The following is a 42299-nucleotide window of genomic DNA, read 5'->3' on the forward strand; positions in this document are numbered from 1 at the left end:
GGGTGCCGATGTCTTATAATTGCGGAAGCGGTCGATGTCGTTGCGCAGGAACTGATGGCGAAACGGATAGTATTTCTTGTAGGCGGGCAGGTCGGGATAGCTTTCGGGTGAAAGCGAGGGCTTCCATGTGAGCGTATCGAGCCGCGAGGCGAGCGACCTTGAGAAGTTGCGTGCCTGCATGGGTTGCGGCACATCTTTATAATAGGCGGTTGTGGCCCATCGGCCGGTCACGTCGTTAATCCAGAATGCACTGTTGCCTGCATGTCCGGCAAGTATTATCGATTGGGAAGGGGAGGGGGCTACCGAATATACATTGCCTATGCCTCCACCGTCGATGCGAACTTCATCGGAGAGGGTGCTTACTCTTATTGATTTCGGTGAGTAGGTTTCGTCGGTGTAGTTTCCTATCTGCGAGGGGTCGAGTACAATGGGGTACTGTCGGCGCATCTCGGCATCGTAGACAAATGCCGCCGGGATGCCGTTGACCGAAGGTGACGCTCCGCTGTAGATCATGGCTGTGGCGGCTGTGGCATCGAGCGCTGTTCCGTAGTTTACGTTGTCGAGCATTACGCCGTCACGCATCAGCAGCTTGAATCCGTTTTCGCCGAAATAGCCTTTGAGCAGGTCGAGATAGTCCTCACGCAGCCCGTCGATGACTATGCCCACGACCAGTTTGGGACGGGGTGACGGAGCCTGTGCCGCAACGGACAGGGTGACCATTGAGGCTATGAGAGCCGTGACTAATCGCACGGTTATGCGGGGGTCTTTCTTTCGACGCATGTGATATAAATGTATCGTACCGATAGCATGGCATCGCTTATCAACAGCGGGATGAATGCGCTGTTGCCGGACTGTCCGGTGAACGGCCACGTTACTGATAACAAAAATAATGCTGCAAAGTTAATTATTTCATACCATTTTAACAACCCGGCGCACTTTTTTGTGTAGATAAAGAGCGGAACAATCAGGCAGAAGGGATTGAGCCAAACTATGAGCCAGTTGGGTGAAGTGGCTTCGTGTGATGACACAAACACAAGGAACGTGATGACGCATCCCGCTATTCCGAAGAGGGTGAAAAGGATTGAGTCGAACCAGCGCGTCACTCTCCGGAGAATGCAGTCGTGTATCGTCACTATTGCCGTTGCGGCGAGCAGGCATAGGGCGACAAACATGGGGGTGGAGTGCCAAGGCGATGGCGGCAGAGGACCTCCCGACGGCTCACCCTCCCACAAGGTTTCGGTGGAGTTGACAAGAGGCACCTGATTGCCTGTCGAATCGCGAAGAGTAGCGGTCGACATGAGCGCGAGGAGCATCTCGGGTGCGAATGACTTTTCGCGTGTCGACAGCTTGTAGTCGATGCCGCTGCCGAGCGCCAGGTCTATGCCGAATTGATACCACGGATAGTTGGCGTGATATTGTCGCATGGCGTTTCTGAAAGTCCAGTCGGCAGTGTGGTCGGGCGCGGTAAACGAGAGGGTGTCACCTATCGCGGCCTCAAGCATTGCGAGTGGCCTTGTTGCACAGTTGTCCTTTACGTAGTTGTAACGGTAGGTGCGGTTTTCGGGCTGCAGGTTTTCGCTCAGCAGCTCGGAAAGCCTGTGGGCCTGGGGTTGGGTCAGGTCGAGGTGCTGTTCGACTACACGCCGTCCGTGACGCATGTAGTCGGCCATGAAGTATTCAAAGGGATAGGCCGCCACCATGTAGTCGGTTTCGCCTTTTACAAAACGGTATATGAAGTTGGGCGAGTCGAAGTCGAATATTCCGTAATTTACGGCGAGGTCGTTGTCGCCACGCTTTATGCGCAATGCGGTGTGACCTTCAAGCTCGTAGACCTGATTGCCGGGGAGGCAGGTTATCAGGCTCACACTGATCGAGTCGTCGGGCAACACCTCGTTACGGGCCTGTAGGTCGCCGAAGGTTGCTGCAGTAAGCAGCATTGCCGCAATGGCGGCCGATACTTTATTTATTATTCTCATTTCTGATTATTCTCACTCCGTAGATTTGTCCCACCTGCTTGCCTTTATGGGCTTGGAACTTCACGCGCACTTCGTTCTTTCCGTTCAGCATCGAGGCCGGTATTGCATAGTCGACAGTCTTGAACTGTGTCGTGCGCCAGCGGTGGGTGTTGTCGGCACTTGCCATCAGCTCGTCGTCGATAAGAATGTCAAATTCCGATGTGCGCCATTCGTCCTGACCCCAGAATGTGAGCCTCAGTGTAAGATCGGTTTCGCCGTTGGTCTTCATGAGGTAGCTGAAGTGGTGTCCGTTGCGTGCGTCACGATAGAACACACCTTCGGTTGAGCCTTTTTCGGAACGGCTTGTTTCCATTCGGTGGTCGGTTTCGGGCTGTTGCTCTCCGGGCATCACTTTGTCGATTGTGCGCGCCTCGAGTGCGTGACGCTCGGCCTCCTCGTCGGCGAGCTTTTGCAGATATTCGCGATGTCCTTTTTCGCTAAGTGCGAGCCAGTACATCATGTAACGCGAGTCGTGTATCTCGAAGAAGGGTTGCAATTCGCCGTCGATGGGGTTCTCCATGCGGGTTGTGAGAGTGAAGTGCAGCGGCTTTCCTTCTACGGGACGGAGGTCGCGGGTGATGTCGTTGATTTCCTTAGGCAGGAGGATGGGAGCCTTGTCGAGCGGAAGGCGTTCGCCGCCGGCATATTGTCCGAAGCGGCTGTCGTCGGCTATCAGCGATTGAAGGTCTTCAGTGCCGGTCTTCATGCCGAGCAGAATAGGCCCGTAGGTCAAGGCTACGTATTGCGGAACATTAGGCATTGGCTTAACTGCGGCGTGCATGGGCATGCTGATTTCAAGTCGGTCGCCCTTTTCCCATTTGCGCTTGATGCACACAAATCCGTTTTCTTCATATTGGTCGGCGTTGAATCCCACGCCTTTAACCTTGAAGTCGTCGCACCATGAGGGTTTGCGTATCTTGAGCGTGAAGTCGCCTTTGCCTTTCACGACGCTTATCTGCGATGATTCGGCATAGGGGAATGCCGTTTCCTGACGGAGCACCATGCCCTTATCGCGCCAGTTTAGCTGCGAAGCCACAAAAAGGTTGAGGTAGAGAGCGTCGTCGGAACTCTTTGCTCCCTTTGAACGAGTCCACACAAACTGGCCGTACTTTCCGTGATTTTCCATTCCCGTTCCTACGCAGCACCACATGGCCATGTTGGGAGCGGAGTAGTTGCGATAGTGACGCGGACGGGCCGATGTGAAGTAGACATAACCGCCATGCTCCGGATGCTGGGTCGAGAGAATGTGATTGAACATTGCAATCTCGTAGAAGTCGCCGTAGGCTCCGTCGGGATTTGCTCTGTTGAGAAATTCGGTAAGCTTCAGCATATTGTAGGTGTTGCACGACTCGGGGCCGTCGATGTCGTTCACGTAGTCGATGCAGGTTTCCTTGGTGGGGAAGTGTTCGCGTCGGCTGTTTCCGCCGAGGGCGAGTGAACGCTCGGAGGTTACGATGTCCCAGAAGTATTGGCTTGCATCGTGCATCTTGTTGTCGCCGTCAAGCTCGGATATGCGCTGGAATCCCACTGCTTTGGGTATCTGAGTGTTGGCGTGCATGTTGTCAAGGCAATCGCGATGCTCTTCCATGGGGATGAGCAGCTGACGGTGGGCAAATCGTCGGGCGCAGTCGAGGTATTTCTTGTCGCCGGTCATTGCGTAGGCATCGGCTATGACCTCGTCCATGCCTCCGTGTTCGTTTCCGAGCATCCTTTCCATCTGCTCGTCGGTCAGTCCCGAAGTGATGTCGACAGCCCAATCGCAGAATTTCAGGAATAGCCGGTGCCCGGTGGCGTTGTCGCAATAGAGCCAAGTGTCACGCAATCCGGCAAACATTTTGTGCAGATTATAGAATGGAGCCCATGCGCCGAAATAAGTACTGAAATCGCCTTCACGGAATGTCGACCACAGTTTGGCGCTGTTGGGGAATCCTCCCACATAGTTGCGGCTCCAAGGCTCGTTGCGCTTGTCGTTGGCCTCGGCGCAAAGATTCAGCTCCTCGAGCATGTATTCCATTCGTCGGCGACACTCCTCGTTGCCTGTAGCGGCATTTATTGCGAGGGCCGACAGATAGTGACCTCCCACGTGTCCGTCGAGGCCGTCCCAGTTAGGATAGGTGGGCTTTCGCGGTTCAAGCCCGGCTTCCTTGCGATAGGGAGCGAGCATTCGATCGCAGTCATATTTCAACAGTGTTTCGATGTTCAGGTCACGAGCTTTTTTCAGCGGACCGTCGAGCAGCTCGATGTCGCCGAGCGGAAATTCGTCGCTGTATAGTTTATCCTGAGCCTGTGTCGTTATGTTATGTGATGAAAAGCCTAAAACGGCTATGGCTATAAGTACTTTTTTCATTGAGGTGGTCATCTAAGAGTGCGATATTTTGCAAAGTTAATTATTTTGTCGTAAAATCATGGGTTATGCTCCAATAAATCCACCGTTTTATGTGTCGGCAAATATTAGTGCAGACGCACTTTAGTTACCTGTAAAAGATTATGAAGGATTTTTTGTGGTTATAGATAATAATGCGTAAATTTGAAGTCATTTTTGAAGGTATTTGTACAATCTGTTATTAATATGTTATTTAGACAGTTACATAGATATATATTTTTGTCGTTTTTGTGTGTTGGCGCATTTGCCGGAGCAGTGACGCTTGACGAAGCTAAGGAGATGTATCTTCAGGGCGACTTTGCCGGAGCGCTGCCTGTGTTTCAGGAGGCTCTTGCATCCAAGCCCAAGGATGCCTCGCTCAACCACTGGGTAGGGGTGTGCCTGATGCAGGAGGGGCGTGACGATGAGGCTGTGCCTCACTTGAAAATCGCCGATACCAAGGGCATTGCGGAGGCTCCGCGTTATCTTGCCGAGATCGCTTTTCGCAAATATGATTTCGAAGCAGCCGAGAATTACATAGCAAAGTATGAGAAGGCGCTGAAGAAGTCGCGCAAGACTATGCCCGAGGGTGCGCAGGCTATGATTGACCGCATCGATCTCGCAAAGACGATGCTTGACCGTGTGGAGCGCATCGTTATAATTGACAGCGTGACTGTGGACAAGGAGGATTTCTTCAAGGCTTACAGGATGACTCCTGAGAGCGGATCGCTCAACACTGCCGAAGTGCTTCCCGAGGGGGCGGAGGCCGCTTACCCTACTGTGGTGTATATGCCTGAAACGCGTACATCGATGACCTGGGCGGCTCCCGACACGCTTGAAAACTATGTGCTTGTGTCGTCAAATCAACTGTTTGACGGCTCCTGGGAGAAGCCGTCGCGGCTCCCCGGAGAATTGAGCGACAGCGGCGACAGCAATTTCCCGTTTTTCATGTCGGACGGCGTTACGCTATACTATGCCAACGACGGAGATGAATCGATAGGAGGTTACGACATATTCATATCACGAAAGGGAGAGGACGGATTTCTCCAGCCTCAGAACATAGGAATGCCCTACAATTCGCCTTATGACGATTACATGCTTGCCATCGACGAGGTGACCGGTGTGGGCTGGTGGGCCACCGACCGCAATCGCCTCGGCGACATGATAACGATATACAAGTTCATCCCTTCGGACCTGCGCAACAACTATCCGGTTGACGAGGAGGGGCTTGCCGCCAAGGCCATGATAACCGATTACCGCTCTACATGGGAGGAGGGAAAGGACTATTCCGACCTTCTTGAGGCGATAAACGAGATTGATCCCGACAAGAAGGTGAAGGTCGATGATTTCCGCTTTGCGCTGCCCGGCGGTCGCATATATACCTCGTGGGACGACTTCAAGAGCCCGCGTGCCAAGGAGTTGATGGAGCAGTATGTGGAAAGCGACAAGAATTTTGCCGACAAGCTGTCAAAGCTTGCCCGACTGCGCGACAACTACCGTAACGGCAACACCGAGGCTTCGGCTGCTATATTGAAGCTGGAAAAACAGATAGATGCCGACCGCACAACGTTGCGCAAGCTTGCCAACGAGGTGATAAAGGCCGAGAATTGATTGCGGCGTGTCGCTTGACGACTGACGCTTGTCGGTGGATGGCGATGTGTTATTTTTACAATGGAATAAAGTAATAAACGACATGACATTATTTTTAATAGCGCTCGCCATACTTGTGGGAGGCTATTTCATTTATGGAACATTGATGGAGAGGGTCATCGGTTGCGACCCCCTTAGAGAGATGCCCTGCTACACCAAGCAGGACGGTGTCGACTACATTCCCATGGCTACATGGCGAGTGTTTCTGATTCAATTTCTTAACATAGCCGGGCTCGGACCGATATTCGGAGCCATAATGGGCGTTATGTTCGGCCCTGCAGCGTTTCTGTGGATCGTTTTAGGAACAATCTTCGCAGGGGCGGTGCATGATTTCCTGTCGGGCGTTATTTCGATACGTTCCGACGGTGCATCGCTTCCCGAGATAGTGGGCGAGCAGCTCGGTGTGGGCGTGAAGCAGCTCATGCGTGGTTTCTCGCTGCTGTTGATGATGCTTGTAGGTGCCGTGTTTGTGCTGACACCTGCGGGACTCATCGCCGACATGACCCCCGACTGGATGAATGTCAACTTCTGGATAGGAGTCATATTCCTATATTATATACTTGCAACCTTGCTGCCCATCGACAAGCTTATAGGCAATCTCTATCCGGTATTCGGATTTGCATTACTCTTCATGGCTGCAGGAATAATGGGCGTTCTCCTCTTTGGTGATGTCACGATACCCGACGGAGTGTCGGAGGGCTTCTATAACCGCTCGGCCAATGCCGACTCGATGCCCCTGTTCCCGATGATGTTTGTGTCGATAGCCTGTGGCGCGATATCGGGATTCCATGCCACACAGTCGCCCATGATGGCACGATGCCTCAAAAACGAGAAGCTTGCCCGTCCGGTGTTTTACGGAGCAATGGTGGCTGAGGGCATAGTAGCGCTTATATGGGCAGCTGCGGCGATTGCATTCACAGGCGGATACGGTGAACTTGGCGAATACCTTGCCGAGAACGGTGGAACCGGCGGACTTGTACACAACATATCGATAGAGTGGCTTGGCGCGTTTGGCGGAATGCTCGCCATACTCGGAGTGGTTGCCGCTCCCATCTCGACGGGCGACACCGCACTTCGTTGCGCTCGACTCATAGCCGCCGACTTCATGCATTGCAACCAGAAGAGCATTGTAAGGCGTCTTGCCGTGTCGGTGCCCATTTTTGCCGTTACATTCTTTATAATGCAGGTGAATTTCGATGTGCTGTGGCGTTACTTCGCCTGGTGCAACCAGACACTTGCCGTGTTCACTCTATGGGCCATAACGGTGTATCTTGCCCGCAAAGGCAAGCTGTATTGGGTGACACTGTTCCCGGCCATGTTCATGACATGTGTGTGTACGACTTATATACTTTTTGCACCCGAAGGTCTTGGGCTTGACTATATGCTGTCGCTCGGTATCGGCATCGCTGCTGCTTTGCTTTGTGCCGTGACATTCGCCAAGTCGGTCTATGCTGTCAAGGGGCGAATAACAGAATATTGATTATGATTGATTTCAGTGCGATAATATCGACTACCGACCGATATAATTTCCACAGTCACACTCAGTACTGCGACGGACGAGCCTCAATGGAGGAGATGGTTAAGGCTGCCATTGACGACGGCTTTGAGCATTGGGGATTTTCACCTCACTCGCCTGTGCCTATAGAATCACCGTGCAACATGTCGCACGACTCGGTCAAGTCTTATTTTGACGAGGTGACGCGCCTTAAAGAGGTGTATGGCGACCGAATATCGCTTTACGCTTCAATGGAGATAGACTATCTCGGGGCGGAGTGGGGACCGTCAAACCCTTATTTCGACACGCTTCCGCTTGACTATCGCATAGGGTCGGTGCATTTTGTGCCGAGCGCCGACGGATTGGTCGATGTCGACGGCAGCGAAGCCACGTTCATCAAGAAGATGGACCGTTACTTCAATAACGACATACACTATGTGGTCAATTCGTTCTACGACGAATCCATAAAGATGGTCGAGGCCGGAGGGTTTGACATAATAGGCCACTTCGACAAGATAGGGCGTAACGCTGCGGCCTTCAAGCCGGGAATAGAGAGCGAATCATGGTACATCAAGCGTGTCAACGACCTGATCGACGCAATAGTCGAGCATGGTCCGGCGGTGGAGATAAACACCAAGGCGTGGAATGACGTGCGCAGGCTTTTCCCCCGTGTCGAATATCTGCCGCGACTGTTTGACGCGGGAATAACGGTGCTGGTGAACAGTGACGCCCATTATCCCGACAAGGTCGATGCCGGACGAGCCACCGGACTCGAGGTGCTCAACAAATTAGAGGAAACAAGCATTAACAGCAATATATTATGCCAGTAAGAGTTCCAGTACTATTGCCTGCCGTGGAAACACTGAAGGCTGAAAACATATTCGTGATAGACGAGCAGAGGGCTTCGTCGCAGGACATAAGACCGTTGCGTATAGGCATACTCAACCTGATGCCGCTTAAAATCATGACGGAAACCGACCTGTTGCGACTCATATCCAACACTCCGCTTCAGATAGAGCTTGACCTTATAGATACCTGCACCCACGTGTCACGTAACACTCCGCGCGAACACATAGAGGAGTTCTACAAGACATTTGAGGACATACGGAACCAGAATTACGACGGATTCATAATTACCGGCGCTCCGGTAGAGAAGGTCGACTTTGAAGAGGTTGATTATTGGGATGAACTGTGCGAGATTTTTGACTGGGCACGCACCCACGTGACATCGACTCTTTATATATGCTGGGCCGCATTTGCCGGCCTCTATCATCACTATGGAGTGCCCAAGCGTGTTCTCGACCGCAAGATATCGGGTGTGTTCCGTCACAAGCTTAACGACAACCGCAATCCCATATTCCGAGGATTTGACGACGAGTTCTATGTGCCTCACAGTCGTTTCAGCGAGGTGATGCGCGAGGATGTTGAGCGTGTCGAGGGACTCGACATCATAGCCGAGAGCGAAGAGAGCGGCATCTACATGGTTATGGCCCGCGGCGGCAGGGAGTTCTTCATAACCGGTCACTCGGAGTATTCGCCCAATACGCTTGACTTTGAGTATCACCGTGACCTCGAAAAGGGAATGAATCCTGATGTGCCGGCCCATTATTATATAGACGACGACCCGTCGAAAGGGCCGATTGTGCGTTGGCGCTCACATGCTAACCTGCTGTTCAGCAATTGGTTGAACTATTTCGTGTATCAGGAAACACCCTATGACATACGTGACATACATCAGTAAAGTCACGCTGATTGACTATGAAATAAAAAAGCTCACTGAAGCACAGGCTTCGGTGAGCTTTTTACTTAATCGCATGTAAGTTGTGTCAAGGTTTGTTCTGTCGGGTTTTTCGCAACTATTCGGCCCGAAGGGTCGATGAGGAAAGATTGCATACCCGATTCGAGGTGATAATCATTGATTAATTGATTTGCACGATTTCCCTCGATGTGAAATTGTGTTTCCGCACTAAGGCCATCTCTACGCACTATCTCACGAAAGAGGCGCTCACTACGGTCCATATTGACCGATAAGAGATGGAATCGTTCTGCCGACTGTCCATCATTAAGCTTCTGCTCAATAGCAGTGTATTGCTTTCCGGCTATACGCGACCGCGCGTCGCTTGACGACCAGAACTGCAGAAGCACCCAGTGTCCCCTCATGTCATCAAGTGAAACGACCGAATCGGTGCGCTCGACCTTGAATATCGGAGCCTGAAATCCTTTTACGCCGTCGATGGCGTTGTTGGTGGCTGCCGAGCCGAGGAGAAGCAGAACGGCGAAGAACACAATAATAGACATTGTTTTCTTCATTACGTTCATTTAAAATTACTACTACGAAATCCTGAACTGTTAAAATTTTGAGTCGAATTTCGTTGCCGATTTTCGGCATCAGTTAACCTCTGTCAACCGAATGATAAACAATTTCATCGCCACAAAGTTAGTGCTTATGAACGAGAATGACAAAATTTAAGCGTTCACAGCCATGGGTTTAGCTGTCGGTGACGCTTGGAAACCCTCTGTTTATGCGGTTTTCGAGCGATTGTTAAATAGTTATAAAACTATGTTTTGTAACATACCGAATGGCGCGAAACAGGCAAATTCCTGCTTGAAAAACGGTCGAAATTCATGGGGTGTCGGAGTGTTATTTTGAAGTAGAAATCAGGTGCAGAAAGGCTTTAACAGGTCATTGGGATGTTAAACGGGTTAACTGCATGTAACTGAAAAATTACAAATAATATAAAATTATGCTTAAACAAATGTATTAAACTCAGTGTTTTTATGTATGTAATTCGGGTGAGTCCCTAAAATAATACGCTTTATGAATATTAGATTATTGTTAGTTTCATTGTTGTGTTCGCTTTCGTTGTCGATGATGGCTATAAGCCCTTCGGAGAAGCAGGTAAAAGAGTTGCAGAAAAGTCACCGTATAATAACTTTCGGCGACGGACTTGAAGCAGATTCTGTGACTAAATTGGATATGATCAATCAGTTTTATTATGATCAATTTAGAAACTTCCAGGACCCTCAGGCTCCATATTTCATGCTTATGAGCAAGGATGCGCAGCTTGCCATGGGTATGGGCGGCTTGGTGAGAATGAGAGGATGGTATGATTGGGGCGGAGCGTTGAACAACAGCGGTTTTGCTCCCTATGACATATCGATACCCACCAATCCTGCGCGTGACCGCTGGCTTGGAAGCACTCCTTCGGGAACGGCATTCTTTGTGAGAGTCATAGGACACGACAAGAAATACGGCAATTATCAGTTATATATCGAGGCCAATTTCAACGGATATAGTTCGCGTGACTTCCACCTGAAGAAGGCCTACGTTCAGTATAATGACTGGACGCTCGGTTATGCCAACTCGTCGTTCAGCGACCCGTCGGCACAGCCGCCTACAGTTGATGCACAGGGCCCCAACTCCGAGATAAGCGACACCAACGTGTTGTTGCGCTGGATGCGTACGTTCAAGACCAATTGGGTTGTGGCCGCCTCAATTGAGAGTCCCGACGCCCAGGTTGATGCCGACGGTACCACAACATCGACACGAAGCAACTATCTGCCTAATTTTGCAGCATTCGGTCAGTATGAATGGGGTGCGGGTCAGCACATAAGACTTTCGGGAATCATACGCGGACTTCCTTACCGTGACCTCGTAAACGGCACAAACCACACTGTAGTGGGCTGGGGCGCACACGTAAGCTCCATCTTCAGGGTGGTGGATCCGTTGACCGTATACGCATCGTTCAATGCAGGCAAGGGCTATCAGAGCCTTACCAACGACCTGCAGATGACGCCGCTCGACTTAATTGACGACCCCGACACGAAGGGCAAGATGTATGCTCCGTTCAGCCTTGGATGGTATGGCGCACTACAGTATCATTTCCGTCCCAATCTATTCTCGACGATCATGTTCAGCGAGATGCGCTTCCTTCCGAAGCAGGAGATGGCCGACATGACCTATAAATACGGATTGTATGCAACGGCCAATGTGTTCTGGAACCCAACACCACGCGTGCAGTTTGGCGCAGAGGTGAATCTGGGCAAGCGCCAAAACAACGACGGACAGCACCGCTGGGCACGCCGCGCATGCCTGATGGCCCAGTTCTCGTTCTGATTTATTTTGCAATGTGTGGAAATTAGCGTAACTTTGTCACACTACAAGCCGAGCGGGACGGTCGGTCGCTTGTCGACTACGAGAGCGACAAGAGGAAAGTCCGGGCAACATAGAGCACCATAGTTCTTAACGGGAACCTATCGGTGACGGTAGAGTAGCGTGACAGAAAATAACCGCCGCCGCCTGTTACGGATTGCAATATATCCGCAGCATGCGGCGGTAAGGGTGAAAAGGCGAGGCAAGAGCTCACCGGGACCGGCAGTGATGTCGGTCGCCGCACGCCTTATGGGTTGCAAGGTCAAGTATACCGGCATTTAAGGGTTGCTCGCCCATTGCCGGGGGGTAGACTGCTCAAGCCGCGTGGCGACATGCGGATTAGATAAATGACCGACCATGCAGGCGGCGAGAACATCGAGTCAACTGCATGACATAACCCGGCTTATAGCCCCGCTCGGCTTTTTTATTTTCATTTTAGAAAGATTTGTTGTAGATTTGTGGGGTAACCAATCAGCATTCAATTATGAAAATCAATCGATTATTCATTGCCGCAGCTTTGGCTGTGGCATCGCAGCTCAGCACTGAGGCTGCTGAAGTAAAAACAATTGAAACGCCCCGCATGAAAGTATATCTTCCTGATGCCGACAAGGCTACGGGACGAGCTGTTCTTGCCTGCCCGGGCGGTGCCTACATCATGCTTTCAAACAGCCATGAAGGACACAAGTGGGCTCCGTTTTTCAACGATCTCGGCATAGCATACGCTGTGGTCGACTACAATCTGCCTAAAGGTAATCACAAAATTCCCGTAGGCGAGGCTCAGGCCGCCATGAAGGTGCTGCGTGACAGCGCCGAGGTGTGGCACCTTAATCCTAAGGACATAGGCATCATGGGCTCGTCGGCCGGAGGTCATCTTGCCTCGACTGTGGCTACTCACTACGATGCTTCGACGCGCCCCGACTTCCAGATTCTGTTCTATCCCGTAATTACGATGGATAAGTCGTACACCCACATGGGAAGTCATGACAATCTTCTCGGAGAGAATGCTTCGCCCGAGCTTGAGGTGGAGTTTTCTAATGAAAAGCAGGTAACGCCCGACACTCCGCGCGCATTCATTGCGTTCAGCGACGATGACAATGTGGTGTCGCCGCTGAACGGCACAAGCTACTACAACAGCCTGCACAAGGCCGGAGTGCCCGCTGTGCTTCACATTTATCCTTCGGGAGGTCACGGCTGGGGTTGCCTTGACATGTTCCGCTATCACAAAGAGATGGTAGCCGACCTCACATCGTGGCTGAGCAGCTTCTGATGTAACGCATAGTTCACTCATCATGGCTCCGCATCGTGGCGAAGTAACGCCACAGCGGGGCCGCCATGAGTGCCTGCTTCATCTCGTCGTTCAGGAGAAGCGAGTAGACCTCGTCGGGTGTCATGAGCACCACCTCGATGTCCTCGGTGCGGTCGAGATGCCTTGCTCCGGAATATGTCACGCCTTGTGCTATGAAGCAGTGGGTGAGATTGTCGGTTGTGCTGGGATTGCCCGATATTGTCATTAACTGTGTCCATGTGCCGCCTACGTAGCCGGTTTCTTCTTCGAGCTCCCTTCGTGCCGCTTGTTCGGGTGTTTCTCCTTCTTCCATCACTCCGGCGCAAAGTTCAATGCATGTTTCGCCCAGTCCGTGACGGTACTGTCGTTCCATAACAAATTGCCCGTCGTCGGTAATAGCTATCACGTTTACCCAGTCGGGATACTCAAGCACATAAAATTCGGGATTTATGGCTCCTGTGGGCAGGAGTACTTTATCGCGGCGCACGGTGAGCCAGGGGCGTCGCATCAGGTGCTCGCTTTCGAGCACTTTCCATTTTTTCGGGTCTTCGGTTTCCATATATAAGGTGAACGCACATGGTGACGTAGTTATTTTTAGGGAGTGTCGAATTTTTTTAGTGAAATGTTTTTGGGAGTTCATGAAATTGTGCTTATTTCGCACATTACTTTGTCAACTCGCTATTGCTAATACCGAAGATGGATAAATCGAAATTCCAACTTGAATTTGAAATGAAAAGCGTGCCGGTGGCACTGCTTTGGAACTATATATCGTCAATCAACGGATTGACGGAATGGTTTGCCGACGAGGTGTCGATTTCGGGTAAAACCTATACTTTTTCATGGGACGGACAATCTCAGACCGCTCAATTGCTGAGCATGCGCACCGAAGTGTCGATACGTTTCCGATGGAGCGACGACAACTCGCGCTGCTATTTTGAGATGAAGATTTCAGTTAATGAGCTTACTGATGAAACGATATTGACCGTCACCGACTTTGCCTCGGAGGATGAAATGGATGATGCGAAGGAATTGTGGACGGCTCAGGTCGATACCCTGCGAAGGGCTCTCGGCTGTTGAGTGAGTCACTATCCGTGCTCTTGTCGCCCTATTGGCGAACCGGCTCTAAAACTATTGTAGCCGGAGATTGTTATATTGTATATTGATATAATTAATCAACTGTTTATTTTCAAGAATCATGAAAAGGGAAAGACAAGAGAAGGTAAGCCTTTGGATTAAAGTGGGAGTGACCGTGCTTATAGCGTTGTTGCTTCTGTGGCTTACGATTTTTGAGTACTGGAACTCATAAATCGACAGGGCTTAAAATTTAATGTTTAATTAAAATTATAGAAATTATGGGAGCGACACTTTGGATTGTATGGGCGATTATAGGAGTAATCGGCGGATACATGGCCGGAAAGCTTCTTCACACTGCTCACAGCGTTGTACTCGATGTGTGTGTGGGTGTGTGCGGCGCACTGCTTGGCGGATGGCTGCTGGTGGTGTTCTTGGGCAATAACGAGAATATGCAGGTGTTTTCGCTCGTGACTTCAGCGGTTGCGTGTGCGATATTGCTGTGGGCTCTGTCATTGATTCTGCCCGGCAAGCCCGATGACGATGATGACGACTAAGTTGTAGGCTGACATTTACATGATAAAAACGACGAGTCCCGCCTGCTTGTGCATTGGCGGGACTCGTTGTGTAATTTGTATACCGTAATAATCGGCAGGCGTCATTACTTAACGCGACGTTCCTTGATACGGGCCTTCTTACCGGTGAGTTTACGGAGATAGTAAAGCTTGGCGCGACGAACCTTACCATACTTGTTTACGGTGATTGAGTCGATGAAGGGTGACTCGATGGGGAAGATGCGCTCAACACCGATATTGTCGCTCATCTTGCGAACTGTGAAGCGCTTCTTTTCGCCTTCGCCTGAGATGCGGATAACCACACCGCGATATTGCTGGATACGTTCCTTGTTACCCTCCTTGATGCGGTAAGCGACTGTGATGGTGTCGCCGGGACCGAAGTCGGGGTGCTGCTTGCCTGTTGCAAATGCCTCTTCAGCAATCTTGATTAAGTCCATTTTCGTTCTGATTGAATTTAAAAATGTTAATAATTACGCAATATAGCAAGCTGCATGTCTTGCCAGAGATTACGAAAAGCGGTGCAAAGTTATGGAAAATTACTGAAATAGACAAATCAAGCGTTGATAATTTGTCATTTATTCGACGGATTTATACGGGAATCACCATCATGGGGATGTCGGAATGGAACAGCAGCCTGTGGGCGAGCGACGGATTGAACAGGCGCGCAAAGATGTTTTTCTTTTTGTTGGGTACAGCAATGAGGTCGACGGGCTGTCGCTGCTGGATTGCGTTGAAGTCCTCGACGATTGAGCTGAGCGATAGGTCGGCCACGGTAAATGTGAATCTCGGATAGTGTGACTCGCAGTATCCTTTCAATGCATCGGCAGCCTGTCGGCCGCTCTTGGAGTGCTTCTTGTCAGGAACGTTGATCATTGTTACGTTGAAGTGCTCGTCGGAGAAGAACCGGTATATGGCATCGAGCGCCAGGATGTCTTCCTGGTCGAGGTTGCTGAACAGTACTACGTGCTTGATGTCGTCGGCTTTGCTGAGATTGACCGATTCGGGCACTGTGAGCACCGGAAACCGGCATGAGTCGAGCACTTCGGCTGTTACGCTGCCTATGAGTTCTTTCTCTTTTTTGCCTTTTCCGCGAGTGCCCATCACAATTAGCTGGGGCTTGTTTTCTTTTGCGTATTCGGTTATCGCCTCTTCGGGAACGCCTTCGGTGATTTCAGAAGTTATCTTTACTGGCGGAATTTCGTTGAGCTTCATGCGGTTTCGCAGCTTGCGGATGAAGTCGTCCATTAGGCGTCGGGCTTCGGCATCGAGTGTGCGCCGCATTTCCGACTCGGCTATGTCGTAACTTAGAGAGTCGCTCAGCTGGATGTTGCCCGACAGATAGGGATCGAGATAGGTGTTGAGGAGCGTGATGTGGGTTTTGTGTCGGCTTGCGAGATGAAGGGCTATGTCGCAGGCTTTTACGGAATAATCACTGAAGTCGATGGGCACAAGAATCATGGGATTCACGGCTCCATCGACTTCAGTTGATTTTAACGATCCGAAAATATCGGTGTTTTCAATGATTCTCAAAGCAAGAGGGAGGTCGCTTTCATGGATGCGCACTCTAACTCCGCTTGACACTGCCGGATGATTAAGATTGACATTCTGCAACACGGCATTTACACCTTCGCTTTCAAGGAGATTCTTGAGTGCGACAGCATGATCGTAGGTGTGTATTGCTACGGTAATCAATCGATCGTCGGGCATTTCAGGATAGTTGAATTGTGATATTTTCAGTTAAATGTGTTGATAAGTCCAAGACTTAAGCATCCTTAGCGGCCTGTTGCTCTTCAAGAATGGCAATGGCCATGTCGTAAATTGTAGTGTCGTCAAGCACCACGATACCTCCGTGAGGGCCCGGCTCAATGTGAACGCCACAATTCTGACCAAACTCGTAGTTGCTGCCTCCGAAGTAGTTGCGAACTGTCTGCACGGTGCAGTTGAGCTGATCGGCGATTTTGTGCATTGAACCATCGGGCAAACTGTCCTTGATGCGGCGGAGGTCGTTGAATGAAATAGTTTTAGTCATGATACTTATAAGTTTTAGAAAGTTAATAATTCAGTTATTTGATGTCGTTAAAATTAGCCTTTTCGTATCAAAAAAGCAAATTTTGTGAGCATAAAGTTATGTGTTATAAAACATATAGTATCAATTTGTACGCGACATCTTCAGCTACTTGCCGATATTGCAATGAGTTGATGCTGCGACGGTCTTTCAGATGCGCTCTACGGCTGAAGCGCGTACCCATGCTCGATTGTTGTTGTCGACCTTGACATCATACCACCGAGTAGTCACAGAGTCGATGCGCGTGGTGACGGAGTCGAGGATTTCGAGCTTTGTGCCTTCGTGGAGCAGCATTGCCTCTTCGCTGCGGTCCTTGGGTGTGCGCGGCGAAGTGCTGAGCAGGGTAGAGGGCTCAATGATTATCGCTTCGTTGTGGGAAGTGGAGTAGCGTGTGGCGATGGATGCCATTATGTTGGCCAGTACACATGCCCCGAGCAGCAGGATGCCGCCGAAGAACCCGGTCTTGCGCAAGCGCACGTTAGATGAAAATACGTAAAGAGCTATAGCACCGAGCAGCAGGACAAAGGAGCCGATGGCAATCAGCGACCAGGTGTTGGCCGGGGTCTTGCAGGCAAATCCGTTTACGGTGTTGGAGATGAACATTCCGCGGTCGCCGGGTTCGTCGGTTATCTTTGAGTTTACGAAAGCGAGATTGGTGCGTGCGTCCTTGTTGGATGGGTCGAGTCGAAGCGCGCGCTCGTAGTTCAGAATGGCGAGTCCGAGCTTGCCCTGGCGGTAGTAGGCGTTGCCAAGGTTGTAGAAGAGATTGCTTGAGGTGCCTTCATTGGCGGCAATCTCTTCGTAGAGCTTCGCGGCTTTGATGAAGTCGTCGTTCATGTAGGCAGAGTCGGCTTCCTGAGTCAGCGAAGATGCCGAAATCATGTTGAACACGGCTGTTAACAGAATTAGAGTCGATATGATGCGTTTCATTTCGTTTCTTTTTCGTGGATGTGAATGAGTGATTTAGTTATTGACGCTTGGCGCGCTTTATACCTTCCATGGCGTTCATGGCCGAGGATGCCTGATTGAACAGTTCCTCAATCTGCTCGTCGCTCTTTGCGGGGGAGTAGCGTGCCATTTCACACTCGTCGATTATGTTGATGAAGGAGTCGGTGAGATTCTGCGGTGCGCCGTACTCGGTGAGTTCGCGGTCGATGTTGTCGCGCGTGAGCTGCGATGCCTGCAGACCGAGCTTGTCGCTCAGATAGCCCCATATAGCACGGAGCATCTCCTCGTAGAACTTGTCGTTGTCATGAGCCGACATGAATCCCTTGGCAATCTTGAGTCGCTTTTTGGCGACTTTGTTGGCGTTGGCGAGCCGACGGCCCTGAATGTCGGCGTTGAGCTTAACCTTCTTGCTGTAAATCCATATTATTGCCACGAGGATGAGGGCGAGCACTATATAGGCAGGCCAGTACCATGCCGACGAGTAGAAGTAACGGTGTACCTTCGCGGGGTGCAGGTCGCCCATCTTTATGTGGAGGATGTCGGTGTTTTTGCTTGATATGCTTTGCTTGTTGACATCGGCGGCGGCCGATACGGCAGCTCCACGTGCCACCTTTATATCATAGGTGGGCGTAGTGAGCGTGACATATTTGCGGCTTTCGGGATTGAAGTAGACAAACTTGTCGGCGCCTATGTGGAAATCGCCCACGCTTTGAGGCACGAATGTGTAGTCGATTTTCATCGTTCCGCTGACCGATGAACCGTTGACCTGGGCCGTTATTTCGTTTTGCGGGGTGTATTGCTCAAATTCGGTGGGGAAGTCGATTACCGGCTCCTTAATGTATTTTATGTTGCCAGTACCGGTGATGGTGTATATGAGCGATGCCGCTTCGTTGGTCTTGAACGATGATGTGCTCAGGCGGCTGTCGATGGAGAATATACCCACGGCACCGGTGAATCCTTCGGGCTGAGGCGAGGGCAGGGGATCGATGTTGATTGAGGCGGAGTTGGAGCTTACCTTTATCTCTTTCTCCACAGGTCGCGAGCCACCCCAGAATCCTGAGAAACGCTCGTGTTGCACTACCGTCACATCATATTTCCCCGAGTTGATGGTGAGCTTGCCCGACTTCTGGGGGAAGATGATGCACTGCTTCAACACGGCGGTCATGTAGTTTTGACCATTGTAATGTTCTACCTCGTTAAGCTGAGGCTGGAGGTTTACCTCCTCGATGAGGAATCCGTCAAACGACGGCTGGGTGGTGGGCAGGAACGAGCTTATGCTGTACTTAGTATAGAGTTTTATCGTGCAAAGGATAGCCTCCTGCTCGTAGGCTCGTGAACGGTTCAGGATAATGCGCACAAACACATCGTTGGCCGACACGGATCGGTCGGATGTCTGGCTGCTTATGTCGTCTACCCTCACGCCTTGATTGGAGCCTTGGGCTGCTTGGTCGGGAGGAAGTACCTTGAACGTGGCGGGCTTGGTGGTGTAGGTCTTTCCGTCAACCGTTATTCGGGCTTCGCCAATTGTATAGGTGCCGGGATTGTCGGCGCGATAGGTGAATGAATAGTCGACTGTTACCGAAGAGGTCGATTTGCCGTTGACCCACTGATAGTTTTGCATTGTGGATGTCGAGGGACCGAAGACGAGGGTACAGCCTTTTATCTCGGGTGCTTTAAGTCCCGAGCCTTGTCCGTCCTTCAGCCTGAAGGTGACATTGAACTTGTTGCCTGCGATAACCGTGCGCGGCGGAATGACCGTGAACGATGTTTCGGCCGATGCCGACGCGGCGACGCCGAGCAATAATGTTAATATCAACAATATTCGTTTCATATTCACTCTATTCGTTTTATTCTGTCAAGTTGCACAATCGATTAGGGAGCGGTTACCACTGGTTGCCGGTGCGGCGACGTGATGACTCTTCCTCTTTCTTTTTCAGTTCCTGAACCTTTCGACGGGTGGCATTCTCCTCGTTTTCCATTGTCTTGAGGATTTTAGCCGCATTGGCGTCGCTTATGCCGCCCTGCTGCTGTTGAGGCGGTTGCTGATCCTTGGGCTTTTCGTTTTTCTCTTTGTCGCCCTGCTGGTCCTGATCCTTATTGTCTTGATTCTGGTCCTGATTTTGCTGTTGGTCCTGATTCTGTTGATTTTGTTGCTGGTCCTGATTTTGATCCTGGTCCTTCTTGTCCTGATTCTGATCCTGATTTTGCTGCTCCTGTCGCTTCAGCTGGGCGAGGCGCAGGTTTTCACGGGCCTTGTCGTTGTCGGGATTCTTGCGTAACGCCCCCTTATACATGTTTATAGCCTGGTCATACTGCTGCTGGTTGAATGCCATGTTGCCGAGATTGTAGAAGGCGTTTTCGACAATCTGCATGTCACGGCTGCTTTGGGTCAGTCCCTGCAGAAGCTGTTGCGCCTCGGCCATGGGGTTGTTGCCCGAGTTGGGGTCGGCGGTTCCCGACTGTCGGATGAGCGATGCCGCGAGATTGTACATGGCAATGTCGCTCATGGCATTTTCCTCAAGAGCCTTTCGATAGGCCACTTCGGCGTCGGCATATCGCTTTTCTTTGTAAAGGGAGTTGCCCTCGCGTATGTAGTTGCGCTCCTTGCGTGTTGAGTTGTCGTCATCGGCGGCATAAGCGGTAAAGGCCGATGTCGATGCGGCAAGCAGGAGCAATAGGGATAGAATTCGATTCATCGTCAGCATTGTTTTTATTTGCTAAAGAAGTTGATTTTTTTCAGCCAGCCCACTTTTCGGTCAAGCATGAATATGTCAAGAATCAGGAATGCAAGCGCAATCCATGCAAATACGGGGAATTGCTCGGCGCTTGCCGTGTAGTTGATTTTCTCGAGGCTGCTGGTGGCGAGAGTCTTGAGCTGCTCGTCGACATCGTTGACTACTGTCGACGCGGCTCCCGACACGTATATGCCGTCGCCTTCCTCGGCTATTTTGCGGGCCATCGTTTCATCAAGACGGGTTGTCACGGGGTTACCCGAGTCGTCCTTCAGATATTGACCGTTACGGCCTATGGGTATAAGTGCGCCCTTTGTCGAGCCGAGTCCTATCACATCGACCTGAATGCCGCGCTTGGCTGCTTCCTGGGTCGCTGCGAGCGGATCGTCCTCGAAGTTCTCGCCGTCGGTTATCACGATTATGGCACGCTGCATATCCTCATCGGGAGTAAACGAGTTCATAGCCATCTGTATTGCAGCGCCTATGGCTGTTCCCTGGGTGGGGACCATTTCGGTGGAGATGCTGTTGAGGAACATCTTGGCCGACACGAAGTCGCTCGTTATGGGTAGCTGGGTGTAGGCGTCGCCCGCAAACACAATCAGGCCCACCTTGTCGTTGTCGAGCTTGTCGATGAGCTTTTCAAGCACGAGTTTGGCTCGCTGAAGTCGCGACACGCCGCGCGGATCGTCGGTCGATGAAGCGAGCATCGAGTTGGATACATCGAGGCATATCATCACCTCTATGCCTTGTACTTCGCTCACCTCCTCCTTGGCACCGGCACGTGGACGCGCCAGCACGATAACAAGTGCGGCTATTGCTATAAGCTGAAGAACCAGCTTAATCCCGGGCTTGTAGCGTGAAGCGTCGGGCATGAGCGGCGTCAGGGTTGCAATGCGGCCGTAGCGCATGAGCTTGCGTCGCCGTGCAATCCTCGCAATGATGTATAGCCCTGCAACAACGGGAAGCAGGAACAGAAGATATAGAAGGTGTGGATTAGCGAAACTGAACATTGTTTTGGCTATATATTATTATAGTAAATTGTCATGGAATTGTGCGCAACACGGTGTGACGCAGCAGGATTTCCAGCAGGAACAGTCCGATGGCGAGCCATGCCCACATCATGTAGTTGTCCTCGGTGTGGGAGAAGTGGCGTACATCCATTTGGGTCTTTTCGAGTTGGTCGATTTCAGCGAAGATGTCCTTCAGCACGTTGTTGCCTGTAGCGCGGAAATATTTTCCGCCGGTGGTTGAGGCGATTGTGCGTAGGGTGTTTTCGTCGATAACGACCGGCATGTTTACGTAGTCGATGCCGCCGAAGTAGTTTTGCTGCGGCATAGGAGCGGTGCCGTTGCGACCCACACCTATGGTGTAGACCTTTATGCCGTATTTCTTGGCAATCTCGGCAGCCGTTACGGGTGCCACGTTACCGGTGTTGTTGGTTCCGTCGGTGATGAGTATGATACTCTTCGACTTAGCCTTTCCGTCCTTGATGCGGTTTATCGATGTGGCGAGTCCGTCGCCTATTGCGGTTCCGTCCTCAAGCATTCCCATTTTTATGTCGTGGATGTAGTTGGCAAGCACCGATCGGTCGGTGGTCATGGGCACGGCAGTGAAGCTCTCGCCGGCAAAAATAACCACGCCTATGTTGTCGCTTTCGCGTCCGGCGACAAACTTGGCCGCCACATCCTTGGCCGCCTCGAAGCGGTCGGGCTTGAAGTCACGGGCGAGCATCGAGGTCGATATGTCGAGGGCTATGATGATGTCAGTACCTTCGGTCGACGATGTGCGCCAGCTGTCGCGAGTCTGGGGTCGTGCAAGCACTATGATGACGCATGATATCGCCGCGAGCCGCAACAGAAACAGTCCGTGCAGCATGTACTCCTTTATTGAACGCGGCAACTTGTTGTAGGGCGTTGTCGTGGATATTTCGAGTGCGGGATAGGCGTTACGATATTTCCACACGTACCATGCAATCAACGGTACGAGCAGAAGAAACAACCAGAGATATTCAGGATGAGCGAGTTGCATTATTTCTTGTCTTTAGGTTGTGAAGTTTCGTCGGTCGGCTTGTCGTCGTCGGTTTCTGATGACTCTTCGGCCGAGGGTTCTACCGGTTTAGTATCCTCGACAAACTGCACGGCCATGTTGAGGGTCTTGACATTGTCGTCGGGGAGCGGACGCACCTTGGCAAACTTTACAAAGTCGGCCATTTCAAGAATCTGCTTCATGAGCTGTGTAGTAGGCTTGGTGTCGTCGCGGTGACGCAGGGAGTTGAGAATCTGTGTGGAAGTCATCTCCATTGCGTTTATGCCGAAACGCTTGTCAAGGTAAACACGAAGAATCTCGGTAAGGCGGGTGTAGTACTCTTTTTCCTGTCCGCGCTCGCAGAGTTTCTCCTCCTTAAGCTTGTTGAGCTGCTGCATAGCCATTTCGTAGGGCGGCACGGGTTTCTTCTTGGGAAGCACGGCTGCTATTACTTTCTTCTTGAAGAAGAGGAAGTAGGCTGCTACGGCTATGCCTATTGCAAGGACTATTGCATATATCCACCAATAGTCGGTTATGAAGTCGGGCAGATAGTCCCAGATGCGAGTGTGTGGCGCTATCGTTCCGGCGTAGTCATGGACTGTGGTCATGGTGTCGACCGGGACGGGGAGTACCTTGAGAGCGAGGTCGTTGGACGCGAATGTGTCGCCGTCGGCCACGTAGACAAACGGAGGCAGTGTATAGAGCCCCGAGTCAAATGACTGGATTATGATTTCACGCACAATCTCTTCGCGGTTGGAGCCTATGTCGGTAGTGTCGCTGCGGAGGAGGCCAATTATTTCGACTTCGCGGGTGAGCGTGTCGCCGTTGTTGGTTATGAAGTAACCCTGAGTGCCTTTGTCCTGCACAAGATTCACTTTCAAGAGCGTTTGCTTGCCCATTATCAGGTAGGTTGAGTCAAGCGACGCCTTTACGCTGACAGGAGCCGCCGCGTGGGCTGTGGCGCACGACAGTAGCAGTGCTGTCAGTAATAAGTGAATGCGATTGATAACTTTCATATTCTGCGATATTGAATTGTAGGTTGGTTGTGGAGTGTTGCCGTGAAGGCGGCGGTTGATGTCATCTCACGCCGCGTTTCTGGAACAGGCCCATGAGCGATTTAACAAAATCCTCGTCGGTGGCAATAGAGGTGTAGTCGACGCGGCATCGATTGAAGCGGTCAATCATCTGCTGCTGACGCTCATACCACCACCGGTTGAATGCCTGCCGCACTTTACCCGATGAGGTGTTGACCCATCGGTCGCGTCCGGTTTCGAGGTCGATGACTCGCATGAATCCCACATCGGGCAACTGAGCGTCACGCTTGTCATAGACCTGTATGGCCGTGACATCGTGTTTGTTGTTGGCGATAGATAGCGCCTTGTAGTAGTCGTGTGAGTCGATGAAGTCGGAGATTATGAACGTTGTGCAGCGTTTCTTCAGCGCATCGGTCATGTAGCGAAGCACCTCGGCCAGGTCGGTGCCGCGTTGCTCGGGAGTGAAGTCAAGCAGTTCGCGGATTATGAACAGGATGTGGCGTCGACCCTTTTTCGGGGGAATGAATTTCTCGATTTTGTCGGAGAAGAATATCACGCCTATCTTGTCATTGTTCTGTATAGCCGAGAAGGCCAGCGTCGCGGCTATTTCGGCTATCATTTCTCGCTTGTCCTCGCCCATGGCACCGAAGTTGCGGCTACCCGACACATCGATAAGAAGCATCACGGTGAGCTCGCGCTCTTCCTCGAAGACCTTGACATAGGGATGGTTGTGACGGGCGGTCACGTTCCAGTCGATGTCGCGGATGTCGTCGCCGTACTGATATTCGCGCACTTCGCTGAACATCATGCCGCGACCCTTGAACGCCGAGTGGTACTCACCGGCGAATATGTTCTGCGACAGACCCTTGGTCTTGATCTCGATTTTTCTTACTTTCTTAAGAAGCTCGTTGGCATCCATAAGCGTGACTTTCTACTTAGGGTACTTCTACCTTGTCAAGGATTTCTGAAATTATTTCATCGGCGGTGATGGTGTTGGCTTCGGCCTCGTAGGTAAGTCCGATACGGTGACGGAGCACATCATGGGCCACTGCTCTTACATCCTCGGGCACAACGTAACCGCGTCCGCGGAGGAATGCGTAGCTGCGTGCGGCGCGTGCAAGGCTGATTGACGCACGGGGCGATGCACCGAAGGCGATGATTGTCGTGAGGTCGTTGAGGTTGTAGTCGGCCGGGAAACGGGTTGCGAATACGATGTCGACGATGTAACGCTCGATTTTCTCATCGATGTATATCTTCTCTACGACGCGCTGGGCCTCGAGAATCTCTTCGGGCTTAAGAAGCGGGCGTATCTCCTTCTTTTCGTTTGTGATGTTCTGGCGTATGATGACTTTCTCCTCTTCCTTGGAGGGATAGCCTATGACAACCTTCAAGAGGAAACGGTCGACCTGTGCCTCGGGCAGGGGATAGGTACCTTCCTGCTCGATGGGGTTCTGGGTGGCCATTACGAGGAAGGGCTCGTCGAGGGGGAATGTGCTGTCGCCTATTGTCACCTGACGCTCCTGCATGGCTTCAAGCAGTGCGCTCTGTACCTTGGCCGGCGCACGGTTGATTTCATCGGCGAGTACGAAGTTGGCGAATATGGGACCACGCTTCACCTGGAACTGTTCACTCTTGACGCTGTAGACCATAGTACCGATTACATCGGCCGGCAACAGGTCGGGAGTGAACTGGATGCGGCTGTATTTGGCATCGATGATTTGTGCCAAAGTCTTTATTGCTAATGTTTTTGCCAGACCGGGCACGCCTTCGAGCAGTACGTGGCCATTGGAAAGCAAAGCTATGAGCAGTGAGTCGATGAGATGCTTTTGACCGACAATTGTCTGGTCCATTCCTCGCTGAATGAGGGTGATGAAATCGCTCTTTGCGGCAACGAGGTCGTTGAGCTCTCTAATGTTTACCGTGTCACTCATAATTCCTTTTTTGAGTAATAACTGTTTTTTATTTAATATTTATGTTAATTCGCTTTTTGTTTACGCTTGGGCATAATTCCCCCGTGAGTGCAAATTTATATATTCCAACAACTTTATAGTTAAGACCGATTGTTAAAATTAGCTATATATCCTTTATCTTGTTAAAAGATTAAGATTATTTGTCAAAACGGGAGTAAATTTCACCGATTTTGGATGAAGCTTTCTTAACGCTCTCGGGATCGTTAACATCTATGCCGTATTTTTCGGCGGGCGGAATGACGACCACTGTGCCCGGGCGTATTTTGTCGGGGTGACGGAGTTTCGGGGCATTTTCTTCATAGATGTAGACCCAGAAACGATGGTCGCCGTAGTATTTTCGCGCCATGGTGGTGAGGAATCGTGTCACCGTTATGGTGTCGGTTATTACTTCGGGCACAACGACGGCCGGCTCGACTACAGCTGCTGAATCGACAGTCACGGCCGACAGGCTGTCGACATTGACGATAACGGAGTCGAGGGCCTTGTAGGGATCGATTATTGTATCTGATGCTTGCGGCTCGTATTGCATCGATGCGGCCCAAGGATAGTATTGCCAGCGATAACCTGCGTAGTATCCTGCCACAAGACCTATGGCCAAGCCGATGATTAGCGCAAACCATGGATTGAACCGCTGTTGTGGGGCGTACTCTTCCTGATAGTCGGGCGTTTCGTCGGCTTCAGGAGCATCGGCGGGTTGATCGTCGGCGGTTGAATCGTCTTGTTGCTGAGCGTCATCTACAGTCAATGGCTCTTCTTGCTCTTGAGGCTCTTCGGCAGATTCTTCAGCGGAAGCTTCGGGCGACTCTTTGTCGTCGCTTGTATCACAGGTAACTTGATTGTCGTCGGGTTCGGGGATGGGTAGAGCCTCGTTGTCGTCGGCTTTAATCTCCGAAACAGCTGCCGGTTCATCCTCTTTTTTGTCAGTGTCAGCTGACGGCGGTGTCGACAGCACCTCTTCGGTCACGCCGTCGTTCAGCTCTACCGGCTCGAAAAAGGCGAAGGGCTGGTTTACCGCTTCAGCAAGCTCGGGAGCGGGTTGCCAGAGTATCGGATTCTCGGGCGACATTCCTAACGTGAAGGCTCCTAGTCCCTTTATGCTGACGCTTCGTCCTTGCGAAAGCTCGGATGATATGTAGTCAAACAGCTGACGGATGAATGTTTCGGCTGTGGATTGGCTGCTGCCGGTGGCTTGTGCCAATGCAGCGGCGAGTTGCGGGAATGTGATTGTGAGATTCATCGGTCGGAAATTTTACGGCGTAACAAGGCGCTTGACTTGAACTGTACGGTTATTTCAGGAGGCAGCAAGAGCCGCTTTCCGGTCGATAGGTCGTTTTGGATTCGTTCGTCCTCCTTGATTGGCTCGAAAGTGCCGAATCCGGGTATGGCTATGGAGTCCATTGCGCTAAGCTTTTCGCGCATTATGGCGGTTATTCCGTCGAGAAGAGCCGCGATGTCCTTTGCATCACGCCCCATGCTCTTGGAAAGTTCGTTAACAACAGCGTTATTATCCATTCTCTAAAATTTTCTACAAATTTAAGAAATTTCCCCACATTGCAATAATCATTCGTTCCTATTCCTTATTTATATGGATGAAACGAGATACGCCGCGGGATTGTTCTCGCGGCGTATCGTGATATCAGCGTTACATTATAATCGGTCGTTACCAGATGATGACTCGTTGGTCGACCGGCATGTACATTTTGTCGCCTTCTTTGATGTTGAATGCCTTGAAGAACGGCTCGATGTTACGCAGGCTGCCGTTGACGCGCCAGCGGCCGAGCGAGTGGGGATCGGTCTTGGTGCGCAGCAGTATCTCCTCATCGCGGATGTTGCCGGCCCATACGTTGGCGTAGGAGAGGTAGAATCGTTGGTCGGGCGTGAAGCCGTCGATTACTTCGCCCTTGCTGTTGCCGAGTGAGTTGTGATAGGCGGTGTAGGCCACTCGCAATCCTCCCTGGTCGGCTATGTTCTCGCCGAGCGTGAAGCGGCCGTTGGCGTGAGTGTCGCCGAGGACGATGATGCGGTTGAACTGCTCGGCAAGTCCGTCGGTGAGTTCGTTGAAGCGTTTGCGGTCGTTTTCGGTCCACCAGTTCGACAGGTTTCCGTCCTTGTCAAACTGACTGCCCTGGTCGTCAAATCCATGCGTCATCTCATGTCCTATTACTACGCCTATCGCGCCGTAGTTTTCGGCCGGGTCGGCGTCGGGGTTGAAGTAGGGAGCCTGAAGTATTCCGGCGGGGAAGCATATCTCATTTGTCGTCGGGTTATAATAGGCGTTGACCGTCTGAGGTGTCATGAACCATCGGTCGCGGTCGACGGGTTTGCCCCAGTCCGAGAGGTTGTAGGCCTGTTCATGCTTTATTGCTCCTTTTATGTTGTCCCAGTAGGATTTGCGTCGGTCGATGTCAAGTTTGCTGTAGTCACGCCACTTGTCGGGGTAGCCTATCTTCACGGAGAATGCGTCGAGCTTCTCCCTTGCGCGGGCCTTGGTGGTGTCGCTCATCCAAGTGAGTGCGTCGATGTGCTGTCGCAGTGCTGTCTTAAGGTTGGCAACAAGGTCGAGCATCTTGCCCTTGGATGTCGGCGGGAAATATTTTTCGACATAGAGCTGACCTACGGCCTCTCCGAGAAGAGAATTGGGGACGCTTACTGCGCGTTTCCATCGGGGTAGCGGCTCCTGAACACCCGACACGGCCTTGGATAGCAGGAAGTCGGCTGTCACGAAGTCATCGCTCAGGTAGGGGGCGGCCGAAGCTATGTAACCTGCCGTGAAGTAGTCATGCAGTTCCTGCTCGGTGGCGTTGGCCAGGATGCTGTCGACAGCGGCAAGTGATTTGGGTTGTCCTATGATTACCGAATTGATGTCGTTGATGCCCTGCTTGGCGAAGTAACGCTTCAGGTCGACATTGGGATAACGCTCGGCAAGCTCCTGCATGGTCATGGGGTTGTAGGATGCCGCAGGGTTGCGCAGCTCTTCGCGTGACATGGCCGCTTCGGCGAGTGCGGTTTCGATTTTCATCACGTTGTCGGCTACTCGTTGTTGTGCGGCTTCGTCATAGCCTACAAGACGGGTGAGCGTCATCACATATTTACGATAGGCGTCACGTAGGTCACGTGCGTTTTCGCTATCTTCAAGATAGTAGTCACGGTCGCCGAGTCCGAGTCCGCCTTGCGACCAATACATGGCATTGGCGTTGGAGTCCATCATGTCGGCTTCCACTCCGGTGGCGAAGAACGCCGATATTCCGGGCATTACGGCTATCAGGTCGATAAGGTCGGCTTTGGGTGTCTGATTTATGGCTACAACATCGCCCATTATGGGTTGCGCTCCGTCGAGGTTCAGCTTAATGCTGTCGAGCCCCAGCGCATAGAGGTCGCCTATCTTTTGTGTCATTGAGCCTTGGGGGGCATTCTTTGTGTCGAGGCCGGTTATGAGGTCACGCACCTGTGTGCGGTTGTTCTCACGGAGTTGGTCGAATGTGCCGTAACGTGAAAATTCGGGCTTGAGCGGATTGGCTTTCATCCATCCGCCGCAGGCATACTCGTAAAAGTCCTCTTGTGGCGTCACCGACGGGTCGAGATTGTTACGGTCGACGCCTTTGGGTTGTTCTGCATTCATGATTATCGTTGATGTAAAAGCGATAGAAAGAACTGCATACTTGATTTTGCTCATGATTTAGTGCTTGAATTATATAATTTGGTATAAAGTTCTTGTCTATGTATATGGTGCAAAAGTACAAAACTTTATCGAGCCGACAAAGCTTGTGAGGTCAAGTAACAAATTAAGGGGTAAATAATAGGGCGGCATATTAAAAAGTTTTTTAACTTTAGGGCGTAAATATAGAAATCAATATGAATACCTTGATTAAAGCTATTGCAGCCTTAGCGGCTGTCATTTCGTTAAATGTTTCAGCATTTGCGGCCGATGACGATTTTTCGGGAAAGACAATGTGTGTGTTCGGCGACAGTTATGTGGCCAATCATCTGCGCCCCTACACCGAGGCCTGGCATTCAAAGGTGGCCGAGCGAATGGGCATGAAATACATCAATTTCGGACGAAACGGCAGCTCGATAGCTTTTGACCGCAGCAAGGAGGGCTTTGGCCGGGAGATGACCGAGCGTTACAAGGAATTGCCCGACAGCATCGACATACTGCTTGTGATCGCCGGACATAACGATGCCGACTGGGTGGCCAAGTACGGCGGCTGGGACAAGTTTACCAAGAGCCTCGACACGTTGTGTCGTAGCCTTAAGGAGCGTTACCCCGATACCGCCATCGGTTTTGTGACACCGTGGAATGTCGATCGTCCCTATTTCAAGGAGGTAATCGAGGAGATAATCTCGACTTGCGGTCGTTACGGTATTCCTGTGCTCGACGCAGCTCACACAAGTGGCATTGATGTCAACAATCCCGAGTTCCGTGCCAAATACTTTCAAGGCGGCGGTGTCAACGACACGGCCCATCTGAATGCGGCCGGACATGATCTGCTTCTCGACTATGGCGAGAAGTTTATACGCTCGCTCTAAATCGTATTTGTCTTTGTAACATAATCGGGTGGACAGGGGTCTAAAAGGTAATCATTCAAAAATGGATTACCAAAATGAGATTCTTGTTCACTTCATTAATTACATTATTAGGAGGCACTGTGGCGATTGCTCACAATGAAGTGCCCGATTCGATTGCAGCCCATGAGCTTGACGAGATAGTTGTTCAGGCTCCAAGGATTATACGAAAGGCCGACATGGATGTGTTTTATCCATCGCAAACGGCTGTGGAATATTCTAAAAACGGCATGCAGATGCTCCGTAATCTAATGATTCCAACACTTAACGTGGATGACTTTTCCGGCACAGTCAAGTCATCGGGGCAAAGTGTGCAGTTGCGTATTAACGGTCGAGTAGCCACGACTGAACAAGTCCAATCACTATTGCCTGAAACAATCAAGAGAGTTGAGTGGATTGATAACCCGGGATTGCGTTACAATGGAGCTAACGCGGTGGTGAATTTCATTGTCGCAAATCCCGATGCCGGAGGTGCGTTTATGTTGTCGGGAGATCAGGCGCTGAACTGTGCATGGGCTCCATGGTATGCATCGCTTAAATTCAACGACGGCAAGTCGCAATGGGGGCTAAGCATGAATTATAAGCTGACAAATAAAATAGGTTGTACACGTGAATACTATGAAACATTCATCTATCCCGACGGACAATCGCTTACCCGTAAGGAAACCCCTGTGGGCGGATATATGGATGAGAACAGAGGGAACCTTCAGCTGGACTATAGTTACATCAATCCTGACACTACCGTGGTGTGGGTGGCATTAAGTGGATTTAAACAGTGGTCGATAGCTTCATTATTTGACGGAGTGATGTCACTTAACAACGGTTTTAGCGACATTCGACTTCGGGATTATAACGGAGTCAAGGGGTTTACACCAAGTTTTTCGGCATATCTGGAGCAGCACTTCAGTCACAATCAGGTTATAGCCGTTGATTTTAATGCGTCACTATATAACGGCCGGACTCTCCATGACTATACCGAAAAAGTTAAAGATAGCGGTGATGACATCACAAATGTGAGCACATCCATAAGGGATTGTAACCAAGCCTACGGCATAGAGGCCGATTACATTAAAAAGTGGAGCGGCTCACGATTAACGGCAGGAGCTTCTTATAGGGCCAACCGTAACAAATCAACTTATGAGAATTTTTCAGGAGAAGTATTTCATCAACGACAGGACAGGTTTTACTTCTTTGGCGAATACTTCCGTAGAATGAACAATGTCACGGTGACGGCAGGCATCGGCGCACAATATACATCATTCAAATTTGTGGAAACCGATGAGGGGTGCGATTCATGGGGCTTGCGACCGCAGTTGGCCTTGACCTACAGCCGGACACAGCGGTCACAATTCAAGCTTAATTTTGCAACATGGCAATCGGCTCCATCATTGGCTGAAACCAATATAGTACCGCAGCAGATAGACGGTTTCCAATGGCGAATCGGCAATCCCGACCTTAAGACTTCCTCGTCCTATCGACTTACATTGAGTTACAACTATAATATACCGCGCTTAACGGGATCAATAGGAGTAATGGCGTTCACAAGCCCCGATGCAATAGCACCATACATAGAATGGCGAGGGGATAAGCTCGTTACTTCCTATGAAAACAGTGCCGGATTGCAGAATATAGCATTCTATATATCTCCTCAGATTGATGTTATACCCGATTGGTTTTTTGTAAACGGCACATTGCAATACCGAGCCGAAAGGATGAGAGGAACCGGTTACAAGCATTACAACCATTGCTGGTCGGGCGATGTCACGGCTATGCTAAGGCATTGGAACTTCGCGTTACTTGTGCAATATCGAAAGGATCAGGTGAGCCTTTGGGGTGAGTCGCTTACATGGGGTGAAACCTTTTCAGTGCTGCAGTTGAACTACAACTACAAGCAATGGGCGATAGGAGCCGGTGTGTTCTGTCCATTCACCAAGTATGACAAGGGAAGCCGGTCTATAAGTCGATATAACATCAATGAATCACGTACACGCACCGATATATGTCCGATGCCATTCATTGAGATTAGTTATAATATTCAATGGGGAAGGCAGAAGCGCGGAGCAAGCAAGCTCGTCAATGCCGACGCCGAGGTTGACCGATCCACCGCCAAAGGACGATGAACGGGCGCTTAAAAAAATCAAATATTTTTGTAACAAAAAATCAGTTTTAGGGTCTATTGATTGTAAGCCCCGATAAACGGGGCGATTGATAAAAAATAGAGATTATGAAACAAAGATTGTCAATTATTATCATCGCGTTGCTGCTGGCGGTTCAGGCCGGTTATTGCCGTGGATTTGACAGCGTTTTTAATGAGTTCAAAAAGAAAGAGGATGTCACGTATATCAGCATGCCTCCTTTTGTGACATGGCTTGGTAAAAACTTGGGAGGTGTAAACGATGTTCCCATGGCCGACAAAGTCAAAAGCATGAAAATGCTCGTTCCCGAAAGTCGGTGTGAACCGCTTATAAACATGATTAACAACACCGACAGTGGATGCGAGGAGCTTTTGCGCATGAATGATGACGGTGATGTCGTAAAAATTTGGATGGACTCCAAGGGCGACAAGATAAAAAAGCTTTATCTGCTTAACTACTCCGATTCGGAATGTACGTTCATGGAGTTGAAAGGCGATTTCAAAAAGAGCGATATTCTCAAATTTGTAAATGAATCCAATAATAAGTGATTGCAATGAACGCCGACACGTTTAAACGACTTATGATGCCGAGCCACCGACGCATGTATGTGCTGGCATTCAGGCTGACGGGTAATGCCGTCGATGCCGAGGATGTGGTGCAGAATGTGTTCATGAAGCTCTGGGAGAAGCGTGACAAGCTGTCGGCTCTTGAAAGTCCTGAAGCTTATGCTATGACACTTGTGCGTAATGAGAGCATAGACCTCGTCAACAATCGCCGACATGATGAAGTGATTGACGATGTGAAAGCCGGTGAACCCGACTACGACATGGCTTCACGACTTGAGAACCACGATCGTGCGACTAAGGTGCTGTCGATTATCGACACACTGCCTGAAATGCAAAGGCGGGTCGTGACATTAAGGGATGTTGAAGGATGCGAAATGGAAGAGATAGAGGCGGCCACGGGGCAATCGCCCGGCAACGTGAGGGTGTTGCTTAGCCGTGGACGCATGGCGATACGAAAACATTTTTCAAACTTTTAAACTTCTTAAACGATGACTGTAAACGATATAAAATCAATGCTCGACCGCTACTACGGCGGTTACACAACCGAGGCCGAGGAGAAGGCGTTGCTTGACTATTTCAGTCAAAATGAGGTTGATGAGGAGCTGTTGTCCGACAAAGAGATGTTCATGCAGCTTGCCGATGTAAAGGTGCCCGATGGACTGGAGCGGCGGTTGTGTGACATGATCGACGAGCAGGCTGCCAAGTCAAGGGGCGATGTCATAGGCCGTCGTTTGCGCAAGTCGCTTACCTGGGTATCGGCTGCGGCAGCATGTGCCTTGATTGTATTCGGTGCCACGACCTATCATAACACGGTTCCGGCAGAGCCTCAATCGGAGATGACGCCTGAAGAGGCTTATGCCCACACTAAAATGGCTTTGACCTTGTTGTCAACAAATTTGCAAAAGGGTATGGCCGGAATTGAAACCGCTGAAAAGACAACTTGTGACGCTACAGAATTATTATACGAAGAACTTAATAAAATATAGAATTATGAAACGACAAATTATTTTCATGCTCCTTACGGTGTTTTGCGCCATGGGAACGTTTGCTCAAAGCAAGTTTTTTGAGAAATGTGAGAAGATAAAGGGTGTAACTACCGTTTATGTGTCAAAGGCCATGCTTCAGATGGCAGGCGACGCGAATGTGACCGACGATATGAACCTGTCGGCTGTTATAAAGAAGCTTAATAGCCTTGAGCTTATTAACGCCGAGTCGCCCGCTTCGGTAGTCGAGCTTAATAAGCTGATAAAAGAGCTTAACATAAACCAGAAGAACGGTTACGAAATTATGATGAGTGTCAATGACGACGAGCAGAATGTGAAGATCTACATGAAAAAGATGGCAAACAATACAAACGAGTATGTCATTTTGGTTGAAGAGAGTGATGAGGTTCTGGTCGTTCTAATGAACGGTACATTGACTCTTGACGAGGCGGCAAAGGCTGTTAAAGTCGGCGACAAAAAGGGAAAATAACGACTTTTTAGTCGATGACAACCATCGCGGCTCCTCACTTGTTATATGCTTATGATATGGACTATTATAAGCATATTTATAGCCGCCGTTGCCTGCATGGCCGGCAGCCGAATGTGGGGAGCCGCGTTGAAGATAAAGGCGCAGCACGGGAGTGATGCGTGGGTGAGATATAACCGACTCCTTTATGCCATACGCTATGCCGGCTATGGCTTGTTTGCTTTGGGTGTGATAGCTTATATTACTTATGGGGGATAACTAAATCGTAACGGTTATGAGTGTGTACAAAATATTGGGGCTTGTGTTGTTGTTTTCAGGATTGGGGCTGCGCCTCTATGTGAGGCTGAAGAAGCTCTACCGTCTTCAGCGCATAAAAATCCATCCGCTTGTCCCTCAAGCTGAAGTGGCCAACTATCGGTTCTACCTGTGGATAGGTTTCATCATGTTGGTAACAGGTCTGTCGCTATTCATCTACAGCATGCGCTGACAATTACTTAGGGGCGGTTGAGGATGTTGTTGAGGGCGGTGCCTCCGTCGAGTGAAGGGGAGAAGCGCAGCAGCACGTTGAACATGTCACGGCCGAATAGGTCGATGCCGTCGCAAAGTGTGTTGAGAACGCACACATCGCCGGCAAGTCCGCAAATGTCTATCTGATTGATGCCCTCGTCATTTATTATGCTCACTATGCGCACCTTGGCTTCCTGATTCTGAAATATCGAATACTCCTCGATGTCAGCCGACTCACCTTTGTAGAAAAATCTTACATCTCCGGCAGTGAGGTATAACGGATTTACAAGTGGCGGCCATATAGCCGCACCCACAGTGTCGTGAATGCAATGTGACGGCCAACGCCCTCCGAAATCCTTGAATGAGAAATGGTTGAACGGATGTCGGTCGGCGGTTACTATCTTAAGCGTGTAGTCACCGTCGGTTTGCGTTATGTATTCGGCAAGGTCGTTCATTGCGGCTTCGGCACCGGGCACAGGTAGTGTGCCGGTAATGAAATCGACCTGTGGGTCGATGATCATCAACAGCTTGCGTGACGGCAGCGATTCTGACATATTAGGCGGGCATGTCATAGTGAGCGATTGTTTTTAACAAGATAATGGCTGAAGTCGCTGCAATGTTCACTCGGCGTGCTCATGTCTGAACGACTTCGTGACGGTTGAGATGAAAATGTCGGATAACGTCCTGCGCATCGGGTCGATGAGCATAGCCACAATGTAGACGACAATCATCAAGCCTGTCATCATCAATGAAAATTCCCACAACGAGTGCTCCTGCCACCATTGGTAAACTGTGGGTTTCATCAGATGTGTCCATATAATCGGCGACTTGTGAAGAAGATAGACTGCAAAAGCCGAGCGTGCGATGTAATTTATGGCCCTTGATTGCATGTGGAGATTCATGAATGTGATGAACAGGGCTACCGATGCGCAAATTACAAAGGGGGCGTTGTAGGCAAATGCTTTCAGCGAAGGCATATAGAGCGATGTCACGAATATTCCGGCAGTGGCGGCGACATAACCTGTCGATGCCATGGTGAGGTTGCGTCCGCAACCTGTGGCGAGAGTGGGGAACAGGCTAAGCGTGCGGCCAGTCATGTACATCATTATAAGCTGGGCTATTGTATAGCCGTTGGGGTTGAATTTGCCTCCCCACCACCAGCCGGCCCATATGTTAAACAGGATGAACAGCAACGTGACTCCTACGGCGCTTTTGCGTGACATGGCCGAGAATCCGGCATTCAGGAACGGACTTAGCAGCATCAGGGCAAAATAGGCGGGCACATACCAAAGGTCGGTATGGGTCAGCACAAGCCAGCTTTCAAGCCATTGGTCGTAATTTATCAGATTGGGAGCCGTTATGGCCGTAACTGTCGCGATGCCTACAGCGTAGAATATACATTGAAACAAGTAGGCTGCTACCGACTTGACCCTGAGCTTTATGCCGAAATATCCCGAAAGGAGCGTGAAGCAGTTTACGCCTATTATCGTTATGGATTCGGTGGCAAGCTGCCATGCCTGACGCCCGTTCATCCTGTCGACATTTCCCGACAGCTGAGGCAATCCCAACGAAGCACCGTCGAAGTGCACGGCGAGCACCATCAGCATGCTGATGATGCGCAGCAGTTCCATGTTGGATAATCTTTGTGAGGCGTGATTGGCGGGTTGCATTTTGGTCAGATGCGTTATAAAATCGGAGTTATTGATTGCATTATCGGCGTGGAGCCACGGGCGGCGGTCCGCCTACGGGAGGTGGAATTGTAGGGTTGCCCATGTTTTGGAATGACTTTCCTCGCGATGATCGGATGATGTTGTACAGGATGCCTCCCACATCCACTCCTATTTCAGCCTTTTCCGAGAGTCGGTAGTAGGGAATAACCATGGGCTGTGTGTGCCAACGGCCGGTGTCGGAGGTGCGATAACTTTGTGCTCCGAATTTTACTCCCCAGCGTTCGCTGAAACGATAGTCGACATATCCGCCGAATGACGGCAGAGAGATGTATCCTGCCATGGCTGGGTTGACATTGCCCGTCGGAGTGTAGTAGTTGCCAAACATTGTTACGCTCAATCGGTCGTTGATTCGGTAGGATAGCGAGCCACCTATTCCGTAGGATGTGGTCAAGCCGTTGAAGTAGCCGTATTTCACGGCATCGGCATGGGTTGTGAACGTGAACCGCCCCAATTGCTGAACTAACGTTATGCTTCCGCTCTCGATGCCCATCATTCCCGGCATCTCGTTGACAGCTATCGCTCCGAACACTCCGCCGTTATACCACATTGCGATGCGCCCGTCGGCAGGCATGCTTATATGCAGGGGTTGTATGCGGTGGTACTTGTAGTTCTCGACATCGTTTATGCGTAACATTACCGGCGACATTGTTACAGGAGTTTTCATGTATTCGGGCTTGTCGGTCATAGCTGGAAGTTCCCGGAATTCAATGTCGGGAAGAAGAGAATCGGTCACTTCGGTTTGCGCCGTGGCGGTGAGCGACGACATCACACAAAGAGCCGATAAGATGACATTGCGAAGCTTCATTCAGGTCATGCTATAATCATTACTGCAAAAATAGTCGAAAAAAGCATACAGGCAATAGACAGAGGCTTATTTAGTCTTATTTCGGGATGATTGCAATCTTGTTAATGCAGTTAGCGTAAATCGGCTCGATTTAAGATATTTGTCATAAAAACATTATTTTTAATGGCAAAAGGTTAAGTGTGTAGCGAAAATTTCTTACCTTTGCATGGTTTTCACGATAGAAAGCCTGTGAATTGTGACACTTATTTTTCCTACATATTATTTTCTATCGTATGCGCGAAACAAAAAAAGCAGTCCTTGTTCTTGAGGACGGGACCACTTTCGAGGGAAAATCCTTCGGTTATGAGGCCTCAACTTCGGGCGAGGTCGTGTTCAACACCGCGATGACGGGTTATCCCGAAAGTCTTACCGACCCTTCCTATGAGGGGCAGATATTAGTTACCACCTATCCCATACTTGGAAATTACGGCGTTCCTCCCCGGCGTGAAAAGAATGATGTGAGCGAATACTATGAGAGCGACCACATTCATTGCAAGGCAATTGTGGCTCAGGATTATTCGTGGGAGCACAGCCACTGGCAGGCCGACCGCAGTCTTGCCGATTGGCTCAAGGAGGAGCACATCCCCGGAATCTACGGAATAGACACCCGAGAGCTGACGAAGCATCTGCGTGAGCATGGTTCGATGTTGGGAAAAATAATAGTCGAGGGCAGTGAGGATGTTCCTTTCTACGACCCTAACGCCGAGAATCTTGTAGCCAAAGTGAGCTGCGACAAGGTGGAGGTGCACGGCGAAGGCGAGAAGACCGTAGTGCTCGTCGATTGCGGAGTTAAGCACAACATCATACGCTGCCTGACGCGCCGAGGCGTAAAAGTGATCCGCGTTCCCTGGAATTATGATTTTACATCCATACCCTATAACGGACTGTTCATATCCAACGGCCCGGGCAATCCCGACATGGCTGCTGAAACAGTCGACAACCTGCGCAAGGCCATGGCGATAGGGAAGCCTATATGCGGTATATGCATGGGCAACCAACTGCTTGCCAAGGCTGCCGGTGCGAAGACCTACAAGCTTGCCTACGGACACCGCAGCCACAATCAGCCCGTGCGTCAAGCGGGAACCGACCGCTGCTTCATCACGTCGCAGAATCACGGGTTTGCGGTCGACAACTCGACGCTGCCCGATGACTGGGAGCCGCTGTTCATCAACATGAACGACGGAACCAATGAAGGAATACGCCACAAGAGCAAGCCTTTCTTTTCGGCTCAGTTCCATCCCGAAGCTTCGTCGGGTCCCAAGGACACGGAGTTCCTCTTTGATGAATTTGTAAATATGCTTTAACGACACGCACTTAATATATACATGACGATGAATCCACATTCGATAAAAAAAGTGCTGCTTCTTGGCAGTGGCGCATTGAAGATTGGCGAAGCGGGCGAGTTTGACTACTCAGGTTCGCAGGCTCTTAAGGCAATGAAGGAGGAGGGTATAACAACCGTGCTGATAAATCCTAACATTGCTACCGTACAGACATCCGACGGCTTTGCCGACAAGATATACTTCCTTCCCGTGACGCCCTACTTTGTGGAGAAGGTTATCGAGAAGGAGCGCCCCGACGGCATTCTGCTGGCGTTTGGCGGACAGACCGCGCTCAACTGCGGTGTCGCATTGCATGAGAGCGGAGTGCTCGACCGTTACAACGTGAAGGTGCTCGGAACTCCGGTGCGTGCCATCATGGAAACCGAGGACCGTGAGCTGTTTGTGAAGAAGCTCGACGAGATAAATGTAAAGACCATCAAGAGCGAGGCTGTCAACACCACAGCCGATGCCATAAAGGCCGCCAACGATCTGGGCTATCCCGTAATCGTGCGCGCCGCTTATGCGCTCGGCGGACTCGGCAGCGGATTCTGCGACAACGAGGAGCAGCTTATTGCCCTTGTCGAGAAGGCGTTGTCGTTCTCGCCGCAGGTGCTCGTGGAGAAGTCGCTGAAAGGTTGGAAGGAGGTTGAATATGAAGTGGTGCGTGACCGTTTTGACAACTGCATAACGGTGTGCAATATGGAGAACTTCGACCCGCTCGGCATACACACCGGCGAGTCAATCGTCGTGGCTCCCTCGCAGACTCTTTCCAATGAGGACTACCACTATCTGCGCAAGCTTGCTATAAAAATCATACGACACATAGGCATTGTGGGCGAATGTAACGTGCAATATGCCTTTGACCCCGCTTCGATGGAGTACAGGGTCATCGAGGTCAATGCCCGCTTGTCGCGTTCATCGGCTCTTGCATCGAAAGCTACGGGCTATCCGCTTGCTTTCGTGGCTGCAAAGCTCGGACTCGGTTACGGACTTTTCGACTTGAAGAATTCAGTGACCAAGGTGACATCGGCGTTCTTTGAGCCGGCCCTTGACTATGTGGTGGTTAAGATTCCTCGTTGGGACCTTGGTAAATTCCACGGCGTTAAGCGTGAGATAGGTTCCTCGATGAAGTCGGTAGGCGAGGTTATGGCCATAGGCCGCACATTTGAGGAGGCGATTCAGAAGGGCCTACGCATGATAGGACAGGGCATGCACGGATTTGTCGAAAACAAGGAGATTAAGATTCCCGACATCGACCATGCACTGAAGGAACCTACCGACAAGCGCATATTCGTCATATCGAAAGCCATGCGCCAAGGCTACAGCCTGGAGCGTATACATGAGCTGACCAAGATTGACCGCTGGTTCCTATATAAGCTGCACAACATTGTGATGACTGCCGATGAGCTGGAAACATTTGACTCGGTCGACAAGTTGCCCGAGGCGCTGTTGCGTCAGGCCAAGGAGCAGGGCTTCAGCGACTTCCAGATAGCAAGAGCCGTCATGAAGGATGCGTGGAGCTCATCGCACGAGGCATCGGATGTGGTGCGTGGAATGCGCAAGAGCCTTGGCATTGTCCCGGTGGTGAAGCAGATTGACACGCTGGGCGCTGAATATCCGGCCAAGACCAACTATCTGTATATGACCTACAATGCATCGGCCAATGATGTCAAGTATCTGCATGACCACAAGTCGATTGTGGTGCTCGGCTCGGGAGCCTACCGCATCGGTAGCTCGGTTGAGTTTGACTGGTGCTCGGTCAATGCGTTGATGACTGTTAAGCGCGAGGGCTGGCGTTCGGTAATGATCAACTACAATCCCGAAACGGTGTCGACCGACTATGACATGTGCGACAGGCTCTACTTCGACGAGCTCACCTACGAGCGAGTTATGGATATTCTCGACCTTGAGCAGCCTCACGGAGTGATATTGTCGGTGGGCGGTCAGATTCCCAACAACCTTGCCACCCGTCTTGACGCCGCCGAGGTGCCCATACTCGGTACATCGGCCACCTCGATTGACAATGCCGAGGATCGTCACAAGTTCTCGGCCATGCTCGACCGCATCGGAGTCGACCAGCCTCGATGGAGGGAGTTGACCTCGTTTGACGACATTCACAAGTTTATCGATGAGGTGGGATTTCCCGTCCTGGTGCGTCCGAGCTACGTGCTGTCGGGTGCTGCGATGAACGTATGCTCCAATAATGAGGAGCTTGAACGCTTCCTGCGACTTGCTGCCAATGTGTCAAAGGAGCATCCGGTCGTTGTCACCGAGTTCATTCAATTTGCCAAGGAAATAGAGATGGATGCCGTGGCTCAGAACGGCGAGATAAAGGTCTATGCCATATCGGAGCACATCGAGTTTGCCGGCGTGCATTCGGGCGATGCCACAATCCAGTTCCCGCCTCAGAAACTATATGTCGAAACTATTCGCCGCATAAAGAAGGTGAGTCAGAAGATAGCCAAGGCTCTCAACATATCGGGCCCGTTTAACATCCAGTTCCTTGCCAAGAACAACGACATAAAGGTAATAGAATGCAACCTGCGTGCATCGCGTTCGTTCCCGTTTGTGAGCAAGGTGCTTAAGCTCAACTTCATCGACATTGCCACTCGCGTCATGCTCGGTCATGATGTCGAGAAGCCTCACAAGAATGCCTTCGACCTCGATTACGTGGGTATCAAGGCCTCGCAGTTCTCATTCTCGCGTCTTCAGGGTGCCGACCCCGTGCTTGGCGTTGATATGTCGTCGACCGGTGAGGTGGGCTGTATCGGAGCTGACACTGATGAGGCCATAATGAAGGCTATGCTTTCGGTGGGAATGAGAATTCCGTCAAAGGGCAACGGCGTGCTGCTGTCGACCGGAACACCCAAGCAGAAGGCCGATATGCTCGATGCCGCCCATGCGCTCTACAATAGCGGCTACACACTCTATGCCACCGGCGGTACCCATCAGTTCCTTACCGACAACGGCATCCCCGCCATAAAGGTTTATTGGCCGAGCCAGCCCGACATGGAGCCGCAGGCACTATCGTTGTTGCATGACAAGAAGGTGGATCTTGTGGTCAACATTCCAAAAAACCTCTCGGAAACCGAGTTGACCAACGGCTATCGCATACGTCGTGCAGCTATCGACCTGAATGTGCCACTGTTGACTAATGCTCGATTGGCTTCGGCCTTTATCGGCTCATTCACTCAAATGACCGTCGATGACATCGAGATTCGCTCGTGGGATGAATACTAAAAATAAGTAAAAATAGGCATAAAGGTTTGCAAAGGTAGGATAATATTCTTACCTTTGCACTCGCTTAAAGGCATTCGGGGCGTAGCGCAGTCCGGTTAGCGCACCTGCTTTGGGAGCAGGGGGTCGCGAGTTCGAATCCCGCCACCCCGACAACCTTGTAACGGGCTGAAATACATTGTATTTCAGCCCGTTTTTTATGTCCGTTCGCAAATCTACGCGCCAGCCCCTATTGGGCAGCTACGCAGCCCGTGGGGTTGTGTGAGGCCACACGTGACCTCACACTGCACGCACCTAAAGGCGCGTTTGCATGAGGCTAACCTTATTGAGCAGCTACGCAGCTCTTGCGCTAACGCGGGGATTTGATGACGGAGCGCGTAGGGTGACGACTGGATGGCGGATTGCATAAACCTGCTCCTTCATTGCCAAGCACAATAAGGGCTGCGACGCAATTAACGTTGCGGCGCAGCCCGTTTTACTTCACAATTCTGTAGCTCGATGCTGTCGGCTTAATGTTGGCCTGATTCTTCGTTGCCTTTTTTGAG

At 50.8% G+C, this 42299-nt stretch carries 39 protein-coding genes, 1 tRNA gene, 1 other RNA gene and 1 pseudogene (1 of these 42 only partly in view); 20 read left to right on the forward strand and 22 right to left on the reverse strand.

What is annotated here, in order from left to right; all coding sequences use genetic code 11:
- The 3 genes in view from E5354_RS10430 to E5354_RS10440 are tightly spaced (each overlapping or abutting the next) and all read right to left on the reverse strand, a layout consistent with a single transcriptional unit that may run on beyond the window.
- Window positions 1-780, reverse strand: partial view of an alkaline phosphatase family protein gene (locus E5354_RS10430; protein ID WP_123396078.1) — the start only. 834 nt of this gene lie to the left of the window's left edge; the window shows 780 of its 1614 coding nt (coding positions 1-780); the start codon lies at window positions 778-780; its stop codon lies beyond the left edge, outside the window.
- Entirely contained in the window at window positions 753-1976 is a 1224-nt protein-coding gene (locus E5354_RS10435) for a DUF4105 domain-containing protein (protein ID WP_123396077.1), read from the reverse strand. The genes E5354_RS10430 and E5354_RS10435 overlap by 28 nt, the downstream gene beginning before the upstream one ends.
- Window positions 1960-4362: a beta-L-arabinofuranosidase domain-containing protein gene (locus tag E5354_RS10440; protein ID WP_135947442.1), complete on the reverse strand. Its 2403-nt coding sequence runs from the start codon at window positions 4360-4362 to the stop codon at window positions 1960-1962. Before E5354_RS10440 ends, E5354_RS10435 begins: the two co-directional genes overlap by 17 nt.
- 255 nt (window positions 4363-4617) lie before the next feature.
- Here E5354_RS10440 and E5354_RS10445 point away from each other — a divergent pair, with 255 nt between their 5' ends.
- The 4 genes from E5354_RS10445 (at window position 4618) to metA (ending at window position 9263) form a co-directional block, all read left to right on the forward strand.
- Complete coding sequence (locus tag E5354_RS10445; RefSeq protein ID WP_135947443.1) at window positions 4618-5988, forward strand: tetratricopeptide repeat protein; 1371 nt, start codon at window positions 4618-4620, stop codon at window positions 5986-5988.
- A gap of 82 nt (window positions 5989-6070) precedes the next feature.
- On the forward strand, window positions 6071-7507 hold the full coding sequence (locus E5354_RS10450) for a carbon starvation protein A (protein WP_123396075.1): 1437 nt from the start codon (window positions 6071-6073) through the stop codon (window positions 7505-7507).
- 2 nt (window positions 7508-7509) lie between these two features.
- The gene (locus tag E5354_RS10455; protein ID WP_135947444.1) at window positions 7510-8352 is read left to right on the forward strand and encodes a histidinol-phosphatase; all 843 of its coding nucleotides are present in this window, start codon (window positions 7510-7512) and stop codon (window positions 8350-8352) included.
- A complete protein-coding gene (metA, locus tag E5354_RS10460) occupies window positions 8343-9263 on the forward strand; it encodes a homoserine O-succinyltransferase (protein ID WP_123396073.1) in 921 nt (306 codons plus the stop codon). The genes E5354_RS10455 and metA overlap by 10 nt, the downstream gene beginning before the upstream one ends.
- A 65-nt stretch (window positions 9264-9328) precedes the next feature.
- On the opposite strand, the gene E5354_RS10465 is transcribed toward metA, so the two are convergent.
- Complete coding sequence (locus E5354_RS10465; RefSeq protein ID WP_168353884.1) at window positions 9329-9832, reverse strand: peroxiredoxin family protein; 504 nt, start codon at window positions 9830-9832, stop codon at window positions 9329-9331.
- A 508-nt stretch (window positions 9833-10340) separates the two neighbouring features.
- On the opposite strand from E5354_RS10465, the gene E5354_RS10470 reads away from it, so the two are divergent.
- From E5354_RS10470 to E5354_RS10480, 3 genes and pseudogenes are all read left to right on the forward strand, one after another.
- Window positions 10341-11639 (forward strand): hypothetical protein, encoded by a 1299-nt coding sequence (locus tag E5354_RS10470; RefSeq protein ID WP_135947445.1) that lies wholly within the window; start codon window positions 10341-10343, stop codon window positions 11637-11639.
- Between the two features lie 49 nt (window positions 11640-11688).
- Window positions 11689-12097, forward strand: an RNA gene (gene rnpB, locus E5354_RS10475) — RNase P RNA component class A.
- Between the two features lie 62 nt (window positions 12098-12159).
- Window positions 12160-12939 (forward strand): annotated as a pseudogene (locus tag E5354_RS10480) (alpha/beta hydrolase); the annotation flags it as partial.
- A gap of 16 nt (window positions 12940-12955) precedes the next feature.
- Here the strand turns inward: E5354_RS10480 and E5354_RS10485 are convergent.
- Window positions 12956-13519, reverse strand: a complete 564-nt coding sequence (locus tag E5354_RS10485; RefSeq protein ID WP_135947446.1) for an NUDIX hydrolase — start codon at window positions 13517-13519, stop codon at window positions 12956-12958.
- Between the two features lie 137 nt (window positions 13520-13656).
- Here E5354_RS10485 and E5354_RS10490 point away from each other — a divergent pair, with 137 nt between their 5' ends.
- Together E5354_RS10490 and E5354_RS10495 are read left to right on the forward strand one after the other, a co-directional pair.
- Window positions 13657-14037 carry an START-like domain-containing protein gene (locus E5354_RS10490; RefSeq protein WP_123396068.1) on the forward strand — a complete coding sequence of 127 codons (381 nt, stop codon included), beginning with the start codon at window positions 13657-13659 and terminating at the stop codon, window positions 14035-14037.
- Window positions 14038-14312: 275 nt separating this feature from the next.
- Complete coding sequence (locus E5354_RS10495) at window positions 14313-14588, forward strand: GlsB/YeaQ/YmgE family stress response membrane protein (RefSeq protein ID WP_123396067.1); 276 nt, start codon at window positions 14313-14315, stop codon at window positions 14586-14588.
- Between the two features lie 104 nt (window positions 14589-14692).
- Here the strand turns inward: E5354_RS10495 and rplS are convergent, their stop codons facing one another.
- From rplS to E5354_RS10565, 14 genes are all read right to left on the reverse strand, one after another.
- Window positions 14693-15043, reverse strand: coding sequence for a 50S ribosomal protein L19 (rplS, locus tag E5354_RS10500; protein ID WP_123396066.1), 351 nt, complete (start codon window positions 15041-15043; stop codon window positions 14693-14695).
- 151 nt (window positions 15044-15194) lie between these two features.
- The gene (locus E5354_RS10505; protein WP_123396065.1) at window positions 15195-16313 is read right to left on the reverse strand and encodes a universal stress protein; all 1119 of its coding nucleotides are present in this window, start codon (window positions 16311-16313) and stop codon (window positions 15195-15197) included.
- 55 nt (window positions 16314-16368) lie between these two features.
- Window positions 16369-16635: a DNA-binding protein gene (locus tag E5354_RS10510; RefSeq protein WP_123396064.1), complete on the reverse strand. Its 267-nt coding sequence runs from the start codon at window positions 16633-16635 to the stop codon at window positions 16369-16371.
- A 186-nt stretch (window positions 16636-16821) separates the two neighbouring features.
- Window positions 16822-17601, reverse strand: coding sequence for a tetratricopeptide repeat protein (locus E5354_RS10515; protein WP_123396063.1), 780 nt, complete (start codon window positions 17599-17601; stop codon window positions 16822-16824).
- A gap of 37 nt (window positions 17602-17638) precedes the next feature.
- The gene (locus tag E5354_RS10520; RefSeq protein ID WP_135947447.1) at window positions 17639-19450 is read right to left on the reverse strand and encodes a BatD family protein; all 1812 of its coding nucleotides are present in this window, start codon (window positions 19448-19450) and stop codon (window positions 17639-17641) included.
- A gap of 52 nt (window positions 19451-19502) precedes the next feature.
- On the reverse strand, window positions 19503-20315 hold the full coding sequence (locus tag E5354_RS10525) for a tetratricopeptide repeat protein (RefSeq protein ID WP_168353885.1): 813 nt from the start codon (window positions 20313-20315) through the stop codon (window positions 19503-19505).
- Window positions 20316-20329: 14 nt separating this feature from the next.
- Window positions 20330-21361 (reverse strand): vWA domain-containing protein, encoded by a 1032-nt coding sequence (locus tag E5354_RS10530; protein ID WP_135947449.1) that lies wholly within the window; start codon window positions 21359-21361, stop codon window positions 20330-20332.
- Between the two features lie 31 nt (window positions 21362-21392).
- The gene (locus E5354_RS10535) at window positions 21393-22379 is read right to left on the reverse strand and encodes a vWA domain-containing protein (RefSeq protein ID WP_123396059.1); all 987 of its coding nucleotides are present in this window, start codon (window positions 22377-22379) and stop codon (window positions 21393-21395) included.
- Window positions 22379-23392, reverse strand: coding sequence for a cell wall anchor protein (locus tag E5354_RS10540; protein WP_135947450.1), 1014 nt, complete (start codon window positions 23390-23392; stop codon window positions 22379-22381). The genes E5354_RS10535 and E5354_RS10540 overlap by 1 nt, the downstream gene beginning before the upstream one ends.
- A gap of 61 nt (window positions 23393-23453) precedes the next feature.
- On the reverse strand, window positions 23454-24329 hold the full coding sequence (locus E5354_RS10545) for a DUF58 domain-containing protein (RefSeq protein WP_123396057.1): 876 nt from the start codon (window positions 24327-24329) through the stop codon (window positions 23454-23456).
- A gap of 16 nt (window positions 24330-24345) precedes the next feature.
- On the reverse strand, window positions 24346-25341 hold the full coding sequence (locus tag E5354_RS10550; RefSeq protein ID WP_135947451.1) for an AAA family ATPase: 996 nt from the start codon (window positions 25339-25341) through the stop codon (window positions 24346-24348).
- Between the two features lie 175 nt (window positions 25342-25516).
- Complete coding sequence (locus E5354_RS10555; protein WP_135947452.1) at window positions 25517-26617, reverse strand: HU family DNA-binding protein; 1101 nt, start codon at window positions 26615-26617, stop codon at window positions 25517-25519.
- The gene (locus E5354_RS10560) at window positions 26614-26892 is read right to left on the reverse strand and encodes an HU family DNA-binding protein (RefSeq protein ID WP_135947453.1); all 279 of its coding nucleotides are present in this window, start codon (window positions 26890-26892) and stop codon (window positions 26614-26616) included. The genes E5354_RS10555 and E5354_RS10560 overlap by 4 nt, the downstream gene beginning before the upstream one ends.
- Window positions 26893-27040: 148 nt before the next feature.
- On the reverse strand, window positions 27041-29053 hold the full coding sequence (locus E5354_RS10565; RefSeq protein ID WP_135947454.1) for a M13 family metallopeptidase: 2013 nt from the start codon (window positions 29051-29053) through the stop codon (window positions 27041-27043).
- Window positions 29054-29232: 179 nt separating this feature from the next.
- Between E5354_RS10565 and E5354_RS10570 the strand changes: the two genes are divergently transcribed.
- The 8 genes from E5354_RS10570 to E5354_RS10605 all read left to right on the forward strand — a co-directional run bounded on the left by E5354_RS10570 (window position 29233) and on the right by E5354_RS10605 (window position 34601).
- Complete coding sequence (locus E5354_RS10570; protein WP_135947455.1) at window positions 29233-29907, forward strand: SGNH/GDSL hydrolase family protein; 675 nt, start codon at window positions 29233-29235, stop codon at window positions 29905-29907.
- Between the two features lie 74 nt (window positions 29908-29981).
- Window positions 29982-32063: a TonB-dependent receptor plug domain-containing protein gene (locus tag E5354_RS10575; protein ID WP_135947456.1), complete on the forward strand. Its 2082-nt coding sequence runs from the start codon at window positions 29982-29984 to the stop codon at window positions 32061-32063.
- Window positions 32064-32167: 104 nt separating this feature from the next.
- Window positions 32168-32626 carry a DUF4252 domain-containing protein gene (locus E5354_RS10580; RefSeq protein WP_135947457.1) on the forward strand — a complete coding sequence of 153 codons (459 nt, stop codon included), beginning with the start codon at window positions 32168-32170 and terminating at the stop codon, window positions 32624-32626.
- Window positions 32627-32631: 5 nt separating this feature from the next.
- Complete coding sequence (locus E5354_RS10585; protein WP_135947458.1) at window positions 32632-33120, forward strand: RNA polymerase sigma factor; 489 nt, start codon at window positions 32632-32634, stop codon at window positions 33118-33120.
- Between the two features lie 12 nt (window positions 33121-33132).
- Entirely contained in the window at window positions 33133-33630 is a 498-nt protein-coding gene (locus tag E5354_RS10590; protein WP_135947459.1) for a hypothetical protein, read from the forward strand.
- Between the two features lie 4 nt (window positions 33631-33634).
- Window positions 33635-34117, forward strand: coding sequence for a DUF4252 domain-containing protein (locus tag E5354_RS10595; protein ID WP_135947460.1), 483 nt, complete (start codon window positions 33635-33637; stop codon window positions 34115-34117).
- A 51-nt stretch (window positions 34118-34168) separates the two neighbouring features.
- On the forward strand, window positions 34169-34372 hold the full coding sequence (locus E5354_RS10600; RefSeq protein ID WP_135947461.1) for a hypothetical protein: 204 nt from the start codon (window positions 34169-34171) through the stop codon (window positions 34370-34372).
- 16 nt (window positions 34373-34388) lie between these two features.
- Window positions 34389-34601 (forward strand): hypothetical protein, encoded by a 213-nt coding sequence (locus E5354_RS10605; protein WP_135947462.1) that lies wholly within the window; start codon window positions 34389-34391, stop codon window positions 34599-34601.
- A gap of 7 nt (window positions 34602-34608) precedes the next feature.
- Here E5354_RS10605 and E5354_RS10610 read toward each other — a convergent pair whose 3' ends face one another.
- The 3 genes from E5354_RS10610 to E5354_RS10620 all read right to left on the reverse strand — a co-directional run bounded on the left by E5354_RS10610 (window position 34609) and on the right by E5354_RS10620 (window position 37156).
- Window positions 34609-35175: an isochorismatase family protein gene (locus tag E5354_RS10610; protein WP_135947463.1), complete on the reverse strand. Its 567-nt coding sequence runs from the start codon at window positions 35173-35175 to the stop codon at window positions 34609-34611.
- A 66-nt stretch (window positions 35176-35241) separates the two neighbouring features.
- Complete coding sequence (locus E5354_RS10615; protein ID WP_135947464.1) at window positions 35242-36291, reverse strand: acyltransferase; 1050 nt, start codon at window positions 36289-36291, stop codon at window positions 35242-35244.
- Between the two features lie 40 nt (window positions 36292-36331).
- Window positions 36332-37156, reverse strand: coding sequence for a hypothetical protein (locus E5354_RS10620; RefSeq protein ID WP_135947465.1), 825 nt, complete (start codon window positions 37154-37156; stop codon window positions 36332-36334).
- A 272-nt stretch (window positions 37157-37428) separates the two neighbouring features.
- Here E5354_RS10620 and carA point away from each other — a divergent pair, with 272 nt between their 5' ends.
- The 3 genes from carA (at window position 37429) to E5354_RS10635 (ending at window position 41907) form a co-directional block, all read left to right on the forward strand.
- A complete protein-coding gene (gene carA, locus E5354_RS10625; protein WP_123396043.1) occupies window positions 37429-38499 on the forward strand; it encodes a glutamine-hydrolyzing carbamoyl-phosphate synthase small subunit in 1071 nt (356 codons plus the stop codon).
- 27 nt (window positions 38500-38526) lie between these two features.
- On the forward strand, window positions 38527-41757 hold the full coding sequence (carB, locus tag E5354_RS10630; protein ID WP_135947466.1) for a carbamoyl-phosphate synthase (glutamine-hydrolyzing) large subunit: 3231 nt from the start codon (window positions 38527-38529) through the stop codon (window positions 41755-41757).
- Between the two features lie 75 nt (window positions 41758-41832).
- Window positions 41833-41907: transfer RNA gene (locus tag E5354_RS10635), tRNA-Pro, on the forward strand.
- The last annotated feature ends 392 nt before the right edge of the window (window positions 41908-42299 follow it).

It is taken from the genome of Muribaculum sp. NM65_B17 (genome assembly GCF_004793735.1).
In the GTDB taxonomy this organism is placed as follows: domain Bacteria; phylum Bacteroidota; class Bacteroidia; order Bacteroidales; family Muribaculaceae; genus Muribaculum; species Muribaculum gordoncarteri.

What these genes read in the sequence shown, in the direction of transcription:
- E5354_RS10435 (WP_123396077.1), bottom strand. Translation starts at nt 1,976, where the DNA reads ATGAGAATAATAAATAAAGTATCGGCCGCCATTGCGGCAATGCTGCTT.
- E5354_RS10440 (WP_135947442.1), bottom strand. Translation starts at nt 4,362, where the DNA reads ATGAAAAAAGTACTTATAGCCATAGCCGTTTTAGGCTTTTCATCACAT.
- E5354_RS10450 (WP_123396075.1), top strand. Translation starts at nt 6,071, where the DNA reads ATGACATTATTTTTAATAGCGCTCGCCATACTTGTGGGAGGCTATTTC.
- E5354_RS10455 (WP_135947444.1), top strand. Translation starts at nt 7,510, where the DNA reads ATGATTGATTTCAGTGCGATAATATCGACTACCGACCGATATAATTTC.
- metA (WP_123396073.1), top strand. Translation starts at nt 8,343, where the DNA reads ATGCCAGTAAGAGTTCCAGTACTATTGCCTGCCGTGGAAACACTGAAG.
- E5354_RS10465 (WP_168353884.1), bottom strand. Translation starts at nt 9,832, where the DNA reads ATGAAGAAAACAATGTCTATTATTGTGTTCTTCGCCGTTCTGCTTCTC.
- E5354_RS10470 (WP_135947445.1), top strand. Translation starts at nt 10,341, where the DNA reads ATGAATATTAGATTATTGTTAGTTTCATTGTTGTGTTCGCTTTCGTTG.
- E5354_RS10485 (WP_135947446.1), bottom strand. Translation starts at nt 13,519, where the DNA reads ATGGAAACCGAAGACCCGAAAAAATGGAAAGTGCTCGAAAGCGAGCAC.
- E5354_RS10490 (WP_123396068.1), top strand. Translation starts at nt 13,657, where the DNA reads ATGGATAAATCGAAATTCCAACTTGAATTTGAAATGAAAAGCGTGCCG.
- E5354_RS10495 (WP_123396067.1), top strand. Translation starts at nt 14,313, where the DNA reads ATGGGAGCGACACTTTGGATTGTATGGGCGATTATAGGAGTAATCGGC.
- rplS (WP_123396066.1), bottom strand. Translation starts at nt 15,043, where the DNA reads ATGGACTTAATCAAGATTGCTGAAGAGGCATTTGCAACAGGCAAGCAG.
- E5354_RS10505 (WP_123396065.1), bottom strand. Translation starts at nt 16,313, where the DNA reads ATGCCCGACGATCGATTGATTACCGTAGCAATACACACCTACGATCAT.
- E5354_RS10510 (WP_123396064.1), bottom strand. Translation starts at nt 16,635, where the DNA reads ATGACTAAAACTATTTCATTCAACGACCTCCGCCGCATCAAGGACAGT.
- E5354_RS10515 (WP_123396063.1), bottom strand. Translation starts at nt 17,601, where the DNA reads ATGAAACGCATCATATCGACTCTAATTCTGTTAACAGCCGTGTTCAAC.
- E5354_RS10520 (WP_135947447.1), bottom strand. Translation starts at nt 19,450, where the DNA reads ATGAAACGAATATTGTTGATATTAACATTATTGCTCGGCGTCGCCGCG.
- E5354_RS10525 (WP_168353885.1), bottom strand. Translation starts at nt 20,315, where the DNA reads ATGAATCGAATTCTATCCCTATTGCTCCTGCTTGCCGCATCGACATCG.
- E5354_RS10530 (WP_135947449.1), bottom strand. Translation starts at nt 21,361, where the DNA reads ATGTTCAGTTTCGCTAATCCACACCTTCTATATCTTCTGTTCCTGCTT.
- E5354_RS10535 (WP_123396059.1), bottom strand. Translation starts at nt 22,379, where the DNA reads ATGCAACTCGCTCATCCTGAATATCTCTGGTTGTTTCTTCTGCTCGTA.
- E5354_RS10540 (WP_135947450.1), bottom strand. Translation starts at nt 23,392, where the DNA reads ATGAAAGTTATCAATCGCATTCACTTATTACTGACAGCACTGCTACTG.
- E5354_RS10545 (WP_123396057.1), bottom strand. Translation starts at nt 24,329, where the DNA reads ATGGATGCCAACGAGCTTCTTAAGAAAGTAAGAAAAATCGAGATCAAG.
- E5354_RS10550 (WP_135947451.1), bottom strand. Translation starts at nt 25,341, where the DNA reads ATGAGTGACACGGTAAACATTAGAGAGCTCAACGACCTCGTTGCCGCA.
- E5354_RS10555 (WP_135947452.1), bottom strand. Translation starts at nt 26,617, where the DNA reads ATGAATCTCACAATCACATTCCCGCAACTCGCCGCTGCATTGGCACAA.
- E5354_RS10560 (WP_135947453.1), bottom strand. Translation starts at nt 26,892, where the DNA reads ATGGATAATAACGCTGTTGTTAACGAACTTTCCAAGAGCATGGGGCGT.
- E5354_RS10565 (WP_135947454.1), bottom strand. Translation starts at nt 29,053, where the DNA reads ATGAGCAAAATCAAGTATGCAGTTCTTTCTATCGCTTTTACATCAACG.
- E5354_RS10570 (WP_135947455.1), top strand. Translation starts at nt 29,233, where the DNA reads ATGAATACCTTGATTAAAGCTATTGCAGCCTTAGCGGCTGTCATTTCG.
- E5354_RS10575 (WP_135947456.1), top strand. Translation starts at nt 29,982, where the DNA reads ATGAGATTCTTGTTCACTTCATTAATTACATTATTAGGAGGCACTGTG.
- E5354_RS10580 (WP_135947457.1), top strand. Translation starts at nt 32,168, where the DNA reads ATGAAACAAAGATTGTCAATTATTATCATCGCGTTGCTGCTGGCGGTT.
- E5354_RS10585 (WP_135947458.1), top strand. Translation starts at nt 32,632, where the DNA reads ATGAACGCCGACACGTTTAAACGACTTATGATGCCGAGCCACCGACGC.
- E5354_RS10590 (WP_135947459.1), top strand. Translation starts at nt 33,133, where the DNA reads ATGACTGTAAACGATATAAAATCAATGCTCGACCGCTACTACGGCGGT.
- E5354_RS10595 (WP_135947460.1), top strand. Translation starts at nt 33,635, where the DNA reads ATGAAACGACAAATTATTTTCATGCTCCTTACGGTGTTTTGCGCCATG.
- E5354_RS10600 (WP_135947461.1), top strand. Translation starts at nt 34,169, where the DNA reads ATGATATGGACTATTATAAGCATATTTATAGCCGCCGTTGCCTGCATG.
- E5354_RS10605 (WP_135947462.1), top strand. Translation starts at nt 34,389, where the DNA reads ATGAGTGTGTACAAAATATTGGGGCTTGTGTTGTTGTTTTCAGGATTG.
- E5354_RS10610 (WP_135947463.1), bottom strand. Translation starts at nt 35,175, where the DNA reads ATGTCAGAATCGCTGCCGTCACGCAAGCTGTTGATGATCATCGACCCA.
- E5354_RS10615 (WP_135947464.1), bottom strand. Translation starts at nt 36,291, where the DNA reads ATGCAACCCGCCAATCACGCCTCACAAAGATTATCCAACATGGAACTG.
- E5354_RS10620 (WP_135947465.1), bottom strand. Translation starts at nt 37,156, where the DNA reads ATGAAGCTTCGCAATGTCATCTTATCGGCTCTTTGTGTGATGTCGTCG.
- carA (WP_123396043.1), top strand. Translation starts at nt 37,429, where the DNA reads ATGCGCGAAACAAAAAAAGCAGTCCTTGTTCTTGAGGACGGGACCACT.
- carB (WP_135947466.1), top strand. Translation starts at nt 38,527, where the DNA reads ATGAATCCACATTCGATAAAAAAAGTGCTGCTTCTTGGCAGTGGCGCA.